The following is a 57,671-nucleotide window of genomic DNA, read 5'->3' as shown; positions in this document are numbered from 1 at the left end:
CATCAGGCGAGAGGAGCCCCGGATCGATCCGCGCGTCGCCCGAAGTCGAGCCGCCTCCGGGGGCGAACCCTGGCTGGCCCGGGCCCGTCTGGCCGCCTCCGCCCTGCGGAGCACCGCCGCCCATGGCGGCGCTCACGTCGCTATAGGTCGTGCCGTCCATGGTCACCTCGGTCGAGCTGCCTCCGATCTCGAGGCTGTAGCTCTTGCCGGACTCCACGCCCGGAGCGCTGGCCAGCACGCAGGCGAAGGACTTGGCAGGCGAGAAGGACGCGAGCGTCTCTCCGCCGGAGTCCTTGAGGGTCACCACATCACCGGCGTCGCCCGAGGCTGCGACCAGCATGCTTCCCTGCGAGGAGGAGGCCGAGAAGCCCTCGGCCATCCCCGCGGAGCCCGCCGCCACGACGATGCCGCCCGATATGGTGGCCGTGGAGCCGTCGCCGTAGTCTATGGCTCCATCGCCGTCGCCGGTGGGGCCGCTCACGTAGGTCTCGCCCCCCGTGATGGTGAGGTCGCCGTTGGAGTCGATGCCGTCGCCCTCGGCGTTCACCACCACCCTTCCGCCACTGATGAGGATGGATGCGCTGGAGTCGGAGCCCATCATGCCACCGCTCGGCGCCGACGGTGCCTGACCGGACTGGGCGGAGTCCGTCACGCTCGTCGAGTCCGTCGCGCTCGTCACGCCCGTAGCGTCCATAGTGCCCGTAGACCCCGTCGGGTCGCCTGCCGCGTTGAGGCCGTCATCGCTCGAGACGACGCTCGTCTCGCCGCCCGTGATGCTGACGCGCGCGCCCTCGACGCCCTCGTAGCTCTGGGTGACGTTGACGCTGCCACCGTTGATGGCGAGGTCGTACTCGGCGTGGAGCCCGTCGTCCTGGGCGGCGACGCTCACGCTGCCCCCATCCACCTGCAGGACCGAGCCCGCGTCGATGCCGTCGCTGCCTGCGGTGATGCCCAGCGAGCCTCCGGCGAGGTAGACGTAGCCCTTCGAGGAGTCCTCGTCGTTCTCGGCATGGATGCCATCCGTGCCTGCCGTGAGGGTCCAGGCGCCGCCGTTGACGCGGACGCTGTCGTTGGCCTGGATGGCATGGCCCGCCGCGCTCACGTCCACGATGCCGTCCACCAGCCGCAGGTCGTCCTTGCAGACGATGCCATGGCCCTGCGAGCTCGAGACGCTCAGGTTGCCATCGCCGTTGATGGTGAGGTCTGACTTCGAGAAGACGGCGCCATCCACGTTGCCATAGTCCGACTCGACGTCCGCACCGCTTGCCGTGAGGGTGTTCTGGCTGCCCTGAGCCAGGGTCAGGAATACCTTGTCGGCCTGCGTCACGACGAGGGCGGCGCTCGAGGAGCTGCCCACGCTCGCACCGTCGAGCACGACCTGCACCTTGTCCTCCTCCCCCGCGCTCACGACTATCCGCCCATCCGACAGGCTGCCGCTGACGACGTATGTGCCGCTCTCGGTGATGGTCACGGTACCGCCGTCCACGCTCGCCCCGTCGCCAGTGACCTTCGACCCCGAGTCGGCGAGCTCGACGCGCGTGGCGCCCGACTCGTCATAGCTGGCATCGAGGTCGCGGTCGGTGAACTGGGAGCTTGCATCCACCAGGCTGATCGCCGTCCCACTCGCAACGGAACTGGTCGATCCGGACTCCGTCGAAGCGCCCGTCGCAGTCGATGACTGCACGGCGCTTGCGGTGCAGCCTGTGAGCGGGGTCGCAGCGAGGGCGAACGCCAAGCCTGCGACGATGACGCCACCACGAAGGCCATGCATACGCCCCTGGGAAGTGGCCGCGACCAATCCGCACCTCTCCCCTTGTCCGAAGTCACCCGTGCGAGCCCCCGTGGGCTCCCCACCTTCGTTGCGTCTCCTACATCTCATTTCCCGCCACCTCCCGATGCGCAAGGGCAACCTCGAGGTTGCCGTTCCGGCAGCGCAGCTCGTCCATGAGGGGCCGCCCCTGCTCCGGTTCGCGCAGACAGACGTCGTAGACGAGCTTGTAGAGGCTGCCCATGTTGGTGGTCTTCACCGAGACGAGCTCATGCTGGCTGGTGTAGCGCTCGAGTAGGTCGTCGAAGGCGTGGGTGTGGTCCAGGTCCTCGGGAATGGTCACGCGCAGGCTGAGGTGATCGTCCTCGGTCCCGTGGCCGAAGTCGACTGCCTGGAGCACGAGGTTGCAGCCGCCTATGGCCACGGTCACGATCGCGGCGAGCGCCAGGTAGCCCATGCCGCAAACCAGGCCCAGGGCCATGGCCAGGAAGATGTAGGCGATGTCGCGAGCCTGGCCGGGGACGCTGCGAAAGCGCACCAGGCTAAAACCTCCGGCAACTGCGACGCCGGTCCCCACGTTGCCGTCGACCATCATGATGACCACGGCGACGATGGCGGGAAGGGTGACCAGGGACATGGCAAGGCTCCGGGTGTGTCGGCCGCGGTAGCCGTAGATGAGGGCGAGGGCGAGCCCCAGCGCCAGGGCCACGAGCATGCAGACGACGAACTCGAAGGCGTCCTGCGCCGTGGTGGCGTTGCTGAGGTTCGTGTCGTTGAAGAGCGTCTCGAACATGGCTGGGTTCCTCCTCTAGCCTCGTTGGATGACGTAGGGCGCTATGCCGCGGCGAAGCTTGGCACGGACCTGCTCGCCGGCACGGGGACCCGACACCAGAGGCAGACCTTCCCTCCCGCCTGTCGACAGGACCTGCTGGCGCAGGGGACGACGGGAGGACTGAAGTCGCCAGGCGGCCCCGTACTTCGAGAAGCTCGCCTTGAAGATCCTCTGGGAGACAAGGAACTCGACCATCCAGAGGGGCAGGGCCCGGCTGCTCTTGAGCTCCATCAGCGTCTCGCCGGGGGAAATGAGCAGCTCGCCGTCGGTGGGGCCCGCCAGGCTCACGTCGTCCCAGCGGCAGCGGATGCCTTGGTCGAGGGTGACGCGGAAGTCATGGTCGCCGCGGGCGAAGAAGGCCTCCCGCTCGTAGGCGAGGTACATCGCCGGACGCAAGCCTTCGTAGACGGACGCCGCCGTGGCGATCTCGCACTCGATTTGCCCCTGGGGTGCCCGCTCGCCGACGAGCGTGGCCTCCGCGGCGGCGAGGGGAAGGGTCGCGCGACGCTTGTACACCACCCCATCGAACTTCTTCTTGAGCTCGAGGAAGACGAGGGAAGACTCGCGCGCGGGCACGTAGCTGCGCAGTCGGAGCTTCTCCTTGTAGAGCGGGTGCTCCTCGGAGCGTCGGGCCAGAAGGTGGGTGGGGGTGTCGTAGTAGACGTTGCGCACGGTGGACGCCCCATGGGCATCAGGCTCCATGTGTGCCGCCAGGAGCTCTTCGAGGAGCCTGCGCTGGTCCTCCCGCAGGCGGTACTTGAGCTCGTTGCGCTTGAAAACGAACTGCATGCTGCCTCCTCTCCTCGCCCAGCTCAGGGTGGCCGTCACGGCGTCTGGAGGCTGGGTTGGAGGCATTATGCGAGTCGAAATCGTAAGCTAGCTTAAAATCCATGGCGGCCCACCAAAGGGCGACCACATTCTTGGTAATCTGAAACTATATTGACAAATTTCTGAAAACCTGAAGACTGACAAGGCGAGAGGGACGGAATCGATGCGGCATGCGACCGCAAGGCGTGCGCCGTCGCCCAGCCCCGACCCTCTCGCCTGGCGCGACCTACGCCTGGGGCGGCACGTCGTCGGGAATCTCGAACTCGTCCCAGCACTCGACCCGCAGTCCGTCCACGCGCTTGAACTCCCTCACGTTCCTCGTCACGAGTGTCGCTCCGTTCGCAAGTGCGGTCGCGGCGATGAGCAGGTCGTTGGGCCCTATGACCATACCTTTGCCCGCGAGGTCCTGTCGAATCCTGCCATAGGTCCAGGCGCAGCGGTCATCGAAGGGCAACACCCGGTAGGGTGCCAGGAGCCTCTCCACCGCAAGCCTTGACTTCGAGGGGTTTCCGGAGCGCTCCGTGCCATACGCGAGCTCCCCCACGACCACCGCAGGAACGCCAAAGGACTTCGGGTCGCTGGAACGGAGCGCCTCAAGGGTGCCCGGAAGCCTTCCGCGCAGAAACTCGACCAGTACGCAGGAATCGATGAGGTACATGGCTAGGCCTCGAACCAGTCGCAGGCCTCGTCGAGGGAGGCATCAAGGGCCTCGTCGTCCTCTGCCGGAAAGTCCGGCAGCGACCCGTAGAGGTCGAAATAGCCCGAGGGCCATCCAGACATGAGCTGACGCTCGCGCAGGATGCCGCCCACGAGCTTGGATATCGAGACGTGCTCGCGCGTTGCTTCGCTGCGAAGCCCCTCAAGAGTCGCGTCGTTCACATAGAGCGAGAGCTGCGCCATCGTTCCACCCCTTCATCCATTCGAAGAATGACAAGTATAGTGTCAAGTATAGAGAATGACCGAGGCGATGGCCCTACTATCACGGCGATTGGGACCACAGGCTTGGTCACCGCCAAACAGAGCAGCAGCCAAGCAGCCCCGACCCTCTCGCCTGGCGCGACCTATGCCTGGGGCGGCTCCCCCGTCGCGAGGATCTGCGCAAGCGCCGCCTCGTCCAGCACGGGCACGCCCAGCTCCTGCGCCTTGGCGAGCTTGGAGCCCGCCGCCTCCCCCGCCACGACGAAGCTCGTCCTCTTCGAGACCGAGCCCGAGACCTTGGCGCCCAGGGCCTTGAGCTGGTCGCCCGCATCAGTGCGCTTGTAGTTCTGCAGCGTGCCCGTGAGCACGAAGGTGAGGCCTGCCAAGGACTGTGTCCGCTCGGGCTCGCGGACCTCCTCCTCGAGCACGACGCCCGCCTCGCGCAGGCGTTCGACCACGGCGACGTTCTCGCGCACGGAGAAGAACTCGCGCACCGACGCCGCGATCTTGGGTCCGATGCCATCCACCTGCGCGATCTCTTCCTCGCTCGCCGACGAGAGGGCGGCCATGCTGCCGAAGCGCTCGGCGAGGAGCACCGCCACGTTGGCCCCCACGTGACGGATTCCCAGCCCGAAGAGCACGCGCGAGAGCCCGCGGCCCTTCGACTCCTCGACCTGCGCCATCACCTTGCCGGCGATGGTCCTCCCCACCAGGATCGGGTCGCCCTCCTCGTGGTCCTTCGCGCTCGTCTCGTAGACGCGGCCGGTGTCGACGCCGGCGAGGAGGTCCTCGCTGAGCGCGTCGTAATAGTCCGCGACGTCCGTGAGCAGGCCCTGCTCGACCATGCGGCCCACGAGCTCGTCGCCCAGGCCGTCGATGTCCATGGCCTTGCGGCTGCCCCAGTGGATGAGGCGCTCGGAGGCCTGGGCCGGACAGTCGATCGAGACACAGCGGAAGGCGACCTCGCCCTCCTCGCGGACCACGGGACTCCCGCAGCTGGGACAGGCCTCGGGCATCTGCCAGAGGGGGCGCGCCTCGTGCCCGGCGGCCAGGTCGCCCTCGGTCACGGGACCCACGACCTCGGGAATCACGTCGCCCGCCTTATGCACCACGATGGTGTCGCCCACGCGCACGTCCTTGCGGCGCACCTCGTCGATGTTGTGCAGGGTCGCACGGGCGATGGTCGAGCCGGCGACCACGACGGGGTCGAACTCGGCGACCGGCGTCAGGACGCCGGTGCGGCCCACCTGGACGCGGATCTCGCGCAGGACGGTGCGCCTCTCCTCCGGGGGAAACTTGAACGCGATGGACCAGCGCGGGGCGCGGGCGGTAAAGCCCAACGCGTCCTGGCCAGCGAAGGAGTCGACCTTCACCACGACGCCGTCGATGTCGTAGTCGAGCTCGTCTCGGTGCGCCAGGGCGTCGGCGCAGAAGTCATGCACCTCTCGGGAGCTGGTGACGAGGGCGGCGCGGTCGTTCACGTGGAAGCCGCAGGCGCGCAGCCAGTCGAGGAAGGCGTGCTGGGTGTCCACGGCCAGCGGGGACTCGTCCGCCACGGCATAGATGAAGGTCTCGAGGTCGCGGTGGGCGGTGATGGCCGCGTTCTTCTGGCGGAGGCTGCCGGCGGCGGCGTTGCGGGGGTTGGCAAAGACCTGCTCGCCGGCGGCGTCGCGCTCTTCGTTGAGGCGCACGAAGCTGTGCTTGGGCATGTAGACCTCGCCGCGCACCTCGATGGAGTGGCCAAAGCCGCCGTCGGCGACGTCGTCGAGGCCTGCGGGCGCCAGGGCACGCGGGATGTCGTCGATGGTGAGGACGTTTGCCGTGACGTCCTCACCCGTGGTCCCGTCCCCACGCGTGGCGGCACGCACCAGCTGGCCGTCGCGGTAGGTCAGCGCCACGCCCAGGCCGTCGATCTTGAGCTCGCAGGTGTAGGCGACGGGAGCGTCGGGCGTGGAGCCCAGGGCCTCGTCGGTGCGGGCAAGCCACTCGTCGAGCTCACCCAGGTCCATGGCATCGTCGATGGAGTACATGCGCTGGGCGTGCTGGACGGGTGCGAACTGCTCGCTCACGTAGCCGCCCACGCGCTGGGTGTAGCTGTCGGGGCGCGCGAGCTCGGGATGGGCAGCCTCGATGGCCTGCAGCTCACGCAGGGCGCGGTCGAAGTCGGCGTCCGACATCTCCGGGTCGTCGAGGGCATAGTACTGATACGCGGCGTGCTTGAGGATGCGGTCGAGCTCTGCGGCGCGGGCGGCTGACGACTGCTGCGCGGCGGGCTGCGATGCGGGGACGCCGACGGGGGTACCGGCCGGGTCGTCCCCGCTCGCNGCCTCTCCCCCCGCCGTCGCGCCGGACGCCCGCGCCTCTCCCCCCGCCGTCGCGCCGACCCCGTTCCCCCTTTCGTTCTCTATGCATTCTCCTGAAATGAATCATGCACCAACTGGGCTTTTGCGATGACGATTTCAGAGAACGGCATAGAGAAGGAGGGGGCCTGTCATGAACTTGCATAGAGAACGTGGCAGCTAAGCGCAAAGCTACCGTTTGCGGAACAACAACCAGACGGGCGGTGTGGACGTCTCCCCACATATGGGAAATCATTCCATTTACCAGTAGTTCCCGTCGAAGGGAGAGGCGTGGAGGGAAGCGTGACGGACGAGCTGAGAGTGGCCCTGGACGACGCCGAGGCACGCGAAAGCTGCCTGGTTCCATCCACCACGGCCGTACGGAATCGTCTCGATCATCTGACCCGACGTGGGGAGCTTGCGCGCGTCCAGAGCTCTGCCTACGCACGTGCGGCACACTGGGATGGGCTCGATGCGGCCAGGCGCGCGATGTGCCGAATTCGGGCGCTCGCGACACTCCATCCCGACTGGGTGTTCTGCGGGGCTTCAGCCGCGCTCGTCCATGGGCTCTCCGTCTCGTACCGCTCCGCCAGTCGCATCGAGGTCGCCACGCGCAAAGAGGCACCATGTCGTTCGACAAGAAACGTCGGAAGGCACGTCATCGGGCGCGACGAGCGCACGGTCGTCGCGGGCGTACGGGTCTCGACCTTGGAGCGGACCGTCTACGACTGTCTGAGGAGACTCGACTTCCGAGGCGGGCTCGCGCTCGCCGACTCCGCACTGAGGGTGACCGGAAAACCACGGGAGTGGCTCACGTCCCTGTTCGCGGCACCTCGCAAGGGAGCTCGCGGCATCAAGCACGCGCGCGTGGTGGCGTCCTATGCCGATGGCCGTGCGGAGAGTGGCGGCGAGTCGATAGCTCGTGGGGCGATGATAGAGCTTGGCTTCATGCTTCCCGAGCTGCAGGTCGAGGTGCCAGACCCGTTGGAGCCCTGGCATGGCTACCGTGTCGACTTCGCTTGGGCGGCGCTTGACGGAGCGACGGTGTTTGGCGAGTTCGACGGGCGAGAGAAGTACCGCAACCCCCGCATGACGCAGGGGAGAGATGCCGTTGACGTCTTTGCCGACGAGCGCCTGCGGGAATCCAGGATCAGCGCGCAGGGTGCGCGCATCCTGCGCTTCTCGTTCGCCGACCTGCTCGATGACCAGCGCTTCTCTCGTCTGCTTGTGGCTTACGGGGTCCCGAGGGTGGGCGAGCCTGGAAGAATCGAGCTTCGCCCCGGCCATCGTGATTGGCAGCCGTCCGACGATGAATCCCGGTAGCGGGGTCCAACAGCGGGGTTCCGGTGGTGAGTTCCGGCGGTGGGTTGGCAGCGGAATCCCCCCCGCATGCGGCGTTCTCAGCGGAATCCCCCCCGCATACGGCGTTCTCTATGCAACTCTCTGAACGACAACACATCGCAACTGGGGTTTTGTAATAGCGATTTCAGAGAAAGGCATAGAGAACGAGAGTTGAGGGCGCACAAGTCAGGAACTTGCATAGAGAACGGAGGGTGAGAGAGGTGGCAGGGTGAGGGCGCGTCGCAGCAGGGTACGGCATCGTAGCGGGGCGCGTCGCCGCGTCGCGGCAGGGTACAGCATCGCAGCAGGGCACGTCACCGCGTCGCAGCAAACCACTGCGCCGCAGCAATACGGGTCACGGCGGAGAGATGCCGGCATCCTCCCTCGCATTACGTCCGTGGGTCGAAGTGCGCGGCAGCCGACCCAACGTCCCCGTCGTCCCCTAGAATCCTCACAATGCGCAACACACCGCGCATGGCATCGCACGCGACCCGCCGCAGGCGCAAGCGCCACGCATGCGCACAACGACGCCATGCGTCACAGGGGATGGAGGCCACATGGGAAGCTACGTCGAGCGCGAATGGTGGGGCCGGCGCGAGGACCGGGACATCTACGGCAAGCTCTTCCTGCCCGAGGGTTTCGACGACGGTCGCCCGCGAGCCACCGCGATCTTCTCCCACGGACTCGCCACGAACCGTGGTGACATGGAGCCCTACGCCCGCACGGCGGCGGAGCGCGGCATGGTCAGCTACGTCTTCGACTTCTGCGGCTCGGGACCCTACAGCCGCTCGAGCGACCAGCCTGGCGGCATGTCGCTCTTCACCGAGCAGCACGACCTCGAGTCCGTTGCATGGGAGCTCTCGCGGGAGCCCTTCGTGGACGAGGACAACGTCTTCCTCATGGGAGCCAGCCTGGGGGCCACCGTCACGCTCATGGCCGCGCGCGCCAACGCCGAGCTCGTGCGCGCCTGCGTGTTGCTCTATCCCGCCTTCAACCTGCACGACTCCGTGCGCGCCGCCTGCCCAAGGCGAGAGGACATCCCCGACGAGTTCCCCATCATGACCACGACGGTGAGCAAGGCGTTCCTGCAGAGCTGCTGGGACTACGACTTCTTCGAGCACATCCCCTCGTTCCCTCGCGACGTGCTCATCTGCCACGGCGACAGCGACCAAGCCGTGCCGCTCTCGTACTCCGAGCGTGCCGCGGCGCTGTTCCCCCACGCCGAGCTGCACGTCGTGCACGGCGGGGGCCACGGCTTCGTGGAGCCGGCCTACAGCGAGGTCGTCAACGTGGCGGCTGACTTCCTGGTGAGTCACATAGCGCACTGACCCGTAGCGTCCCGACGGCGCCGAACCGTCCCGCACGCATCGCACACGTCGCCCTCCCCTCCTGTGGAGTCGGCCTCTTTTCCTCTTTACATCATACTGTGTTTTACATAGTATGATGTAAAACACAGTTAGAGAGAGGAGGGAAGTTGGACTCGCAATTCAAGCGTGGGTTCCTCGATGCGTGCGTTCTTGCCATCCTCGCCGCACAGGACTCCTACGGATACCAGATCGTGAGGGATGCTCCGCCATCGCTGGAGCTTTCGGAGTCGACGCTCTATCCCGTGCTCCGTCGCTTGGAGAAGCAGGGTGCCCTCACGGAGTATCGCAGCGAACATAACGGTCGCCTGCGCAAGTACTACTCCATCACCGAGCAGGGGCGCCTCCAGCTACGGGAATTCGTCGCCGAGCGCGACGCCATCGACCGACTTATGGACTTCATCCAGAAGGGAGCGGAGCAATGAACAAAGGGGCATTCCTCGACGCGCTCGAAGGCGAGCTGACAAAGCGTCGGCTCTCGGCAGACGAGGTCCGTGCGGCAAGGGAGTACTACGCCGACGCCATCGACGAGCGCATGGACGACGGGCTCTCCGAGCAGGAAGCCACCGCGTGCATGGGGTTGCCCGTCACCTGTGCCCAGGCGGCAGCCAGCGAGACGGCTCCCGTCCCCCACCTCGTCCGTCGCTTTGCCACGCGCTTCGCGTTGGTCAACCTCGTGCTGGCAATCCTGACGCTCCCCGTCTGGGGGATGTTCGTCATCGCGTTCCTGATGATAGTCGCGTCGGCATACGTCACGCTCTTCTCCCTCCTGCTCTGCGCGTGGCTCTTCTTTGGCTGCGGGATCTTTCTGGGGGTCGCGAGCGTCGTGACGTTCTTCTCGTCCCTCCACGCGGGCGTGCCCTTCTCCGGGCTCTTCGTCCTTGGCGTGGGGATGCTCTCCACGGGCACGGCGCTGCTCCTGCTTCCCCTGGTCGCCTGGGCGACGCAAGCCCTCGTGGAGACCATCCGTCTGCTTGGCCTTCGGATCGTCGGCCTCTTCAGGCGAGGCGGGCAGGGTGATGCGGCGGCATCGCGACCCCGCACGAGGCTCCACGCCCCTCGATGGCCCAAGGAGTTGCTCTCTTCCGGCCTGGGCTTCGTGGGACTTGGGGCCCTCTCTACTCTCACAGCGCTCGTGAGCTGCGGATTTGATATCAGCGCGCTGCCTGGCGTCCCCGTTCAGCAGCTGGGACGGCTGACGGTGAACCTCAATGGGCTCCTGCACCTTGGTGACACGATACTCATAAATCTCTAACAGGATGCGATAAGCGCGCAGAGCATGCCCCGCCCCGCCCAAGTAGTGGAGCCGGGCGGGGCTGTGCTATAGTTGCCCGCGTGTTGTTGCACGAGCAAGGGGCCGTCGTCGACTCTTGATGGCCCACTCCGTCTGGGAGAATGTCGTATGTCTGCTGGGATCAAGGAGCGCCTCGCCCATTAGGGCGTGCCGTGGCAGCCAGCCTGTCCACTCTTGTCCGCATCCCTCATATGCATCGCCACCGCACGCGAGGCCCATGGGCCAGCGGCGATGGGCATTTGCAGACGTCACCCAGGAGACCACCCATGCATCTCGTCAAGTCGCTCAGGGCGTGCAGCCCATCCGAGCGCGCCCTCGTGCTCGCATCCTTCTTTCTCGTGACCGCCTTCCAGTCATCCTATTTCATAGGCATCATCGGCTATGCGACCTATGCGCTTGGCGCGGGGCCCGACCTGGTCTCCCTTCTCACCCTTGCGTACAACGCGGCGACGTTCCTCGGCAGCATCGCCGCTGGCATACTGATCGACCGCAGAGGGCCGCGGCAGGTCCTGCTGGCCTCGCTCGCCGGCGGGATCTGCCTGGCGTTGTTTGCGTGGGCCGTTCCCCTCTCTCCCCTCATGCTCATGACGTCCTCCTGCCTCTTTAGCCTCGCGTGGAGCGTCTCGAGTGGGACGCTGTCGAGCTTCGCCCCCTACCTCACGCAGGAGGGCGAGCGCCTCAAGCAGTTGAACGGGCTCATTGACACCGCGACGAGCGTCTCCGTCGTGGTGGGGCCCGCCATCGGAGGGACCATCTCTGCCGCGTCGTCGACCAGCGGCGTCTTCGCGTTCATGGCGGCATCACTCGGGGCTGCGCTGGCCTGCGCCGTCGCATGCAAGGAGCTGCCCGGAGCACGGCAGGCAGGCGAGAGGGACGATGGCCCGCTGCCGAAGGCCACCCTGCGCGAATTCGGAGAGGGGCTTCGCGTGACGCTCTCCTCCCGCGACCTTCGCCTCATCCTTGCGATGTGCTTCTTTGGCTTCTTTGCCTTTGGGGCCTTCGATGCTCTCGAGTCCGTCTACTACCGTGACGTGTTAAGACTCGACGCGTCCTGGATGGGCTGGCTCTCCATGGTGGCTGGCGTGGGCTGCACGCTGGGGTCGCTCGCGCTGCTGCGCATCCCACGCCGCCAGGTGAGCCTCAGGCTCCTGGCCACCACCCTCCTCGTCGAGGGCCTGGGTGCCATGCTCTATGTCGGAACCAGGAAGCCATGGTGCGCCGTGCTGGGACAGCTTGTCCTGGGCGTGGGCAACGGCCTTTCCGTTCCCGTCGAGCACACGCTCGTCCAGGAACGCTGCGAGATCGGGCAGTTGGGGCGGGTGAGCAGCGTCATTCGAATGGGCATCATGAGCTCGGGCATCGTGCCGCTGCTCCTCGCGCCGCTGCTCGCGGACAGGCTTGGGGCCCAGTCGGTGCTGTTTGCCGCCTCGACGACCGTGGCAATCGTCGCCCTTGCCTTCTTGCTGCGGCTGAGGGTGCACAGGGCGGAATAGCGGCCGTGGGGACGGGGGCCCGCCTCTTCATCGACAGCGCCCCTCGCCCGCGGCACAAGCTGCCCCCGGTCGCCAGCACGCCCCCAACCACGAGTGCGCCGTAGCCCCCCAGCCTCGCTTCTCTATGCAACTCTCTGAACTGCCGTACCTCTCAACTGGGGTTTTGTGCTGGTGATTTCAGAGAAAGGCATAGAGAACGAGAGGTGACGCCGCACAACCGCAAGTCCACGCCCGCAAGGCAGAAAGTACGGGGGTCCACCAGAGCGAGCCCCCGCACCATGTGCGCCAGGCGCCTCAGCCCAGGCGCCATCCTCGGCGGTGCCTCCTACGCGATGGAGGTCACCTTGTAGCCGGCATCCACCACAGCTTGCTCGAGCGCCTCGTCCTTGACGAGCAGCCCGGCGTCCACCTTGGCCGTGCCGTCCTCCAGCGAGACGCGGACGTTCTTGACGCCCTTGACGCCCTCCAGGGCCTCGGTCACATGGGCCACGCAGTGCTGGCACATCATCCCCTCGACGTTCAAGGTCTTCTCGGTCATGTCTTCTCTCCCTTCGTCGGCTCCCTCGGGAGCCTTCCCGCTTGCATCGACTTGCTTGGTTCCGCCGCGCATCTCGGCTCGACGCGGCTCGACGTCATTCGCCACGGCGCCACCCACTCCGGCGTCACGCACGCCCGCGCCACCACCCCGCGCCGCCCGGCTGGGTCTCCAGCCGAAGAGCCTGAGCGCGTTGCTCACCACGAACACGGACGAGAAGCCCATGGCGGCCGCCCCGATCATGGGATTGAGCGTGACGCCCCACGGGGCCAGCACGCCCATGGCCACCGGAATACAGATGGCGTTGTAGAACAGGGCCCAGAACAGGTTCTGGCGGATGTTGCGCATCGTGGCGCGCGAGAGCTCGATCGCCGTGGCGACGTCTGCCGGGTCGGAGCGCATCAGCACGATGTCCGCCGAGCTTATGGCCACGTCGGTCCCGGCACCGATGGCGATCCCGACGTCCGCCCGGGCCAGGGCCGGCGCGTCGTTGATGCCGTCTCCCACCATGGCCACCCTGGCGCCTGCCTCCTGGAGCTCGCGGACCTTCTCCTCCTTCTGGTCGGGAAGGACCCCCGCCACCACCTCGTCCACGCCCACCTGGTCGGCGACCACCTGCGCCGTCGCGGCCTGGTCGCCGGTGAGCATGATGGTGCGCACGCCCATCTGGCGCAGGCGGGCTACGGCCTCGGCGGAGCTGGGCTTGACCACGTCGGCCACGCCCATGAGGCCCAGAGCGCTCCCGTCGGCGGCAAAGAAGAGCGGCGTGCGCCCCCGTGCCGCCATGTCGTCCGCCGCACGCGTGAGCCCAGAGACATCCACGCCGCGCTGCGCCATGAGGCGCGCGTTGCCGGCCAGCACGGCATAGCCTGCCACCGTGCCCGCAAGGCCACCACCCGCGACCTGCTCGAAGCCCTCGACCTCGGCCTCGCTGGCCACGTCACGCCCGTCGGCATAGGCGCAGACGGCCTCGGCCAGGGGGTGCTCGCTCTTGCGCTCGAGCGCGGCGGCGAGCCCCACGAGCTCGTCCTCCTCGACGCCCTCGGCCATCACCACGTCGGTCACGCGGGGCGCGCCCTCGGTGACGGTGCCGGTCTTGTCCAGCACCACGGTGTCCAACCTGCAGGCGCCCTCGAGGGCCTCGGCACTCTTTATCATGATGCCGTTGGCCGCCCCGCGCTCGGTACCCACCATGATGGCCGTCGGCGTGGCCAGCCCCAGCGCGCAGGGGCAGCTGATCACCAGGACCGAGACGGCGTGCGTGAAGGCGCCGGCAAAGTCGCCAGGCGAGAGGAACGCGAGCCAGGCCACCAGCGTGGCCAGCGCGATGGCGATGACGACGGGCACGAAGACGCCGGCGATGCGGTCCGCCTGCCTCTCGATGGGAGCCTTGGTGCTGGTCGCCTCGTCCACGAGGCGGATGATCCGCGCGAGGGCCGTGTCCTCGCCCACGGCGGTCACGTCCATGGCCAGCCAGCCCCGCCTGGACACGGTGGCGCCCGTCAGCCGGTCGCCCACGCCCTTCTCGACGGGAAGGGGCTCGCCCGTGATGGCAGACTCGTCCACGGAGGCGGCACCCTCCGCGACCACGCCGTCCACCGGCACGGACTCTCCGGCCCTCACCACGACGCGGTCTCCCACGCGCAGCTCGGAGGTAGCCACCTCCCGCTCGACGCTGTCACGCACGACGGTCGCGGTCTTGGGAGCGAGGTTCATGAGCGCGCTGATGGCGCTGGTGGTGCGGCCCTTCGCGCGGGCCTCAAAGAACTTTCCCAAGGTGATGAGGGTCAAGATCATGCCCGCCGAGTCGAAGTACAGCCCATGGAAGGCAGCGTGCGCGAGTCCTGCGTCGCCCACCCCCAGGGCGAGCGCCATGCGGTACAGGCCCACCAGGCTGTAGGCGAAGGACGACGCCGAGCCGATGGCGATGAGCGAGTCCATGTTGGGCGAGAGGTGCGCGAGCGTCCTGAAGCCCATGACGAAGTAGTGACGGTTGGCGAACAGGATGGGGATGCAGAGCAACAGTTGCGTGAGCGCGGAGGCCATCATGCCCTGCATGCCCGCAAGCGCGGGCGGTTCGGGCCAGCCGAACATGGGACCCATGGCCAGGTAGAAGAGGGGCACGGAGAAGGCGAGCGAGACGACGAGCTGGCCTCGCTTCTCGTCTATGGCGCGCTGTGCCGCCCTCTGCGGGTCCACGAGTCCCGCCGCCTCGGGCGAGAGGGGCGTCCCGTCCGAGTCCGTGCCCTCCGCATGGGTTCGGCGCGGCGTGGCACCGTAGCCCGCCTTCCTGATGGCGGCCTGCACCGCGCTCACGGTGGCAGCCGACCCGTCATATTCGAGCTCCATCGAGTTCTTGAGCAGGTTGACGTTGGCTGCGGCGACGCCGGAAACGCCCGACGCAGCCCTTTGGACCCTGGCCGAACAGGCAGCGCAGGTCATGCCCGTGACATCGAAGGTCTCGCGCACGGCACCGCTCTGCGCCGTGCCATCCTTGGCATATGTAGCGGTCTCTGCCATCGGCAGGGCCTCCCCTCTTCCCGCGTCCGCAGGAGCGATCACATGAACTTCTTGAAGAGCCGCATGACCTCGTCGGTCACCTCGGTGTCCCCCGCCTGGATGCGTTCGACCACGCAGGTCTGAAGATGGTCGCGCATGACCTCGCGCGAGATCGCCTTGACGGCGGACTCGACGGCAGCGAGCTGGGTGAGGACGTCGCCGCAGTAGCGGTCCTCCTCCACCATGCTCTTGATGCCACCCAACTGGCCGATCGCCCGGTTGATCCGACATTCGAGGTCGCGCTTGAGCCTCTCGTCGCGAGGCGTCGCCTTCATGCTGACGTCGCAGGCATGCTGCGAGTCCACGTCCCTCTCCTCTGGCATCGCTTCCTCCTCAATACCCCTTGAGGGTATGTTCCATCGACGTCACTATACCCCCTGAGGGCATATGTAATGATGGGGTGGCGGACTCGACCATAGGACGGCCACAGAAGGAAGGGGCCCGGCGTCGCCGCCGAGCCCCCCGAGAACGTGCGTCACGAGCGTGGCTACGACTGGCTGCCGTCCTGTTGGGTCTGGCTGTAGCCGCCGCCACGGTTGCCGAACGGGTCATTCTGCTGGTTGCGCTGGTTGTACAGCTCCTCCAGGTACCGGTACAGGTCGTTGGTCGAGATGCCGTTTCCGGAGTCGGACCCGGAGTTGCCCTGGTCGCTGCCGCTGCCCTTCTGCTGCTCCTGCAGGGCCTCGTCGGAGCCCAGGGTCACGTTGACCGTCTGCTCGCTGGTGCCGCGCATGAAGGTGACGGCAACCGTCTCGCCGATCTCGTGCGAGCGGATGTTGAGAATCATGCCGTCGGCAGAGATGATGGACTCGCCGTTGACGGCGGTGATGATGTCGCCCTTCTGGATGCCGGCCGTGTCGGCGGGGCTGCCGCTCGTGACCTCGCTCACGTAGGCACCTTGGTTGACCGCCAGGTTGTTCATGGTGGCGTTCTGGGAGTTCACGGTCTGCATCGAGAGCCCGATGTAGGCGTGCGTCACGGTCTGGCCCGCGATGATCTTGTTGGCGACGGCAACCGCGTAGTTGGACGGGATGGCGAAGCCCACGCTCGCGGACGACTCGGTGCTCGAGGAATAGAGCGTGCAGATGCCCACCAGCTTGCCCTGGGAGTCGACGAGGGCGCCACCGGAGTTGCCGGGGTTGATGGCCGCGTCAGTCTGGATCAGGTTGGTGTAGAGGGTGTTGCCCGAGGACGACTGCATGAGCTGGTTGCGCGAGAGCGAGCTCACGATGCCGGCCGAGACGGACTGGTCGAGGCCGAAGGGGCTGCCGATGGACATGACCCAGTCGCCCACTACGAGCTTGCTGGAGTCGTCCACCTCGACGGGGGTCACCTCGGTGCCCGCCCAGTCGACCTTGATCACGGCGAGGTCGCTGGAGGAGTCGCTGCCCACCACGCTGGCGTCATAGCTCTTCCCGCCGTAGCTGACCGAGATCGCGGTGGCGCCATCAATGACGTGGTAGTTGGTGATGATGTTGCCGTCGGCGTCCAGGATGACGCCGGAGCCGATGCCGGAGCCCTCGGAGGTCGTGACGTTGACCGAGACGACGGAGGGGAGCGCCTTGGCGGCGACCGCCTGGGCGACGCTCACGTCCTGGTCGCTCGCGGTGATGTTGACGGTCTGCCCGGCGGAGCTGTCGGTGGTCTTGATTATCTGCGTGCCGCCGATGACGCCTCCTGCCTTGAGCGCGAAGACCAGGGCTGCAGCGCCCAGCACGCCGCCGACGGCGCCGAAGACGGCTCCCTTTGCGACCCCTCCCCTGCGGGGTCCCTTCGCCGGCGCCTGGCCGACCCCGGACGGCGGAACGCTGCCGAAGGGCTCCTGCGCGTGCGCCGCCTGCGCGTGCACCTGGGTCGCAGCGACCTGGGTCTGGTCGTCGGGCTGCGCGGGAGCGCCGGGCACGGGAGGGCGGTTCTCGTCAAACGTGGCCATGTCTGCCTCTTTTCTCCAAAGGTGCGAGGGCACCCACGGGACGGCGTGTCATAGCCCTCAATCTACCCGTCGGCCGCGCGCGCAACGCGAGGCACCAAGAGCTCACATGCAAGGGAAACATCACTTTTGGCTATCTGAAAAACCTAGGCGAGAACGGCCGTAATCTGCCTCGCGACGCCGCCGCAGCTCGCAAGCCCGCAGCCTCAGCCCTAGAGCTTGAAGAGGTAGCCCACGCCACGCACGGTGACGATGTGGGCAGCGACCTGGGGGCCCACCTTGGAGCGGACGCGTCGGATGTGCACGTCCACCGTGCGGGTGCCGCCACAGTACTCGAAGCCCCAGACGCGATGCAGCAGGGTCTCGCGCGAGTAGGCGCGCGAGGGGTGCGTAGCGAGGAACGAGAGGAGCGAGTACTCCATCAGCGTGAGGTCCACGGGCTCCTCGTCGATGTACACCTGGTAGGTGGCCAGGTTGATTGCCATGTTGTCCACGGTGACGATGTCCGCGGGGGCACTCTCCTCGCCCGGCCACAGAAGCAGGGCGCAGCGGACCTCGAACTCCGCCTCGCCGGCGCTGGCAAGGATGAAGTCGTTTCTCCCCTGCGCGGGCATGCGCAGGCTCGAGAGCTTGGACTCGTCCTGGATGCTCAGCGTGGGGATGAAGCCGTTGTCCGACACGTAGGAGTCCACCGCGGCGAGCGTGTCCTGGCTCAGGCCGTCCATGTCGAGGATGACCAGGTCGAAGTCGTGCCCAGACGAGATCGCCTGCGAGAAGGTCTCGGGCGTGGTGGGAAGGATCGAGACGTCCAGCGCGTGCTTGAGCTCGCGCATGCGCTCGATGAAGCGCGAGGTCCTTGCGAGGAGCAGTATGTTCTTGTGGTGCATGAACGCCCCCAGACGTACCACGAACGACCGGGACAAGCCACCGGTGCGCGAAACACTTTTTAGAAGACTAGCATAAATCGGGGCCCCGCCACCCCTTGGCAAGGGCCCCACCTGGTAACGACCCGTTTCTTGCGAGGGGTGCCTGGCCTAGCCTATCGAGCCCAGGAACTCCCGTGTGCGCTCGGTCTTGGGGTGGTCGAAGACCTCCTCGGGAAGGCCCTGCTCCACCACCACGCCGCCTTCCATGAAGACCACGCGGTCGGCGACGTCGCGGGCGAAGCCCATCTCGTGCGTGACCACGACCATGGTCATGCCGCTGTTGAGCGCGAGGTCGCGCATGACGGCAAGGACGCCGCGGACGAGCTCGGGGTCGAGGGCGGAGGNAACTGCATGTCGGTGACCTCGAGCCTGAGCAGGGAGCCGTCGGGGATGGGGGTCGCGAAGTCGACCTCGAGGCTCGTGCCGGACGGCTTGGCGGTGGCGTCCACGCTCACGCGGTCAAGGCCGTCGAGCACCGTCACGCGGGTGCTGGAGCCGTCGAAGGTCGAGCCCTCGGGAAGGGTCAGGGTGACCGACGAGACACCCGCGGCGACATGGACGGTCCCCTCCCAGGTCAGACGTGTGTTCATGCCACCAATGACGCCAGACCCACCGCTCTCGTTGGGCCGTGCCGTGGCCTTCTCGACCGCGACGCTGCCGGCGTCCGCTGCGTTGGCGGAGGACGAACCTGCGGTCGCGTCCCCCTGCGTCGTCGCGGCCGTGGCAGAGGAGCCCTCGCTCGAGCCGAACCACTTCTGCTCCAGGGCGTCCAGGGTGCCGTCCGCGCGCGCCTCCGCCAGCGCCTCGTCGAGCGCGGCCGTGAGCCTGGGGTTGTCCTTGCTCACCACGATGCCGTACTGCTCGCCCGTGGGAACCTGCAGCGCGACCTTGAGCTGGGTATAGGAGTTGAGCACCTCGTACTGCATGACGGGCAGGTCTGCCACCACCGCCTGGTAGCGCCCGCTCTGCACGCCGGTGAGGGCGGCGATGGGGTCGTCGAGGGCGACGACGTTGGCGTTGGGCAGGTTCTCGCGCGCCCACGCCTCGCCGGTGGTGCCCGCCTGGACGGCCACGGTCGCGCCAGCCTGGTCGAGCGCGGAGGAGTAGTCCGCCTCGACGGGACCCGCGAGGGCGGCGGAGGTGACGACCCCCTGGTTGGAGTCGATGTAGGCGTCGGTGAAGTCGATCTCTTCCAGGCGCTCGTCGGTGATCGTGAAGTTCGATGCGCCCACGTCCGCCTTGCCGCCCTGCTTGATCATGGGAATGATGGAGTCGAACTTCTGGGCGGGCAGGAACTCGCACTCGAGGCCGAGCTTCTGCGCGAGCGCCTGCATGAGCTCCACCTCGAAGCCCGCGGGGTTGGTGGTCCCCTCCTCTATGTAGTCGAAGGGCGGGTTGGCGAGGTCCGAGACCACGCTCAGCTTGCCGGGGGTCACCAGGCCCAGGTCTTCCGCCGCGTCGCCGGCGGAGGAGGTCGAGCCCGAGCAGCCCGCGAGCCCCAGGCCACAGGCCAGGAGCACCGCGAGGACAAGCGTCACCCCCAGGCCCTTGAGCCGCGTCGTGCGCCTGCCGTCCCCCATGACCACCACTCCCTCTAAGAACGTCGCGCGGGACGGGTCTGTGCCAGACTCCGTCCCGCCGCCCGCGTCCCAGTTGGGGCGCGTTTTGGTGGAAGTATAGTTTATGCAACGAATTTTGAAGGGGTTAATTCCAAAATTTGCATAACAGTGGGTGCAATGTTTTAATTTGACGAAACAAAGCCAGGTCGAGAGGACGAAAGGGAGAGGACGGCGGCGAGCCCATCGCCACCATCCCCTCACGCCATCCCAGACGGCGTCGGGACGAGGCCACCCGAGCCCCAGCCCCGCCTACAGGCCCGCGTAGTAGCTCTTGCGCTCCCACTCGGTGACCGTGGCGCTGTACTCGTCCCACTCGCGCCACTTCTGCGCCACGAGGTAGTCGCAGATGTGGTCTCCCAGGGTCTCTCGCATGAGCTCGCTCCTGTCGAAGCGCTTTATGGCGTCGCCGAGGTTTCTAGGCAGGCGACGGAAGCCCCTGCTCGCCAGCTCGCCGTCGTTGAGGCGCTCGAAGCCCGAGAAGGACTCCTCGGGAAGTTCGAGCCCCTCCTCGATGCCGCGGATGCCTGCCGCGAGCGAGACCGCGAGGGCCAGGTAGGGGTTGGCCGTGGGGTCGGGGTTGCGGAGCTCGACCCTAGTGGCCTGGTGCTTGCCCGGCTTGTGGGTGGGTATGCGCACCAGCGCGGAGCGGTTCTTGCGGCCCCAGGTGGCGTACACGGGAACCTCGCCGTTGGAGACGAGGCGCTTGTAGGAGTTCACGGTGGGATTGGTGACCAGCATGAACTCTGGGGCGTACTTGAGGAGTCCCGCCACGTAGTGCTGGGCCAGGGGCGAGAGGTGCGCGGGGTGCTCGGTCTTGGGGGCCCAGAAGAGGTTGTTGCCGTCGTGGTCGAAGAGCGACTGGTAGAGGAACATGCCAGAGCCCGACGCCCCCGTGAAGGGCTTGGGCATGAAGGAGGCCATCATGCCGTGCTCGTGGGCCAGCTGCCTGATGACAAGGCGCGACGTCATGATGTTGTCCGCGCAGGTGACGGCCTCGGAGTAGCGCAGCTCGATCCCGTTCTGGGAGGGGGCGCTGCTGTGGTAGGAGTAGGTCACCGGGATGGACATGTGCTCGAGGCTCAGGGTGGTCTCGCGCCTGAGGTCCATAGCGGAGTCGGACGAGGTCAGGTCGAAGTAGCCCGCATGGTCGAGGGGCACGGGCGTGGGGGCCTTCTCCTGGTCGAAGTAGAAGTACTCGAGCTTGGGACCCACGTTCATGACGTAGCCCTTCTCGTCCGCGGCGGTGAAGACGCGGGTCAGCACCGAGCGGGTGTCCCCCTCGAAGAGCTCGCGGCTGGGCGTGCGGATGTCACAGAACATGCGGGCGACGCCGCACTTCTCGGGCCGCCAGGGGAGCACCTGGAAGGTGGTGGCGTCAGGGAAGGCGAGCATGTCCGACTCGTCCTGTGACACGAAGCCGGCCACGGAGGAGCCATCGAAGCCGACCCCCTCCTCGAAGGCCTCCTCGAGGTCCTCGGACGAGATCGAGAACGACTTGAGGTTGCCCAGCACGTCGGTGAACCAGAGCCTGATGAAGCGGACGTCGCGCTTCTCCACCGTCCTCAGGACGAAGTCGATGTTCCTGTCGCCGCTCATGGGCTCCTCCTTGCAGGTCCGTTGGGTCGCGCACNCATGAACTCTGGGGCGTACTTGAGGAGTCCCGCCACGTAGTGCTGGGCCAGGGGCGAGAGGTGCGCGGGGTGCTCGGTCTTGGGGGCCCAGAAGAGGTTGTTGCCGTCGTGGTCGAAGAGCGACTGGTAGAGGAACATGCCAGAGCCCGACGCCCCCGTGAAGGGCTTGGGCATGAAGGAGGCCATCATGCCGTGCTCGTGGGCCAGCTGCCTGATGACAAGGCGCGACGTCATGATGTTGTCCGCGCAGGTGACGGCCTCGGAGTAGCGCAGCTCGATCCCGTTCTGGGAGGGGGCGCTGCTGTGGTAGGAGTAGGTCACCGGGATGGACATGTGCTCGAGGCTCAGGGTGGTCTCGCGCCTGAGGTCCATAGCGGAGTCGGACGAGGTCAGGTCGAAGTAGCCCGCATGGTCGAGGGGCACGGGCGTGGGGGCCTTCTCCTGGTCGAAGTAGAAGTACTCGAGCTTGGGACCCACGTTCATGACGTAGCCCTTCTCGTCCGCGGCGGTGAAGACGCGGGTCAGCACCGAGCGGGTGTCCCCCTCGAAGAGCTCGCGGCTGGGCGTGCGGATGTCACAGAACATGCGGGCGACGCCGCACTTCTCGGGCCGCCAGGGGAGCACCTGGAAGGTGGTGGCGTCAGGGAAGGCGAGCATGTCCGACTCGTCCTGTGACACGAAGCCGGCCACGGAGGAGCCATCGAAGCCGACCCCCTCCTCGAAGGCCTCCTCGAGGTCCTCGGACGAGATCGAGAACGACTTGAGGTTGCCCAGCACGTCGGTGAACCAGAGCCTGATGAAGCGGACGTCGCGCTTCTCCACCGTCCTCAGGACGAAGTCGATGTTCCTGTCGCCGCTCATGGGCTCCTCCTTGCAGGTCCGTTGGGTCGCGCACGCGTCGGCCCCGACGGTCGCGAGTCATGCCATTCAGACGTTCGCACACAGAGGTTACTCCTCTGTTTCACGCAAGGCGAGAGGGGCCCGGGCGACCGCGGGCGGACGGCACCGGGAAGCGCGGGAACCTACTCGCCGCCGGCCGCCCGTCCGGCGGAGTCCAGCGCGGCGTTGGCGCGGGCGAGCATATCCTGGGCGGCGGAGCAGCTCCCCTTACCCGTGGCGCGTGCGCTGCAGCTCGCGCCCGAGGCACAGCCCGAGCACTCGGACCCTCCCTTGACGAAGGAGCGGACGCAAAGCCCCAGGAGGGCGATGACAGCAAGCACTATGACGACGTCGGCGATACCCATGTCGGCCTCCAATACTGTTAGTCAAGACAAACTGTAGGCGAACGGCCACCCCTGCGATGCGAGGAGAGGGAAAAGGGCGGGCGCCCGACCGCGAATCCACAGGACCGCGTCGGGCGCCCGCCCCGAAAGCCCGCGCCCGGAGGCCCAGGGACTAGCGAACGTTGTAGAACGCGGAGAGTCCGGCGTAGTCGGCGGAGTCACCCAGGGCATCCTCGATGCGGAGGAGCTGGTTGTACTTGGCCACGCGGTCGGAGCGCGCGGGGGCACCGGTCTTGATCTGGCCGGCGTTGGTGGCGACGGCCAGGTCGGCGATGGTGGTGTCCTCGGTCTCGCCGGAGCGGTGGCTCACGATGCAGGTGTAGCCGGCGCGCTGCGCGGTCTGCATGGCCTCAAGGGTCTCGGTCAGGGTGCCGATCTGGTTGACCTTAATCAGGATGGCGTTGGCGGCGCCCAGCTCGATGCCCTTCTTCAGGCGGGCGGTGTTGGTGACGAAGAGGTCGTCGCCCACGAGCTGGACCTTCTTGCCCAGGCGCTCGGTGAGCTTCACCCAGCCGTCCCAGTCCTCCTCGGCGAGTCCGTCCTCGATCGAGATGATTGGGTACTTGCCGACGAGCTCCTCCCAGTAGTCGACCATCTGGTCGCTGGTGAGCGAGCGGCCCTCGCCCTTGAGCTCGTACATGCCGGTCTCCTTGTTGTAGACCTCGCTGGTGGCGGGGTCCATGGCAAACATGAAGTCCTTGCCAGGCGTGAAGCCCGCCTTCTTGACGGCGGCCATGAGGTACTCGAAGGGCTCGGCGTTGGTCTTGAGGTTGGGCGCAAAGCCACCCTCGTCGCCCACGCCGGTGGAGAGGCCGGCGTCCTTCAGCACGCCCTTCAGGGTGTGGTAGACCTGTGCGCACCAGCGCAGGGCCGTCTTGAAGTCGGGGGCGCCCACGGGCATGATCATGAACTCCTGGAAGTCCACGTTGTTGTCCGCGTGGACCCCGCCGTTGAGGACGTTCATCATGGGCGTGGGCAGGGNGGCGAAGCGCCTGCGGCAGCGCTCCTCGCTCGCGGCCACCCTCCCGAAGCGGCGACGCGCCTCGCTGGCGCTGCCATAGGCCTTCCAGGGGCCGCGGCAGGTCTCCCGCCCGCCCGAGATGTAGCCCCTGACGTCCTCGAGGGGGTACCCCAGGAGCACGCCCACCTCATGGGGGAAGCGCGGCTCGATGCTCAGGTGGAAGGCAGCGAGGCGATGGCGGAAGCAGCCCACCAGCTCGGACGCGCTCCCACAACGGTAGCCCGACGCCTCGAGGAAGGAGCTGAGCTCCGGGTCGCGGACGATTCCCTCCACGAGGGAGGAGCGCCAGACGAGGAGCTGCACGCGGTCCCCCGCGTGGCCGAGGACGGTGAGGTCCAGGCCATGGAGGGGAAGCTCGCGCGCGTAGGCGGCGATCGTCTCCCTCAGGCGGGCCTTGCGGCAGGCCGCGTTCCCACAGTCGCAGGCGGGAGGTCTGAACGAGAAGAGCGCCGCGGGCTTGGTCCCCTCGATCACGGCGGCGCAGCAGCGCACGAGGGTGGTGGCGAAGGCGTGCGCGAGGGCGCTCTGCTCCGCGTCGCAGCCCTCGAGTGGCGCATGGACCAGTCGCACCGACATCGCGCTCTTTCCGCTCATTGGATCACCCCTTATGAGCCCCGGGGACGACGCGCTCGGCGACGTCCCCGGGCAAAGTGACAAAAAGAGCGCCGCTCGCGCAGGAAAGGGGGGACGCGGGCGGCGCTTGAGGACCTGTTCGCAAGACGGGGAGAGGGTCCGCTTGCGCCAGGTAGGGATAAACGAGTTGCCGTGGGTCGCGCGCCTTTGCGCCTCCCACTCCCCTCGGGCCGTCCTTACCTGCCCTCGGGGCTTTTTGTTAACTCGCGTTAACTCCTGCTGGCAAGTAGAGTACACCAAAGCTAACTAATGTCGAGCGAAAGGCCGGCAGGCGTCCGATTGGAGCATTCATGGCGCTTCGTCGCAGGTGGGAATCCCGTGTGGCGTGCGATTCGGGAAGCCGCCACTCGCGCTTGCGCTTTCTCGCGTGCGTCGTCCCGACGTGATCTGTGTCACCATACGGCATCGCCGCTCGCACGAGCGTCGTCCCGATGCGGCCTGCGTCACCATACGGCACCGCCGCTCGCACGACTACGCTCTCATGCGAAGAGAGGTGCCGTCCTCCCAGTTGGAGCCCCTCTCCCCTCCCACAGAATCCTTTTGGTGCGAAGGAAGCGGGTCGCATGACGCATGGAAGGGCCTGACGAGGCTGCCAGCGCATGCCCCTCGGCACGTCATGCCGCCCCAAGGCTTATCATTCAAGCTGTAGCAGGCAGCTGAGGGGAGAACCCTCCCCCAACGAGAAGGGAATGCCATGGCAAACGACGAGTACATGCACCTCGTGATCATCCGTCACGGAGAGAGCGAGTGGAACAAGCTCAACCTCTTCACCGGCTGGACCGACGTCGACCTCACCGAGACCGGACACGAGGAGGCCGCCGCTGGCGGGCGCGCCCTCAAGGAGGCAGGCTACGACTTCGACGTGTGCTACACCTCGCTGCTCAAGCGTGCCATCCACACCCTCAACCACGTCCTCGACGAGATGGACCGCAACTGGCTGCCCGTCCACAAGACCTGGCGCCTCAACGAGCGCCACTACGGTGCCCTCCAGGGCCTGAACAAGGCCGACGCCGCCGCCGAGCACGGTGACGAGCAGGTCAAGATCTGGCGTCGCTCCTTCGACGTCTGCCCGCCCGCGCTGGAGCCCGGCGACGAGCGCGACCCCCACGTCCAGGACCAGTTCCGCGACGTGCCGCAGGAGGACCTCCCCTACACCGAGTGCCTCAAGGACACCATCGCCCGCGCCTGGCCCTACTTCGAGCAGGAGATCAAGCCCCAGCTCGAGGCCGGCAAGCGCGTCCTCATCGCCGCGCACGGCAACAGCCTGCGCGCCCTCGTGATGCAGTTCGAGCACCTGACCCCCGAGCAGATCCTCGAGGTCAACATCCCGACAGGCATCCCCTGCTCCTACACCTTCGACAAGGACTGGAACGTCGTCGACAAGCACTACATCGGCGACCCCGCCACCATCGAGGCGAAGATCAACGCCGTCGCCAACCAGGGCAAGGCCAAGAAGTAGCCTCCGTTCGCACGCGAGCGTCTTCGAGGCCCCGCATCAGTGCGGGGCCTTTTTCTGTGCACGGAAATGCTGCCCTGTTTGGGACAGTTCTCGTGGGGTAGTAAGTGCCTGGCAAACATTAGCCACCCCTAACTCACGGAGGAAGCAATGAACCACAAGCTCATCGACCTCGAGAAGACCGTCTACGAACTCTGCTCCGAACTCCCCGAGTTCAAGGACGTCATGGCAACGCTCGGCTTCGACGAGATAACCAAGCCCGGCAGGCTCCAGACCATGGGTCGCCTCATGACCATCCCCAAGGGCTGCAAGGCCAAGGGAATCGACCTCGACGAGGTCATCTCGGGCCTCAAGGCGGCGGGCTTCTCCGTCAAGGGCCACGAGGACGAGCCCGCACACGCCCCCGCAGCCGAGGTGGCAGACGAGACCCCCGAGCAGCGCCAGGCGCTCCTCACCAGCTACCTCGAGCGCCTCGGCGCCGGCGAGGACGTCGAGGACGTGCGCAAGGACTTCGCCCTCCACTTCGCCAACGTCTCGGGCGGCGAGATCGCCGCGGCCGAGCAGGCCCTCATCTCGGGCGGCGTTCCCGTCGAGAAGGTGCAGCGCCTCTGCGACGTGCACGCCACGCTCTTCGAGGGCAGCGTGTCCTGCGCGCCCGGCCTCTCGGGCACGGACCCCCAGGACAGGCCCGGCCACCCCGTCCACACCCTGCGCAGCGAGAACGAGCAGATACTCAAGCTGATCGAGGGGCTTCGAGACGACGTCGACCTCTCCCGCGCGGCCAAGGGTGCCGACGTCGTTCGCGCGCTCGCCCAGAAGCTGCGTGCGGACGCGGACCTGCTCGCCGCGATCTTCCCGCACTACAAGCGCAAGGAGGAGCTCCTCTTCCCCCACCTCGAGCGTCACGGCGTCACGGGCCCCTCGAAGGTCATGTGGGGCAAGGACGACGAGGTCCGCGAGCTCGTGGGTGACCTGAGGCAGATGACGGAGGCCCTTGCGAGCTCCGGTGACGCGGCGGGGCTCGCCGCAGCCGCGGACACGCTCGCCGCTGCCTGCGAGGGGGCGGAGTCCATGGTCAGCAAGGAGGAGAACGTCCTCGTGCCCCTCTCGCTCGAGACCCTGGGAGCATCCGAGTGGACGCAGATCGCCGAGGAGAGCGGCGAGTTCGGCTACGTCCTAATCGACGAGCCCCCCGCATGGCGCGCCTCCGCGCTCGAAATCGCCGAGGAAAGGCTCAACGCCGGCGCGTCCGCCCCTGCCCCCGAGGCGCCCCAGGCAGGCGGCACGCAGAAGGTCAGGCTCTCCACGGGAGAGTTCAGCGTCGCCCAGATAGAGGCCGTTCTCAACACCATCCCCCTCGACCTCACCTTCGTCGACGCCGACGACAAGACCCGCTACTTCAGCCACGGGGACACGCGCGCCTTCCCGCGCCCGATGAGCTGCCTGGGACGCGACGTCTACGACTGCCATCCCCCCAAGAGCCAGGCCATGGTCCACAAGGTGTTCGAGGACTTCCGCAGCGGTGCCAAGGACAGCTTCGAGTTCTGGATCCACAGGGGCGAGCAGTTCCTCTACATCCGCTACTTTGCCGTGAGGGACGAGGAGGGCAGATACCTGGGCGCACTCGAGACCACCCAGGACATAGCCCACATCCGCTCCCTCGAGGGCGAGAACCGCCGCGGTGCCGACCAGCGCCGCGCGGAGGCGGAGTAGCGCGACGACGGAGACACGCTAGCGCAGGATGCGAAAACAGCATTCTGTGGGAAATGCTGTCGTTTTTCGCGTTTGGCCTGTTGGCGCAGCTAGACGACAGCATTTCACAGGATTTGCGGTCTTCTCTCGCCCACATGGCGCGGCCAGCAGGAAGGCGGGGCAGGCCCTTACTCGACGGGGGTCTTCTCTCGCCCACATGGCGCGGCCCCCGTCCCCTGGGAGACGGAGGCCGCGCTCCTTGTCGCGTCGTCGCTGGCGGCGCGTCGCAAGCTACTCCTGGACCTTGAGCGCCTCCGAGAGGGAGACCCTGCGAATGTTGCGCAGGTGAATCAGGGCGACGACGCCATAAGTGGCGAATCCGATGACCACCAGCTCCACCAGGTGCTGGGGTGCGTACCAGAGCGTCCAGTTCCCGGAGTAGTTGACCATCATGAACTTCATGATCAGCCTGAAGAGGCTTACGATCCCGCCGAGGCTCAGCATTAGGGTCAGGGCCACCACCGTGGTGATCGAGCGGACGTAGAGACGGGCGACCTCGCCGTCCTGGTAGCCGAACACCTTCATGTACGAGATCGAGCGGGCGGACCTGTCGATGACCGTCTTGGTGAGCAGGTACATGACCACCAGGTAGAAGGGCACCGAGAGGGCGACCATGGTGTTCATGATGTCGCCCATGGACTCCTGAATCTGGTCGACGACCTTGAGCATCTCCTGCGGCGTGATCTCCTTGGCGACGAAGCGGGGGTCGAGGTCGAGGGCCTCGTCCGACGCATAGCCGTTGAAGTAGTCGTCCGGCTCCCCCATCAGCGCGCAGAAGTCCGCACGCGACAGGTACGCGTCCATGTTGGTGTCGCCATCCGTGATGCCATCCACCCTGAGCTCATAGGTCTTGCCCTCGAAGCGGTCGATGAAGGGGTAGGTCTGCCCGACCCTGAGGTCACACTTCTGGGACAGCCCCTTCCCCACGACGATGCCGCCGTGCGAGAGCTGCACGTCAGACCAGTAGCGCGACGGCTCCTCGATGCCATAGAGCGTGATCTGCTCCATCGAGTCGGCAAGGTTGCGCTTGACCTCGAGGCTGGCGGCGGCGAATCGCTCGGCCTGCTCGATGCGCTCGGGAGAGTTCTCGCGCACGTTGACCGCCCGGTCGTCCGGGTTGACCGTCTGCGCCTTGACCGCAAGGCCCAGGAGTGCCGCGGGGTCGAGTGCCTGGATGTCCTCCGCGCTCGAGGTGGAGAGGGTCTCCGCCGCCTCGAACGCCGCCCGCTCGTCGACGCTGCCGTCGAGGCGCAACGGCGCCTTGAGCAGGTACACGTGCTGGGCGGGAACCGACTGGCTCATGGTGCGGGCGACGTGCTCGACGGTGGGCAGCATGATCAGCCCCATCAGAAGGAGGATGCTTCCCACCGAGATGCCCAGGAAGAGGATGACGAACTGGGAGATGTTGCGCAGGAAGACGCGCGCCCTGAAGCGCAGGGAGAAGCCCCAGGAGCTGGGGAGGCGCACGCGGCCGAGGCCCCTGCGATGGGAGGTCTCGTGCCGCAGGAACGCCAGGGGGGTCGCACCCAGCTTGCGCAGCAGGCCGAAGAAGGTGATAAGCACCAGCATGCCCAGGGGAATGAGCGTCGTCATCACGAAGACGCGCGGCTGGAAGGTCACAACGTACGGAGGTAGGCTGTAGCTGCGCATGTACAGGTTGGCCATGGGCTTGACCAGGAACGCGTAGCCCACCACGTTGCCCACGACGCAGGCGACGGTCCCCACCAGGACGGGCAGCGTGAGGTAGTGGCGCAGGATCTCCGAGCGCCGCCAGCCCGAGGCGAGCAGCGTGCCGATCGCCGAGCTCTGCTCCTCGATGGTGGCGTTGGTGAGCACGACGAAGACGAAGGCCATGATCAGCACGAGCAGGACCAGCATGACCTCCCACATGCCCTGGTCCTGGACCACATCGTCCTGGCTGAAGGTGATGGCCTGGTTGGACTCGCGGTCCACGATGCTCGAGAGCGACGCGCCGTTCTGGCTGATGGCCTCTGCCACCCTCCTCTCGAGCTCGACCCTCTGGGGAAGCGCCATAGAACGATCGTCCAGGACCGCCGAATAGCGCCACTGCGCCGAGCTTCCCACGAGCTGGTCGAAGTCCTCGTCAGAGACCTGCGAGACCGAGAAGCTCTGGGTGTTGTACATGAGGTCGGAGTTGTGGACCATCTGGGTGGGATAATCCGAGAGCGTCATGACGCCACTGATGGCGAAGTCCCTCCCGTCCACGGTGACGTGGTCCCCCACCCGCAGCCCGTTGTTCTCGCAGAACGTCCGGTCGAGCGCGATCTGGCCCCTCGAGTTCGGCTCCTCCCCCTCCACGTATATGGGAAGGTCGAAGTCTCGCCTGACGCGCATCGCGCGGACGGTGCCGGTTCCCTCCTCCCCGGACGCCTTCCTCCAGCCCATCGTGAGGTCACGGTAGAAGTTCTCGTGCACCGTCATCCCCAGCGCCTCGACGGCCCTCACCGCCTTCTTGGGGGCCTCGAAGTCGCAGTCGAACTGCAGGTCTTCGACGACATACCTGTCGCGCATGCCCTCGATGGTCGCCTGGAGCGACGATGCGGCGACCATGTAGCCGGTCACCATGGCGGAGATGAGGAAGAGGAGGGCAAAGATGCCCAGGTACTTCCCGAGGTTCGCCTTGAGCTCGCGTGGGATTCGCCTGTCGAGTGGGTTCCTCATGGCGGCTACCAGCTCAGCTCGGAGGCGGGCTTAATCGTCTGGTTCGTATGCTCCGAGACGATCTGTCCGTCGCGCAGCTGGAGCACGCGATGGGACATGTACTGGATGGCCTCGTTGTGGGTGACGATGACCATCGTGCAGCCATAGCGCTGGTTGACGTCCTCCATGAGCTGGAGGATCTCCTTGGAGGTCTTGTAGTCGAGGGCGCCCGTGGGCTCGTCGCAGAGCAGGAGGCGGGGGGCCTTGACCAAGGCGCGTCCTATGGCGCAGCGCTGCTGCTGGCCGCCCGAAACCTGGCTGGGGAACTTGTCGCGGTGGTCCCAGAGGCCCAGGGACTCGAGGAGCTCGTCCATGGGGAGGGGCTCGGAAGAGAGGTAGGCGCAGACCTCTATGTTCTCCCTGATCGTGAGGTCCGGGACGAGGTTGTAGAACTGGAAGACGAAGCCGAGCTCGCGGCGTCGGTACTCGACGAGCTCGCGCTTGGAGAGGGTCGTGAGCTCCTCTCCGCCCACGCGGATGCTGCCGGAGTCGGCCGACTCGAGGCCACCCACGAGATTGAGGAAGGTCGACTTGCCCGATCCCGAGGGGCCCAGGAGGGTGCAGATCTCGCCCGACCGAACACCCGTGCAGAGGCCCCTGAGGACCTCCACGTGGGCCTCTCCCGACCCGTACCCTTTTCTGAGGTCCGTGACCTCGAGGTAGGCTGCATTCTCCATGCGCTTCCCATCCATGTCCAAAAGTTAGCTCGTGCTTACCAATTATAGGAAGACGCAAGCACAAATGACAGGACGGGAGCAGGAAGTCCCAGGCGCACGCAGCCAGCCCAAGGCAAGAGAGGCGCGCTAGTCGACCCCTCCCTCCCCCGCTCGCAGCAAGTGGCGCGTGTTGAGGGCCACCGCGCCCAGCGTGGAGGCGTTGTGCAGGTAGGCGGCGGTCGTGAGGGATATGGCGCTGGCAACTCCCAGGGCGATGAGCGCGGAGTTGAAGCCCACTATGAAGCCGTAGTCGCGACGGATGCGGCCCATGAGGCGCTGGGAGAGGAGACGCATGGTCACCAGGGACTCGAGCGACGAGTCCAGCACCGAGACGTCGGCCACGGCGCGGGCGATGTCGCTCGCGTCAGAGAGGGCGACCGAAACATTTGCCGCAGCAAGTGCCGGCGAGTCGTTGATGCCATCGCCCACCATGATGACGGTGTGGCCCTCGTCGCGCAGCGCCTGCACATAGCCACTCTTGTCCTCTGGCAGCACCTGCGCATGGTAGCTGTCGATGCCGACGGAGGAGGCGACGTGGGCGGCGCAGGACTCGGAGTCGCCCGTGAGCATGACCACCTTCTGGATGCCGAGCCCCCTGAGGCGCGCGATGGTCGCGGCAGCCTCGCCGCGCAGCGGGTCGCTGATGCAGATGGCACCCACGAGCTCGCCGCCGAGCGCCAGGTAGACAACCGAGGCGGTGGGCATGGCCTCCTGGATGGTCTCCTCGAGGTCGTCCGGCTTCGCGATCCCCTCGTCCTCGAAGAGGAAGTGGGCGCTGCCTATGAGCGCCTCGAGCCCGTCCACCTGCGTCGAAATGCCATGCGCAACCACGTAGTTGACCCTGGCGTGCAGCTCGTCCTCGTGGCTGAGGCCACGTCGGTCTGCCTCGGCAACGATGGCGCGCGCCATGCTGTGGGGGAAGTGCTCCTCTATGCATGCCGCGTAGCGCAGCACGGTGTCCTCGTCCGCACCGGCGAGGCTCAGCACCCTCTCGACGCGCGGAGAGGCATGGGTGAGGGTGCCGGTCTTGTCGAAGACGACGGTGTCCGCAGCGGCGAGGGCCTCGAGGTACTTGCCGCCCTTGACCACGATGCTGCACTTGGAGGCCTCGTCGATGGCGCTCATGACCGCGACGGGAGTCGAGAGCTTGATGGCGCAGGAGTAGTCGACCATGAGCACGGCCATGGCCTTCGTCACGTTGCGCGTCAGGGCCAGAATCGCGAAGAACGAGAGGAAGCTGTAGGGCACCAGCGCGTCAGCAAGGTGCTCCGCCTTGCTCTGGACGCCCGCCTTGAGCTCGGAAGACTGCTCGACCATGGTCACGATGCCGTCGATGCGCGCGTCCCCCGGAGCAGCGGTCACGCGAACGAGGAGGTCCCCGTCCTCGAGGGCGGTGCCCGCATAGACCGTGGACCCCACCGACTTGTGCACCAGGCGTGACTCGCCGGTCATGGACGCCTCGTCTATCTGTCCCTCCCCGTCCACCACCGTGCCGTCGACGGGAAGCACGCTCCCCTGGGGAAGGTGGAGCACCTGGCCACGCTCGACCTCGTCCATGGAGATGCGCACGTCCCTGCCATCGACCACGGCCCAGACGTTCTCGGCGCGCGTGATGAGACCGTCCTTGAGGGCGAGGTGGGCGCGGCTCTGCACGTGCCTCTCCAGGACCGAGGAGAGCTGCAGCAGGAACATGACCGTGTCGGCCTCGCCGAAGCTGCGCCTCAGGAGCGACGCCACCACGGCGGTGGCGTCGAGCACTTCGACCGTGATCTCGCCGCGCGCAAGACGCCTCAGACCCTCCGCGATGAAGCCGACGGAGCGCATGAGCGTCCATGCGTGGCGCAGGGGGGCAGGAAGAAGCAGGCTCCGTATGCCACGCCAGGCGATGAGGCCGCCCAGGCGCAGGGCGAAGCGGTTGTTCTCGGCCGCGATCTCGATGGCGTTCGCGTACGACTCGATGCCCACTTCCGCAGTCGGAAGCCTGAGGACATCGAGGCCGTCTACCACGCCGAGGACGCGCTCGCGACAGGACGGGTCAAAGACCACCAGGACCGACCCGTTGGCGGGGTGGACCTCCGCATGCCTCACGCCGGGACTGCGCATGAGCGCGTATGCGACGCCACGCGCCTCCTCGTCTCCAAAGAGGTTGGAGCCGCAGCGCAGGCGCAGGCGGCCAGGAAGGTCAGAGATGATCTTGTAATGCATGAAGGGCTATGCCTCGCAACCCTCGGCATCGACCTTGGCAGTGACCTCCTCGCGGATCCTTGCCTCCTCGACGGCAAGGCGCTCCTTTACGGCTGAGTCGATCTTCGCCCTGCGGCGAGCCTCGGCCGTGGCGTCGTTCGCGTCGTCCACGATGCTCTGGGTCTCGGCCGTCACGGCGGCGTCGACCTTCATCGCGCAGGTGGCAACGGCGACGGCACCCTTGTGGAGCAGCCCCGTGCTCGCGAGCTTTGCGACCGTCCCTGCGACGGCGGCACCCCCGACGGCGAACCAGATGTGATGAGCGTGCATGACTACTCCCTCTCTCTCGTGGCACAAGGTCGCCTTGGTTGACATTGTGCAGCAGTCATTCCTCTCGTACGCTAAGGCAGCGTCGAGAGAATTCACAACTCCGAGAGGATGCACCGCTCCAATCGGACGCGCTACTTGGACGGTCTTCTGGGGAGTGTGCCGTTCTGACCCGCGAGAGGTGTCCGTGCGACGATGCTCCGAGGCAGACCTCAGGCCATGTGGCGCGCCCTCCAGACGCTGGGAGAGCAGCCCATGCAGGCGGAGAAGGCACGGGAGAACTTGGACGGGTTGGAGTAGCCCACGGCTGCCGCGACCTCGGAGACGCCCAGCCGGCCGTCCCCCAAAAGCTCCGCCGCACGCCTCATGCGCTGCCTGCGGTACCAGGAATAGACGGGACTGCCGAAGGTCTCGCGGAAGGACTGCTTGAGCACGGTGGGTGAGCTTTCGCAATGCTCCGCCAGCTGCTCGATGGTGAGCGGCGTGGAGAGGTCGCGCATGAGCTCGCCCTGGGCGCGATAGGCGATCTGCCGATGCGACTGGCGGACGGGCGGACGGCTGACGGAGCCCGTGAGCTCGATGTGCGAGAGGAGACGAAGCAGCTCCACGACCTTGAGCCTGAGGTAGCCCTCACGACCCCGCTCCGGGGCGCCGTTCAGCTCGAAGAGCACATGGACGAGCTCGGGATGCCCGTCCAGGGAGGCCACCGTGGTGCCCATGCGGGAAAGAAGAGCCAGGCCCTCGGCATCCACGCCGAACTCGGCGAGCGCCTCTCCCTCCTCCCGCGCGATGCGCCCCAGGTCAAGCAGCAGGACGATGCCCCCTAGCTTGCGCAGCTGCAGGGGATGGACGCCTTCTCCCCTTCCGCGAAGCGCCAGGAGCGTCTTGGACCGGGGCGACGAGGACGAGGCGCACCTGGGATGGGCGGGGCGGATGCCTTCCTTGCAATAGATGAGGAGGAGCTCCCCGTCACTCCAGCGAAGGCAGGAGTCCGCGGCGTTCGTCCCCTTCGCGAGGGGGCTCGAGATGGCGAGACGGGCGCCCCTCAGGGGCTCGAAGACCTCGACCGACCTCTGCGTCCGCTCCATTTCCGCTCTCTCCTCGTTCATGAGAAGGCGCGCCACCCACCTTCCAGGCAGGCGGCGCGCCTTGGCTTGCAGTCTGGGGTCACGCGAAACCCCGTCGTGCCCGCGATGCGGGCGGGTCTAGGACTAGGCCACGTCCTCCGCAAGGCTGTCCAGAATCTTCTCGTCCTTCTTGTCCCACTTGGGGGCCGGGCGGAAGAGCTGGAAGAGCATGGCCGCGAGCAGCACGAAGGCGATCACGGTCCAGATGCCGAAGCTCCCGAAGACGACCAGCTCGTAGAACTGGTTGATGAACAGGCCGATCACCCAGCCGAAGACGCACTCGTAGGCGATGGCGAAGGCCGTCCACCAGCCGGAGTTCATCTGGCGACGAATGGTGCCCATGGCGGCGAAGCAGGGCGCGCAGAGCATGTTGAACGCCACGAACGCGCACATGGCACCGACGTGGAGCGTGCCGGCGACGGTGAACATCCCGGCGAAGCCCTGCCACATGCTCACGGAGTTCTCGGTTGCGCCGCCCAGGCCGTAGAGGACGCCGAAGGTGGAGACCAGGTTCTCCTTGGCGATCAGGGCAGAGATGGACGCCGCAGTGGCCTGCCAGTTGCCAAATCCCAGGGGAAGGAAGATCCAGCCCAGGGCGCCACCCACACCGGCGAGGATGGAGTAGTCCATGTAGTTCTCGGGGACACCCTCCATGCCGGAGAGGAAGCCGAAGGCGCCGTCGCCGCCGTCCCAGCCCGCGATGCCGAAGTTGGAGAGGAACCAGATGCCCACGGCAGCCGCGAAGATGATGGTGCCAGCCTTCTTGACGTAGGAGGCGACGCGCTCCCACACGTGCAGCGCCCAGGAACGGATGCTGGGGAAGTGGTAGTCGGGGAGCTCCATCACGAAGGGGACGGGCTCGCCCTCGAAGGGCTTGGTCTTCTTGAGCATGATGGCCGAGACGATGATGGCGACGATGCCCAGGAAGTAGAACATGGGGGCGACCCACCACATGTCGGAGCCGCCGGCGAGCACGCCCATGACCAGGGCGATGATGGGCAGCTTGGCCGAGCAGGGGATCATGGTCGTGAGCATGGCCGTCATGCGGCGGTCGCGCTCGTTCTCGATCGTCTTGGTGGCGAGGACGCCGGGGACGCCGCAGCCGGAGGAGACGATCATGGGGATGAAGGACTTGCCCGAGAGGCCGAAGCGGCGGAAGACGCGGTCCATGACGAAGGCGACGCGGCTCATGTAGCCGCAATCCTCGAGGAAGCAGAGCATCACGAAGAGGACGAAAATCTGGGGGATGAAGCCCAGGACCGAGCCCACGCCGCCGATGACGCCGTCTACCACGAGGCCCTTGACGAGGTCGGAGGTGCCAGCCGCCTCGAGCGCGTTGGTCGCGGCGGTGGGGATGGAGTCAACGAAGCTGCCGAAGTCGTGCTCGTCGGGCTCGGCGGCCTTGCCCTCGAGGGCGGCGGCGAAGCCGGCGGCGTCCACCTTGTCGATCACCTGGAGCTCCTGCCCCTCGGCGAGCACCGGCTCGCCGTCGCTGGTCTCCTCGGTGATGGCCTCGTCGTCGGTGTCGACGAAGTTGCCGTCGTCGTCGTGCACGGGGACGTCGGTGGCGACGACCTTGGCCTTCTCGGCCGCAGCCTGGAAGTCGGCGATGGTCGCCTCGTCCTCGGCGGTGGGCTCCTCCGCGGCGATGGCGTCCGCGACGCCATCGGTGTTGACGCCGGCCTTCTCTGCGGCGGCGAGATAGCCGTCGATCTGGTCGGCGTAGTGGTTGGAGGACCACTCCTCCTTGGCCTCGTCGAAGGCGGCCTGCGACTGGCCGCTCAAGAAGAAGCCATCGGAGAAGAGGTTGTCGTTGACCCAGTCGGTCCAGCTGGTGCCGATGGTGGAGATGGCGATGTAGTAGACCAGGATCATGATGGCCGCGAAGATGGGAAGGCCCAGAACGCGGTTGGTCACGATGCGGTCGATCTTCTGCGAGGTGGTGAGCTTCTTGGGGGCCTTCTTGACGCAGGCGTCCATGACCGTGGCGATCCAGTCGTAGCGGTCGGAGGTGATGATGGACTCGCTGTCGTCGTCACGGTCGTCCTCGATGGCCTTGATGGCCTTCTCGGCGGATGCGAGGACGTCCTTGCCGAGGTTCAGCGGCTGGATGGCCTCGGCATCGCGCTCGAAGACCTTGATGGCATACCAGCGAACGAGCTCGGCGGGGCAGGCATCCTTGATGAGGCCCGCGATGGTCTGCAGGGCGGACTCGACCTCGGCGGAGAAGCACTTGACGCCCTCTGCGGGCTTGCCGGCCTTGGAGGCGTCGAGGGAGGCGTTGACCAGCTCGTCGAGGTTCTTGTTGTGCAGGGCGGAGACCTCGACCACGGGAACGCCCAGCATCTGGGACAGCTTCTTGGAGTCGATGACGTCGCCACGCTCCTTGAGCAGGTCGCACATGTTGAGGCCCACGACGGCGGGACGGCCCGCCTCGAGGACCTGGGTGGTGAGGTAGAGGTTGCGCTCGAGGTTGGTGACGTCGATCAGGTTGATCACGGCATCGGGACGGTCATTGACCACGTAGTCACGCGAGACGACCTCCTCGGGGGAATAGGGGGAGAGCGAGTAGATGCCGGGAAGGTCGACGAAGGTGACGTCGTGGTTGGCCTTCCAGGTGGCCATCTTCTTCTCTACCGTGACGCCGGGCCAGTTGCCGACGTAGCCGTTCGAGCCGGTGAGCTCGTTGAACAGCGTTGTCTTGCCGCAGTTGGGGTTACCAGCCAGGGCGATGTTGATCTTGTCTGCCATTCCTTGCCTTTCCTGCTACGTGTCCGGAGTTATTCTCGGCTTACCTTTGCTACCTGAAGACTCACATTTGTTAGTTTTAGGTAACTCGCTCGGCCAGAAAAAAGGGGCCGTGCCCCGGGGAAGCTACTCCTTGGCTATGTCCACGACCTCGATGCACGCCGCCTCGTCCTTGCGCAGCGAGAGCTCGTAGCCGCGGATGGTGCACTCGATGGGGTCCCCCAGCGGCGCGACCTTGTGGACCAGGACCTTGGTGCCCTTGGTGAGGCCCATGTCCATGATGCGGCGCTTGATCGCCCCCGCACCGGTGAGCTTGGAGACGGTACAGCTCTCGCCGACCTTCACGTCCCTCAGACTTGCCATTCTTCCCCCTTAGAAAAACAGGCCGGGCGATGCCCGGCGCCAATACCCCCCGTTGTCTTGCTAGCAGGTGGCGATCTTCATGGCCATGTCGCGCCCGATGCCGAAGGTAGCCCCCTTGACGCTCACGAGGACGTCGCCGTTCACGCGCGAGACGACCTTCACGGAGGCACCCTGCACGAAGCCGAGCTCGGCGAGATGCTGCCTGAGCTCCTGGCTGCCACGGACGCGGGCGACGGTGACCGTCTCGCCTTCCGAGACCATCGAGAGGGGCAGCTGTGCCCCGACCACGCGCACTCCTGCGGTGCTCGTCATGCTCGTGCCATCCACAACGCTTCCATCCATCAGACGCTCCCCCACCCGGGTCCCGCCCGTTTGGGCTACGGACCACAAGTTTATGCTAGCTAACACGCTATTGTAGAGATTTTTGGCAACTGGGGAAGCCAAAGCTAACAAATTTTTTGGGAAGGGGAAATCATGGCAAAACATACACATTGGATCCTGTTGGCCTGGATGCGAAGCCCAGCTCAGACTGGGTGACACGTCGGCCCGCGAGGTCCGACCGGAGCCATTGCCCGTCATGGGACGAGAGGGACGACCTCCACGGCCCGTCCCTCTCGCCTCATGAGCCCTTGCCCTCGTGGCACGCCACGGGTCATCGCGCACCGCCGTCCGACAGGATCAGCCCGTGTTCTGCAGGCCGGCGGAGACCCCGGAGACGGTGCAGAGAATCAGATAGATGAAGCGCTCGCGCTCCTCGGGAGTGAGCGCCTCCCCCTTGTTGCGCAGGGTGTCCAGCGCGCGCACCTGCGCCAGCGAGAGGACGTTGACGAAGGGCAGGCGCATGCGGATGACGGGACCCAGGACGCGACGGCTCTGGAGGGGCCACTCGTTGCCGGTGATGGCGAGCACCCACTTGCGAGTGAGGCGCATCTCGTCCAGGACCTTCTCGTTGAGGTCGGGACGATCGGCGAGGTCGAGGTACATCTGGGCGATGCGGTCGTCGGTCTTGGCAAGCGACATCTCGATGTTGTCGACGAAGGTCGTGAAGAGGGGCCACTCGGCGTAGGCCTCCTTCAGGCGGGCGAGGTCGCCGAAGCTCTCGCAGGCGCTGCCCAGCCCGTACCAGGCGGCGAGGTTGGTACGCGCCTGTGACCAGGAGAAGATCCAGGGGATGGTGCGGAGGTCGGCCAGGGACTTTGCCCCCAGGCCGCGCTTGGCCGGGCGGCTGCCTATGGGCATGAGGCCGATCTCGGCCAGGGGGGTCACGACGCCGAACCACTCTGCGAAGCCCTCGCTGTTGAGGAGGTCGAGGTAGCGCTCGCGCGAGGCCCGGTCGAGCGCCGTGGCGACGTCGGCGTACTTGGCCGTGGTCTCGGTGTTGACGTACTCGATGGAGGGGGAGCTTTGGAGCAGCGTCGCTCCGGCGACCGACTCCACGTGGCGGCGTGCCAGGGTGGGGTCCCCGTAGCGGGCGAAGATGACCTCGCCCTGCTCGGTGAGCTTGAAGTGGCAGTTGACCGAGCCCTTGGGCTGCGAGAGGACGGCGCGGTTCGCGGGGCCGCCGCCGCGTCCCACCGCGCCGCCGCGGCCGTGCATCAGCACGAGGTCGATGTTGTTCTCCTCCGCCCACTTGGCGATGCGCGCCTGGGTGGCGTGCAGGACCAGGGTGGCAGAGGTGGGGCCGGCGTCCTTGGAGGAGTCGGAGTAGCCCAGCATGACCTCGAGCCTGCGGCCGGTCTGGCGGAGCCTGCGCTGCACGTCGGGAAGCTCGATGACCTCGTTGAGGGTGTCGATGGCGTTCTCGAGGTCCTCCACCTGCTCGAAGAGGGGAATCACGTCGAGGGTGGGGACGTCCTCCTCGTGGGCGAAGGCGAGGCGGGCCAGCTCGTAGACGTCGGCCACGTTCTGTGCGCTCTGGGTGAACGAGATGATGTAGCGGCGAGCGGCCTTGACGCCGTTCTTGCGCTGGATGGAGCCGATGGCGCGGAAGGTGTCCAGGACCTCGCGGGTCATGGGAGCGAGCTCGCCGCGCTCGCCCCAGCGGCCGTGTGCGCGGATGTCCTCGAGGGCGCGGCTGTGGACCAGCGAGTGCTGGCGGAACTCCATCTCCACCAGGTGGAAGCCGAAGGTCTGGGCCTGCCAGATGAGGTTCTGGACGGGTCCGTAGGCAGTGCGCACTGCGCCAGCCTTGGCGAGGGAGCGCTGCACCACCATGAGGTCGGCGACGTACTCCTCCGCGTTGGCGTACATGACGTCGGCCGTGCGGGTGATGGTCGCCCTCAGGCGGTTTGCCATGACGATCATCACGGCGCGGTGGAGCTCGGAGGCGCTCACGTCCTGGGCGCGCTTGGTGAGCGACTCGCTCATCTCGACCTGGTGGCTCCAGAGGTTGAGCAGCTCGGAGGAGGGCTTGGTCGACGCGGCGTCCAGGGTGATGTTCCGGCCCGTGACCTGCGTGGCATCGGTGAGGGTCTCGAGCATGTGGACGCGGAACTTCTCGCTCACCTTGCGGCTCACCTTGGCGGTCACGTTTGGGTTGCCGTCACGGTCGGAGCCGATCCAGCTGCCGGGATGGAAGAAGGCGGGGCAGATGGGCGGGACGGTGCCGGCCTTCTCGCCCAGCTCCCAGTCGTCGAAGCGGCGGTAGACCTCGGGAACCATGTCGAAGAGGGTGTTGTCGAAGATGTCAATGACGGTGTCGGCCTCCTCGACGGGAGTCGGCTTCTTGATGCCGATGGGCGAGGTGCGGAAGAGCGCGTCGATCTCTTGCAGCATGCGACGCTCGTTCTCGGCCAGGGACGCGCCGCCCAGGCGGGGACGCTCCTCGAGAAGGCCGGCGATACGGCGAATCTTGCCCTCGACGGCCTTGCGCCGGGCCTCGGTGGGATGCGCGGTGAAGACCGGGTGGAACTCGAGGCGGTCGAGCAGGGCCATGGCCTTGCCGGTGCCGCACTCGTCCACGAGCTGGCGATATGCGACGGTCAGGTCGTTGATGGTGTCCTCGCGCTCGCTGGTCGAAATGGCGCTCTCCCGCGCACGCAGGGAGCCGACGCGGTAGTTCTCCTCGCAGACGTTGGCGAGGTGGAAGTAGGCCGCGAAGGCCCGCATGACCAGGGTTGCCTTCTCCACGGGCAGCGAGTCGATGATGCGCACCGCGTCGCGGAAGGCGTTCATCTCGACCTCGTTGGTGCCAGGCTCGTAGGAGTTCGCCTTGATAGTGTCGACGAGCAGCGCGTCGAAGGTCGCGCGCAGGTCGCTGTCGTACTCGCCAAGTACCTTGCGCACCAGGCGCAGGAAGAGCGCCATGTTGTCCTTGAGCCCGTCGGGAACCTCGACCTCGGAGAGCGCCTCGCGGGCGGCAGCCCACTCGAGCTCTGCCTCGCTTGCGGAGGGTCGGACAGAACCCTGCCCGCCCTCCTTCAGTCTATCCAGCTCAGACACCGTACCTCCCCCTGGGCCAACGTCGCGGGCGCCGGCCTCGAGCCTCTTGTGCCAAAGAATCGCACACCATACTTTAGCCGGCGGGTGTATGCCGAGGATGTAGCCGACCGCAGCGAAACCCAATCTTCACGCGCAGGGCGGGATACAATCGCCAGGGCGAACGCGTGGCACGGGATGCGCGCCGAGCGTCCGAGCAGGCGACGAACCAAGCGAACAGGATGTGCGAGGCACTGCATGACCAACCCACTGGAGCGCATTCTTTCGGGCAGGAGCGATGCTGCGGGAAGGCGTCCCGGCGCGGGAGGGTCTCGCGGCGGGAGGGTGGCAAGGACTCCCCTCGTCGTGCGCCTCGCCAACGACTGGTGGGACCGGCTCATCTCGTCCGTGTGGTCGGGGTCGCTCGCAGACCAGACCGCACGCTACGCCGCCCACCGCACCCGCAGCGACTACCTCTTCAACAGTCTGGGCCTAGGGCTCTGGGGAGTGCTCTTCCCCCTGCTCACCGTCATCGCCACCCAACTCGCGGGCGCCGAGGCGGCGGGGCGCTTCTCCATGGCCTTCGTCATCGCCAACCTCCTGCAGTTCGTGGGGACCTATGGCGTGCGCACCTACCAGGTCTCCGACGTGGACGAGGCTGAGTCGTTTGGCTCGTACCAGCTCCAGAGGGCCGCGAGCTGTCTGCTCATGGTTGGGGTGGCCTGGCTCTGGTGCCTGGTCAAGGGCTACTCGGGCGAGATGCTCTCGATCTGCGTGGGTACCTTCGCCTTCCGCCTGGTCGACTCGCTCGCAGACGTGTACGAGGGACGGCTCCAGCAATGTGACAAGCTCTGGCTGGCTGGCGTCTCCCAGGCGCTGCGCTGCGGCGTGTCCATGCTCGCCTTCACCGTGGCGCTGCTCGTCACGCATGACGTCGCGGTGGCAAGCCTTGCGCTTGCCGGGGCGGCAGGGGTCTCGCTCCTGCTGGTGAGCCTTCCCCTCGCCCTGCTCGAGACCCCTCGCTCGCGTGGGGTCCGCCTCGTGGAGCTGCGAGAGATCTTCGTCGAATGCGCACCAGCCTTCGCGGCGCAGTTTCTCTTCGTGCTCATCGAGTCTGTGCCGAAGTTCGCCATGGAGGGGGCGCTGGCATACGAGAGCCAGCTCTTCTTCAACGCCATCTACTTCCCCGCCCAGGGCATAGCCATGACCGTGGGGCTGGTGTACAAGCCCCAGCTCGTGAGGCTCTCCAACATCTGGTCCGAGCCCAACCACCGGGGACGCTTCGACCTCATCGTGATTGCCGTGGCGGGCGTCGCCGCGGCCCTGACCGCCGGCATCCTCCTTTTCAACGCCGCCTTCGGCGTGCCCCTGCTGGGAATCCTCTATGGCACCGACTTCGAGCCCATGCGCGCCCAGCTGTACCTGATGGTCCTCGCGGGGGGGATGTCGGCGATCGTGGACTTCCTCTACCAGATCATCACCGTGCTGCGACGCCAGGAGGTGGTCACCCGCAGCTACCTGCTCACCTTCGCGCTCTCCGTCGTGCTGAGCGTGACGCTGGTGGCAACGCTCGGCTTCAATGGCGCGGTCTGGGCCTACTTCGCCTCGATGGGCGCCCTCTTCGTGATGCTCGTGGTCCAGTACGTCCTGCTTCGCGTGAGGGGCTAGAAGGGGGCTGACCGACGCCAACCGCACGCGCCCGGGAATCTTCACCAGACTTCCCCACGCCCTTGTCAGGAGCCTCATCAGACCGCTCTACCCGCGACATCCCCAAGTGCTATGACAAAAAACGACATTCCATCTGCGCTCCCCGTTCGCCACGTACCAATCGTCAAACGCCCCGCACTCGATTCCCAACGAGAGTGGTTTCGACTTCAACGATTGTGTGAAGTTCGCTGCCGGAGAACATGGGCAAATGGACGTGTTCTCCGATTGTGTAAAAGAATTCTGTGGCTCATTGCCAAGTTGGGCTAATCATCCTTACACAATCGTCAATCACATCCAGAATCATCCATTTTTCCTGTCCGTTGTTTACACTAACGCCATTTAGGTTTCTTGCACCTTGAAAAGCTCGCGGCAGCACTTGCGACACCGAAGTTTCCAGTCAGGGGGCCAACGGGATGAATCTGGTAATCACGGGAAAAGTGGGAGTGGCGCTCCTTCGCGCCGCTCGCCTGAGGTCCGACCTCGGCCTGGCACCAGCCACGCTCCAGGCGGTGCCTCCCGTCGACGCAAGCGGCCGAGACGTGATGGGGCACAGCGGGGTCAGGGAACTCGTTGCCCCCCTGTTTGCGGCCGAGGACCCAGCAATCGGCATCAGGGTCGCATCAAGCAAGGAGCGCATTCTTGTTCGTGGCCTCAGTTGCAGCGTCACCGAGGGCGAGCTGTTGCCAAACTCGCTCCTGCGCGTCTGTGACACCAGGACCCCCTTTCTCGACAGTCCCATAAGGGGCGTCAACGTCTATGTGGACGCCCCCGGGCTCATGCTCCTAGGACGAGCCTCCGAACTGAACCAGCTCGTTTCATCGGGAAGGATGAGCAATCTTTCCGCGACTGCCGAGCTCATGGGCCTGGGCTGCGAGCTCTGCGGCACATACTCCTTTGAGCCAGGGCACGACGGCGGGTGTGGGTTTGGCCTGGACCCCCTTGCCACCTCCTCGGAGGTGTCTTCGTACCTAGCCGCGAGCAGGGGGAGGCACGGAGCGAAGCTGGCTCGACAGGCGGCGAAGATGATCCTCGATGGCTCCGCCTCCCCCATGGAGTCCATCCTGGGGCTGATGCTCTCGAACCCACCGCGCTATGGGGGAGTGAGCCTGACCTTTGGGGCGCTCAACAGGCCCATCGACCTCTCGAACGACCCAAGGGGGCTGCTGATGCATCACAGCATGAGGCCTGACATCCGATTTGACCGCTTTGGGATCTCGCTCGAATACAACGGCCGCGATTCCCATGCGCAAGAGCGGAGCATGCGAGACGACAAGCTGCGCATCGAGGACTATTCCACCATGGGCGACACGCTCTTCATCCTTCGTAGCGAAGACCTGAGGGATACGTCCTCCCTCGAGAGAACCCTCGCCCGCATCGCAAACGCAATTGACGCCAAGGGCCACAGGACAGAGGCGAGGAGGGTGCTGCGGCTGCTTGACGACCCCGCACGGCACGCCATCCGGGCAGAGGTGTTGGGATCCCTGCTTGCCCAATCCAGACTACGAGTCGCGTCGGTCAACAGACGGGAGACAAGGCGCGCCAAGAGGAAGAGGCATGCCAGGCTTCCCGGCAACAAGGAGCCGGGTCCCGCCAGCTGACGGGTCCCATGGCCAAGCGGCCTTGGCTCTTGCGAGACTCTGGCCTACTCCTGCGCCGCGACCGGACGCCCGGACTCGTCCAGCCCCATGTAGCGCAGCATGCCGACGACCGCCCTCTTGGCCCCCTCGACGGAGTGCACCACCGTCTTGGGGCCGTTCACCACGTCACCCGCGGCGAAGACGCCCTCGACCGTGGTCATGCAGTCGTCATCCACCACCAGGGTCCCCCGCTCCGTGCCCCTGAGTCCCTGGGTGGTGAGGATCAGCTTGTCCTTGGGCACCTGCGAGACGCAGAAGATCACCGTGTCGCACTCCACCTGAACGAGTTCGTCGCTCATGTCGACGACTTGTCCCTCCTCGTCTAGGATCGAGCGGCGGAACACCGGCCCCCTGTCGTTGATCGACTCGATGGACTGCCCGTAGACGATCTGCGCGCCATCGAGTTGCGCAAGCTCCACCTCGTCAGAGTTTGCCGAGACGCCACCCCAGTTGGAATACAGCGTCACGCGACGCGCCCCCTGGCGGATCGCCGTGCGCGCCACGTCCATGGCAACGTTGCCCACGCCGATGACGGCGACGTCCTGGCCGATCTCACAGACCTCGGGGTTGACCAGGTAGTCGATTCCGAAGAAGACGTTGCCGCGCGCCTGCCCCTTGATGCCCAGGGTCTTTGCGCGCCAGGCGCCAGTGCCCACGAAGACGCCGTCGTAGCCGTCACGCAGGAGGTCGTCGAGCTTCAGCGCGCCGCCAATCGTCGTGTTGGGACGCACGAGCACGCCCAGGCGATCGAGCAGCGCACGATAGCGGTCGATGATGGAGTTGGGCAGCCTGAACTCGGGGATGCCGTAGCGCAGCACGCCGCCGATCTCCATCTTCTGCTCGAAGATCGTGACGTCGCAGCCAAGGGCGGCAAGTTGGATGGCAACCGTGAGACTCGCGGGACCGGAGCCCACCACGGCGACGTGGCGTCCGTTGCGCTCAGGCAGCTCGTCCGGCCCCATGCGGTCCAGGTATGCGTCGGAGATGTAGTCCTCGATGGCCGAGAAGTGGATCGGGGTGCCCTTGCGCCCCCGAATGCAATGCCCCTCGCACTGCGCGCTGTGGTTGCACACCAGCGCGCACACCACGCTCATGGGGTTGTTCTCGAAGAGGGTCCTGCCCGCCTCCTCCATCCTGCGCTCGCGAAACATCTGAATCACCTGGGGGATGGCCGTATGGACCGGGCATCCCTCTTGACAGAGGGGCCTCTTGCAGTTGAGACAGCGGTCTGCCTCCTCGACTATGTGCAGCGCCAATTCGAACCTCTCCCTTTGTGTCATCTGTGCGCCTCCGCCCCCCGGCAGGATGGCGCGCGTGCTAACCCCAGATTCCGCCACGGGAGAGATGAGGTCAAGCGAGAACGACGTGCTGCCCCTCTGCACTCGTGGGCACAGGCGGGCTAGACCGCGGACCGACCCAAGAGGAAGGCCCGGACCGCCGACTCGGCGGCAAAGGGCACGCTCCTCTCCACGCCCCTCATGCAGTCCTCGAGCGAGCATGGCTCGTGGGCGCAGGGAACGACGAGGTCGACTCCCTGCGCGTACGCGGCCTCGAGCTCGTCGGAGCAGCTTCCCACCACCGCGACCACCGGCTTGCCCTGCGCCTTCGCACGACGTGCCACGCCGACCGGCGCCTTCCCGCAGGCGGACTGGGCGTCCATCCTTCCCTCGCCGGTGATGACGAGGTCAACCCCCGCAAGCGCCTGGTCGATGCCGACGGCATCCAGAACGAGCTCGATGCCACGTCCCGGCCTGGCGTCGGCGAGCGCCATGAGGCAAGCGCCCAGGCCTCCGGCAGCACCGGCGCCCTCCACAGCCGCGACGTCCCTGCTGCAGACGCGGTGCAGGAGCTCGCCCCATCCGCTCATCCACCCGTCATAACGGTCGAGCTCGCGTGGGTCCAGCCCCTTCTGGGGTCCGAACACCCTCACCGCCCCAGCGGAGCCAACGAGCGGGTTGGTGACGTCGAGCAGGAGCTCCATGTCCACCTCCCCAAGGCGCGGGTCCAAGCCCGAGACGTCCAGCGACTCCACGCGCACGAGCCCTGCGAGGCCCTCCTCGACGGGCATGCCGTAGCGGTCGAGGAGCCTGGCCCCGAGCGCCTTGGCGAATCCTGCGCCGCCGTCGCTGGTGGCACTGCCGCCCAGGCCGACAAGCACCCTCCGCGCGTCCTGGTCCAGTGCGTCAAGCAGCAGCTGCCCCAGGCCGAAGCTCGAGGCGGCAAGGGCGGAGGCGGGGCTGCGGTCGGAGAGGCCGATGCCTATGGCCTCCGCCGCCTCGAGCACGGCGCACCCGTCGTCCAGCAGCGCATAGCGCGCGTCGACGGGCACGCCCAAGGGCCCCCTGACCTCGAGGTGTCGCAACCTGCCACTCCGAGCGGCAAGCAGGGCGTCGATGGTTCCCTCTCCCCCGTCCGCGATGGGCAGGCAAAAGACGCGTGCGTCAGGATCTACCCGACGCACGCCTCTCTCGACGAGCTCTGCGATTGTCCTGCTCGACGCCGAGCCCTTGAAGGAGTCGGACGCCACCAGCACGCTCAGCGACATGGACGACGACCTCCCGTCGGCCTCGGTTCCCGAGACGCCCTAGAAGGAGCAGCCGCCCCCGATGGTGCAGACGCCGCCCGCAGGCGCCGCCTCGTCAGCGGAGGTTGCCCCCACTGCAAACTCCTTGGCCAGATAGGCCACGATGTCGCCAGACTCGTACAGGGGGGCGCCGTCGATGAAGAGGCAGGGCACCTGCCTCTTGCCGCCCACCTCGACGAGATGGTTGAGGTCCTCCTCGCTGCGGCTGATGTTGTGCAGGGGCAGCTCGATGCCGTTCTTCTTCATGAACGAGAGGACCTTGTGGCAGAAGGGACAACCGTCCTTGATGTAGAGCTCGAGCGTCTTTTCAGCCATAACGGACTCGCTTTCTTCGCATGCGGCGGATGGGGCCGCGCCTTGTCTCTGATGGGAGTCATATACCCCAAGCGGAGTCGTGCGAAGCACCGGGCATGGGGTCGGTCGTCCCTCCTTCAACGGCGCCCGCTCACGGCAAGGCCTAGGAGACGAGCATCCTGCCCAAGGCGATCCCGCAACCCACGGCAAAAAGGCAGCTCGCCACGTTGGCGACGACGTTGAGCGCGGCTCCGACCCAGTTGCCGGAAGAGGCGAGCTGGAAGGTCTCGTTGGAGAAGGTGGAAAAGGTGGAGAGGCCGCCGCAGAGGCCCACCGCCAGGAAGAGCCGCAGCCTCTCGGGCATCGGGGCGGCAAGGCCCACCCCGGTGACCAGGCCGATGAGCAGGGCAGCGAGCAGGTTGGCGACCAGCGTGCCTGCAGGCAAGGCCGGGGTGACCCCCTTGAGCCACACACCCAGCTGCCAGCGTCCCAGGCTGCCCAGGAAGCCTCCCAGGCCAACCGCAAGTGCCTCCATGGCACACCTCCATAGCAAAGGGGCGGATGGATGGCCCACCCGCCCCGAAGACACAGAATGACAAGGGCTGACGCGACTCTCGCCACCCCGGAGAGCAGGGCTAGAGGAGCCTCAGCGAGACCTCCTTGAGCTGGCGGTCGCTGACCTCGCCGGGCGCGTCGCTCATGAGGTCGGAGCCCGAGGTGGTCTTGGGAAAGGCCATGACGTCGCGGATGGAGTCGGAGCCGGCCAGCAGCATGCAGACGCGGTCGAGGCCCAGAGCGAAGCCGCCCATGGGGGGCGCGCCAAACTCGAGGGCCTCCATCAGGAAGCCGAACTGCTCCTTGGCGCGCTCGTCATCGAAGCCCAGCAGGCGCAGGATCCGCATCTGCAGCTCGGCGTCGTGGATGCGCATGCCGCCGCCGCCCGCCTCGAAGCCGTCCATGACGAAGTCGTAGGTGTGCGAGCCGATGGAGAGGACCTCGTCGCGGTCCTCGCTCGCAAGCAGGCCGAGCTGGTCCTCGATTGGCTGGGTGAAGGGTTGGTGCTCCGCCGCGAAGGCGTTGCGCTCCTCGTCCCAGTGGAAGAGGGGGAAGTCGACGACCCAGAGGAAGTCGTGCCCCTCGCGGGGAAGCTCGAGGGCATCTGCCATGTGGTTGCGCATGCCGCCCAGGATCTGGTCGCACTCGAGGCGGTTGCCCACCGCGAAGAGCACGAGGTCGCCCGGCTCGACGGAGAGCTCGGCGCGCACACCCTGGACCTCCTCCTCCGAGAGAAACTTGGCGATGGGGCTCTTCAGGCTGCCGTCCTCATGGAAGGCGAGGTAGGCCAGGCCCTTGGCGCCGAAGCCCGCCGCGACCTCGGAGAGGCGGTCGATCTTGGAGCGTGCCCAGCTGCCCGCACCCTTGGCGCAGATGGCCTTGACATGGGCCTTGGGGTCGGCGGCGGCACTCGCGAAGAGCTTGAACTTCGAGGCAGAGAATACCTCGCTCACGTCGTGGATCTCCATCCCGATGCGAGTGTCGGGCTTGTCGCTGCCATAGCGGTCCATGGCGTCCCAGTAGCCGATGCGCCGCAGGGGAAGCTGCATCTCGACGCCAACCTTGGAGAAGGCGTCGGCCAGGACCTCCTCGAGCTCGTCCATGACGTCGTCCTGCTCGACGAAGCTCATCTCGATGTCCACCTGCGTGAACTCGGGCTGGCGGTCGGCGCGCAGGTCCTCGTCACGGAAGCACTTGGCGACCTGGTAGTAGCGCTCGACGCCACCCACCATGAGCAGCTGCTTCAGGAGCTGCGGGGACTGCGGCAGGGCGTAGAAGTGACCCGGCTGGGTGCGGCTGGGCACCAGGAAGTCGCGGGCCCCCTCGGGGGTCGACTTGAAGAGCGCGGGGGTCTCGACCTCCATGAACTCGCGGCCGTGCAGGGCCTCGCGCAGGGCGAAGGTGAAGTCGGAGCGCAGGCGCAGCCTGCCCATCATGCTGGGGCGGCGCAGGTCGAGGTAGCGGTAGCGCAGGCGGATGTCCTCGGAGATGTCGAGCTGGTCCTCGATCTGGAAGGCGGGGGTCTTGGAGCGGTTGAGAACCTCGACGCTCGCGGCCAGGACCTCGATCTGGCCGGTCGCCACCTTCTCGTTCGCCTCGGGACGCTCGCGCACGACACCCTGGACCTTGATGGGCCACTCGGGACGGATGGCCTCCGCCACGTGGAAGGCATCGCCGCCCGCGTGGTCGGGGTCGAACGAGACCTGCGTCAGGCCCTCGCGGTCGCGCAGGTCGACGAAGACCATGCCGCCGTGGTCGCGACGGTGCCAGACCCAGCCCGTGAGGGTAACCTCGTGGCCGATGTCCGAGGTGCGGAGCTCCCCGCAGGTGTGGGTGTGCATGCTGTGTGAGTCCATGGGTTCCTCTCGCCTCTTCCGCCCCGTGCCGTTGCGGGCGGACCTACAGATGACGGCGTCCCGGCGTAGACGGCGCCGACGCGCGCAACACGCCAGTCTAGCAGCATCGGGCCACACCGTGGCCGCTAGTTGCCCGATGCGCCACCACGCCCGCACGCAGGCGGCGGAGCGCGCGTGTCATGAACGAAGCAGCGATGCGAGCCCACCGGCTCAGCGGAGGTAGTAGACGAACGAGTCGATCCTCTCGTCGATGCCGGCACTGAACGTGCCCGCGATCCGTGAGTGCGGTGCGGGTCTTGCGACCTTTTGCCTGCGTGCCAGCCAAAAAATCAGGTTATGGTAACTCTCATCACTTGACCACCTTGTTGCCATGGCAATGCGCCCTCGCGACGCAAGGGAGAAAGACAGTCTTAAGCTTTGCTTATTTCTCTTCCCAGGTCGTTGCCACGGGCCGGGGGGTCAGGTAGATTTCTGATTTAATTACCACCCATGATCCGTGCGAGCACATGCAACGCGTGACGCCTTGCGGCGTCCTGTGCGGAATGGAGCAAAGATGCCTCTAGACGATTCCACCGACTCGAACACCAGCCGGCCCGGAGCTCCCAAGAGCCCCCTGGGAGAGGATGCGCGGCAGCCCGCCGCCCATCTCGGGCAGACCACCCGGATGGACCTCCCGGACATCCCTCCGGTCATCGGTGCCGCAGGAACCGATGACGGCGACGTCGACGCGGAGCTCGAGCGCCAGACCGCCCTCGCCATGCAGAAGGCCAAGGAGCGTCGTGCCAAGCGCAGGCGCAAGCGCCTCATCAAGGTGGGCGTCGCCGTAGGCATCGTTGCCGTCATCGCAGGCGGCATCGCCATCTCCAGGCAGCTCGCGGCGCAGGGGGCACAGCAGGCGACCCCCATAACGGCACCCGTCACAAAGCAGGACTTCTCGAGCACGGTGAGCGCCTCGGGCAAGGCGCAGCCCCTCTCGTCCACCATCGTCACCCCCGAGGTCGACGGCATCATAGAGGACGTGCAGGTGAAGGAGGGCTCGGTGGTGAGCGAGGGCGACGTGCTCTTCACCCTCAAGAACGACTCCCTCGACAAGGCAGTGCGCGAGGCGTCGCAGCAGGTGAGAAGCGCCCAGAACGGCGTCAACAGCGCCCAGACCACCCTCGACAACGCCTGGGACTCCTACAACAAGGCGCTTGACGCATGGAACAGCGCCCCGGACGCCGAGACCCAGAAGGGCATGACCCATCCCGACCAGGTGTACGCCGAGGTCGAGAGCGCCCAGTCCAGCCTCGAGGGCGCACGCATCTCGCTCGAGGGCGCGAACGACGCCTACAACGAGGCCGTGGCCAACACGTCCAAGCGGACGGTCAAGGCTCCCTGCTCCGGCAGCGTAGTGGCGGTCAACGCGGTGGCAGGCGCCTCTGCGGGAGGGGCCGCCGGTGGCACCGGGCAGGCTGGCTCCGGTCCTTTGGTGCAAATTGCCGACGTCTCCCAGATGACGGTCACCGCCCAGGTCAACGAGGTCGACATCTCGAAGCTCGCCGTCGGCCAGAAGGCGAGCGTGAGCTTCTCGGCCCTCCCCGAGCTCAACATGGAGGGCGAGGTCACCCGCATCGCCACCGTCTCGACCGGAAGCGGTGACAGCGGCGGGAGCGGCTACGGCGTGGTCACCTATTCGGTGGAGGTGCTCATCCCCAGCCCCGACCCGAGCCTCAAGCCAGGCATGACGGCAAACGCCACCATAACCACCCAGAGCATCCCCAACGCCCTGACTGTCCCGGCGACCGCCCTCACCCCCGGGGAGGGGGAGACGTGCACGGTCGAGGTCGTCAAGCTCTCGGACGACGGCTCCAGCATCGCGTCGAGCGAGAAGCGCGAGGTCAAGGTCGTCGCACAGAACTCCAGCGACGCCGTGGTGGAGGGCCTCAAGGAGGGCGAGCTCGTCCTCCTGGGCACGAGCGGCGGAAGCTCCGACGAGGACTCCGGAGCCATGGCCGGCGCCGGCATCATGTACTAGGGGCAACGATGGACCTCGTACTCGACGTTCGCGACATACACCGCATCTACGAGACCGAAGCGGGGCTGACCCATGCCCTAAGAGGCGTGTCGCTCCAGGTCAGGCGCGGCGAGTTCCTCTGCATCATGGGTCCCTCGGGCTCGGGCAAGTCGACCCTCATGAACACCCTGGGATGCCTTGACACCCCCACCTCCGGGACCTATCTCCTGGAGGGGACCGACGTGTCCACCCTGGACGACGACGAGCTGGCAGAGCTGCGCGCCACGCGCATCGGCTTCGTGTTCCAGTCGTTCAACCTGCTGCCCCGCTCCACGGTGCTGCGCAACGTCATGCTCCCGCTCATCTACTCGGACTGCCCCGTGCGCGAGCGAGAGGAGCGTGCCATCCGAGCGCTCGCCGCGGTCTCGCTTCCCGAGCAGTACTTCGACCACAAGTCCAACGAGCTCTCGGGCGGGCAGATGCAGCGCGTCGCCATCGCCCGCGCCCTGGTCAACGACCCGGCGCTCATCCTAGCAGACGAGCCGACCGGCAACCTCGACTCCGCCACGGGCGACATGGTCCTCGGGACCTTCCGCCGCCTGCGGGAGGAGGGGAAGACCATCGTGCTCATCACCCATGACCCAGAGGTGTCGGCCTGGGCCGACCGCACCGTCCACATCAGGGACGGCAGGCTCCTCACCGACGCGCAGGAGCGCGAGCTCGTCCGTCACAGCAGCACCGGAGGAAGGGGGCTCACGTGAGGGCACGCGACCTTGCCAGCGAGACCTGGGAGGCGCTCGACGCCAACCGGGGCCGCTCGCTTCTCACCGTGTTGGGCATCGTCATAGGAATCAGCGCCGTCATCGCCATGACCGCGCTGATTGGCGGCATCAAGAAGGCACTGGTGAGCAGCTTGGGGCTGACGCAGGCCAAGGCAGTGTACATCTCCGTCTACACGGGTGACCCCATCACCCAGCAGGACGTTGGCTACATCGCCCAGGCGCTTCCCGACTACGAGTTCGTCACGGGCATCTCGTACGGATCGGCGGACGTCACCACACAGAAAAAGCAGACCAACGCCCAGGTGATGGGCGTCAGCCCCGAGTTCTTCCAGGCTCAGAGCAGACATGCCAGCTCGGGCAGGCTCGTCTCGTCCGATGACCTGGACAGGATGTCGACCGTCGTCGTCATAGACCAGAACGCCGTGGGCCTCCTCTTCGGCGACGCCGACGCGGAGGCGGTGGGAAGGACGGTCCGCCTGGGCAACGACGACTACACCGTCATCGGCGTGTTGCCCGCCACGGGGGCGGCGACGGGCAACGGCATCACGGTGTACGTCCCCCGCACCACCTGCTGCGCCCGCATCACCGGAAGCCAGACCGTCGACCAGATCGTAGCGTTTGCCCGCGACGGCGTGGACGTGGACCAGCTCGTGAAGTCGACCAAATCCACACTCGAGGCCCACTACCACGTCCAACAGGACGCGAGCTCCGAGGGGGGGACGGGCGGCGGCATCATGGTCTATTCGATGAAGCAGATCGCAGACCAGCTCAACTCGACCATGCTCGCCTTCCAGCTGCTCATGACGACCGTCGCGAGCATCTCCCTCGTCGTGGGCGGCATAGGCATCATGAACATGATGCTCACCAACGTCACCGAGCGCATCCGCGAGATAGGCCTGCGAAAGGCGCTGGGCGCAAAGAGGTCCGACATTACCAAGCAATTCCTGCTCGAGTCGATCTGCCTCTGCCTCGCTGGCGGCGTCATCGGCATCGTCTTGGGCTATGCCGGCGCCTTCGGGCTGGCCAAGGCGGCAGGAGCGGGCATCATGAGCGGCATGGGGGGCTCCGGCGGCATCACGCCCGTCATAGAACCCACCGCCGTCACCCTGGCGACGAGCATCTGCGTCGCCATCGGCATCCTCTTCGGCTTCTATCCCGCCCGTCACGCCGCACGCCTGGACCCGGTGGAGTCCCTGCACTTCCAGTAGGAATCGCAGCGAGGGCGAACCGCCCCTCTCGCCCGCGAGCACCCCTTGGAGGCCCCCGCGACCGGCGCCCTGCCGGAGACGCGGGGGCCTCGCCTTGTGGCGGGACCTGGCGGTGGGCTCCTGCCCCACGTCGGGAGCCTATACTCAGGGCGGTAGGAGAAACCGCGGGACGCGGAGGAAGGCAGGGACATGGCATACGAGGCGGCCATCTTCGACCTGGACGGGACTCTACTTGACACCCTTGACGACTTGCACGCCTCGGTCAACCATGCCCTCTCCTCCGAGGGGCTGCCCGGCCGCTCCAAGGACGACGTGAGGTCCTTCCTGGGAAACGGCGTGGCCCGGCTCATCCACCTGAGCGTCCCCGAGGGCACGCCCGTGCCTCAGGAGGCGCGTGCCCTCGCGACCTTCCGGGCTCACTACGCCCGCCACAACGCCGAGCGGACCGCCCCCTACCCACAGGTCAAGGAGCTGCTGCGCGTGCTCTCGGGCGAGGGGGTGCTGAGGGCCGTCGTGTCCAACAAGCCCGACTCCGCCGTCCAGGACCTGGTGGCGACCTACTTCGGGGGACTCTTCGACGCAGTCGTGGGCGAGCGGCCCGACGTGAGGCGCAAGCCCGCGCCGGACTCCCTCCTCGCCGTCACGTCCCAGCTGGGATGCCGGCCGGAGCGGGTGGTGTACGTGGGCGACTCCGAGGTGGACCTCCAGACGGCAAGGAACGCGGGCGTCGACTGCATCGCCGTGAGCTGGGGCTTCAGGGACGTGGGCTGGCTGCGCGCCCAGGGCGCCACCACGATCGTGGGCACGACCGAGGAGCTTGCCGAGGCCATCCTGTTCTGACGCCGAGGAGGCGTCGCCCCTCGGCAGAGGGGTGGAGACGACACCAGGCTCGATGCAGGACCGACCAGAGGCCTTACGCCGACGGCAACCCCGCACCATTACGGCCTCGTGCCGGTGACGGGTCAAGCCTCCCCCACCCGCACGTCCCTAGGCCACGTTTGCCTAAAGCATCGCGAACCGGCGAATGGGAGCGGCCGCGGGGCGGTACTATTTTTTCAGCAGCACCGTTGGCAGTATTCCTTCGAGAAAGGATGCGATATGGGCAAGAAGGCAGCTGAGGAGCTCGAGATAAATTACGACGAGCTGGCCGATTACCTGCACAGCAACCACTCCGTATACATGAAGGTCGACAACGACGTCTACTACCTCACAGACGTCAACTTCGAGGCGTGGCGCGCGCAGGACACCAGCCGGCGCAACTCCAAGAACCACTTCGTCGACTGCAGCGACCTCGTGCCGACCGTCGACGAGTTCCTCTCCCTTCCGTTCATGCATGGCAAGACCATCAAGGACGTCTTCGACTCCGCCAAGTTCTATGCCTCGGTGAAGGGCGTCAAGGAGCCCTAGGCCCCTCCCCTCGTTCGCGATAGCACGCATCGGACCGCGTCTGCCAAGCTGGCAGCGCGGTCTTTTCTTGTGCGCGACCGCAGCGGTCGAAAGACCCCAAGGACGACTGCGGGGGAAGCCTGCGGGCTGGATGCGCAGAACAGCAACGGACTGCGCGTCATTCTCGCCTGACCTGGGAAAAGGCGAGAGGACCGCGCATTCCACGATTGGTCTGCGCGATCCTCTCCCTTTCTTCTGGCGCTCCCTTTCTTCTGGCGCTCGAACCGGGCGGCCGCAGATGACGACCCCTAGCGCTTGGGCTCCTGCGCCTCGCGGCTCTCCGCGACCTCCAGGTCCTCGTCTTCCTTGGTGAAGCCCTTCTCGAGCATGGGAAGGAGCATGCGGTAGGAGTTCTCCGTCGCGTTGAGGTGCGGGGACTTCTTGGCGTAGCGCTTGACCGCCGCCGTCGACTTGTTGATGGCGACGAGCGTGCCGGCGCCCGCCACGCAACCGCCGGGACAGGCCATGCCCTCGATGAGGTACCCCGGATACTTGCCCTTCACGGCGTCCTTCATCATCTTGCGGCACTCGTCCAGCCCCTCGGCGTTGACCACGTTGACCACACGGTCGGGGTAACGACGGTGGATGGCGTTGACCACCGCGTTGGCCACGCCACCCGCGACGGCGAAGTTTCGTCCGTCGGTGCTGGCCACGTCGAAGTCGCTCTTGTTGTCGTCCTCGAGGCTCAGGTAGTCGATGTCGCGAGCGTCCATCATGCCCGCCATCTCCTCGAAGGTGAGGACGAAGTCGACCTCGCTGCGCACGCTCCTGCGCATGGCCTCGAGCTTCTTGGCGGCGCAGGGTCCGACGAAGACTATCTTCGCGTTGGGATGCTGCGCGCGAATCATGCGGGCGGTGAGCGTCATGGGCGTGAGGGCCATGCTCACGCAGTTGGCGTGCTCCGGGAACTCGCGCTTGGCCATGACCGACCAGGCGGGACAGCAGCTCGTACCCATGAAGGGCAGCTTGTCGGGCACCTCCTCGAGGAAGTCCTCCGCCTCCTGCATGGCGCAGAGGTCGGCGCCCAGCGCGACCTCCTCGACGCCCGAGAAGCCCAGGAGCTTGAAGGCCTCGCGCAGCTTGCCCACGTTGCCCTTGCCGCCGAACTGGCCCACGAACGAGGGGGCGACGGCAGCGATGACCTCCTGTCCCGAGTGGATGGCCCAGATGACCTGGGCGATCTGGCTCTTGTCGGCGATTGCGCCGAAGGGGCAGTTGACCAGGCACTGGCCGCAGCTCACGCACTTCTCGTAGTCGATGTCGGCGCGACCGTGGTCGTCGGAGCCGATGGCGTTCATGCCGCAGGCAGCGGCACAGGGACGGACGTGGTGGTGGATGGCCTGGTAGGGGCAGGTCTTGGCGCACATGCCGCAGTGGATGCAGGCGCCCTGGTCGATGAAGGCCCTCTTGTCCACGAACGAGATCGCGTTCTTGGGGCAGATCTCGCGGCAGGGGTGTGCCAGGCAGCCCTGGCAGGCGTTGGTGACCTCGTAGACGTTGTCCTTGCAGGAGTTGCAGGCAAACTTGATCACGTTGATCAGGGGCGGCTCGTAGTAGGCGAGGTCGGCCGTCTCGGCCTCCTTGAAGCCGTCCGAGATGCGCGCGGGCCGCTCGACGCCCTGCAGGGGCAGACCCATGGCGAGGCGGATGCGCTCGCCGATGATGGCGCGCTCGAGGAAGACGCTCTCGCGGTAGGTCGCGACGTCGCCGGGAAGGATCTTGAACGGCAGCTCGTCGAAGGCATCGTCTATGTCGCTGTCGGTCTTGCTGGGGTCGTCCCCCATCGCGTAGCAGACCTTCGCCACCTCGCGGAACACGTTGCGACGAATCTCGGTAAGGTTGGTGTACACGCCACGCATGCTGCCGGCCATAGGAACCTCTCTCGCGTGCGCCGGACGAACCGGCGTCCCCTCCTGAGCCGGCCCCCGCCGGCGTGCGCCCCATAGGGCTGCCCCACCAGTATGCATCAAAGCGAGAACCACGTGGACACGCGGGCCGCAGGCAGGCGTCCGCGAGGGTGCTAGCCGCGGCTGCGGAGCCAGAGGTCCTCTCCTGGGCGCCCCGCACAGGTGGCACGGCCGCCCCTCGGCCCTGTGCTAGCCGCGGCGGCGGAGCCAAAGGTCCTCTCCCTTGGGGAAGGCCTCCTCGAAGCGGGCGGGCCAGGCGGTCGAGAGGCGCAGGTGCTCGCCCGTCACGGGATGGTCGAGCTCCTCCTCGATGGCGTGCAGCATAAGCGAGTGCTCCCGGCGCGCGCCACGCCTGCCCCGGTGAGTCGCGGGGCGGCTGCGACAGCTGCCGTAGAGCGGGTCTCCCACCAAGGGGAACCCCAGGTGGGAGAGATGGACTCGAATCTGGTGACGCCTGCCTGTCAGGAGTTCTATGGCCACGAGAGAGATGCCGCCCTCCGTTCCCAGCAGCCGCGCACGCGTGTGGGCCGGCCTGCCCGTGCGGCTCGCGCGCATGCGACGGGCGTCGTGGCGG

43 protein-coding genes and 4 pseudogenes (1 of these 47 running past the window's edge) are annotated in these 57,671 nt (G+C 66.6%); 14 read left to right on the top strand and 33 right to left on the bottom strand.

Going from position 1 to position 57,671, the window contains the following annotated elements; all coding sequences use genetic code 11:
- From BQ7388_RS03895 to ligA, 6 genes are all read right to left on the bottom strand, one after another.
- Positions 1-1,603 carry the 5' portion of a carbohydrate-binding domain-containing protein gene (locus tag BQ7388_RS03895; RefSeq protein WP_159430784.1) on the bottom strand. Its footprint begins 8 nt before the window's first position, so the window shows 1,603 of its 1,611 coding nt (coding positions 1-1,603); the start codon lies at positions 1,601-1,603; its stop codon lies off the left edge, out of view.
- A gap of 265 nt (positions 1,604-1,868) precedes the next feature.
- A complete protein-coding gene (locus BQ7388_RS03890; RefSeq protein WP_062529642.1) occupies positions 1,869-2,561 on the bottom strand; it encodes a DUF4956 domain-containing protein in 693 nt (230 codons plus the stop codon).
- Between the two features lie 15 nt (positions 2,562-2,576).
- Positions 2,577-3,389, bottom strand: coding sequence for a polyphosphate polymerase domain-containing protein (locus BQ7388_RS03885; RefSeq protein ID WP_072499824.1), 813 nt, complete (start codon positions 3,387-3,389; stop codon positions 2,577-2,579).
- A 265-nt stretch (positions 3,390-3,654) separates the two neighbouring features.
- The gene (locus BQ7388_RS03880) at positions 3,655-4,086 is read right to left on the bottom strand and encodes a type II toxin-antitoxin system VapC family toxin (RefSeq protein WP_062529638.1); all 432 of its coding nucleotides are present in this window, start codon (positions 4,084-4,086) and stop codon (positions 3,655-3,657) included.
- 2 nt (positions 4,087-4,088) lie between these two features.
- Positions 4,089-4,328 (bottom strand): hypothetical protein, encoded by a 240-nt coding sequence (locus BQ7388_RS03875; protein ID WP_009277905.1) that lies wholly within the window; start codon positions 4,326-4,328, stop codon positions 4,089-4,091.
- Between the two features lie 161 nt (positions 4,329-4,489).
- On the bottom strand, positions 4,490-6,754 hold the full coding sequence (gene ligA, locus BQ7388_RS03870; protein ID WP_407668491.1) for an NAD-dependent DNA ligase LigA: 2,265 nt from the start codon (positions 6,752-6,754) through the stop codon (positions 4,490-4,492).
- Between the two features lie 222 nt (positions 6,755-6,976).
- Between ligA and BQ7388_RS03865 the strand changes: the two genes are divergently transcribed.
- From BQ7388_RS03865 to BQ7388_RS03845, 5 genes are all read left to right on the top strand, one after another.
- On the top strand, positions 6,977-8,008 hold the full coding sequence (locus tag BQ7388_RS03865) for a hypothetical protein (RefSeq protein WP_062529631.1): 1,032 nt from the start codon (positions 6,977-6,979) through the stop codon (positions 8,006-8,008).
- 575 nt (positions 8,009-8,583) lie between these two features.
- Positions 8,584-9,354, top strand: a complete 771-nt coding sequence (locus tag BQ7388_RS03860; protein ID WP_062529629.1) for an alpha/beta hydrolase family protein — start codon at positions 8,584-8,586, stop codon at positions 9,352-9,354.
- A 146-nt stretch (positions 9,355-9,500) separates the two neighbouring features.
- Entirely contained in the window at positions 9,501-9,815 is a 315-nt protein-coding gene (locus BQ7388_RS03855; protein WP_009277909.1) for a PadR family transcriptional regulator, read from the top strand.
- On the top strand, positions 9,812-10,645 hold the full coding sequence (locus BQ7388_RS03850) for a DUF1700 domain-containing protein (protein ID WP_072499822.1): 834 nt from the start codon (positions 9,812-9,814) through the stop codon (positions 10,643-10,645). The genes BQ7388_RS03855 and BQ7388_RS03850 overlap by 4 nt, the downstream gene beginning before the upstream one ends.
- Before the next feature lie 305 nt (positions 10,646-10,950).
- Entirely contained in the window at positions 10,951-12,177 is a 1,227-nt protein-coding gene (locus BQ7388_RS03845) for an MFS transporter (RefSeq protein ID WP_072499821.1), read from the top strand.
- A gap of 325 nt (positions 12,178-12,502) precedes the next feature.
- On the opposite strand, the gene BQ7388_RS03840 is transcribed toward BQ7388_RS03845, so the two are convergent.
- From BQ7388_RS03840 to BQ7388_RS13585, 11 genes and pseudogenes are all read right to left on the bottom strand, one after another.
- On the bottom strand, positions 12,503-15,232 hold the full coding sequence (locus BQ7388_RS03840; RefSeq protein ID WP_072499820.1) for a heavy metal translocating P-type ATPase: 2,730 nt from the start codon (positions 15,230-15,232) through the stop codon (positions 12,503-12,505).
- 38 nt (positions 15,233-15,270) lie between these two features.
- Positions 15,271-15,594 (bottom strand): metal-sensing transcriptional repressor, encoded by a 324-nt coding sequence (locus tag BQ7388_RS03835; RefSeq protein ID WP_009277913.1) that lies wholly within the window; start codon positions 15,592-15,594, stop codon positions 15,271-15,273.
- 164 nt (positions 15,595-15,758) lie between these two features.
- Positions 15,759-17,204, bottom strand: a complete 1,446-nt coding sequence (locus tag BQ7388_RS03830) for a S1C family serine protease (RefSeq protein ID WP_072499819.1) — start codon at positions 17,202-17,204, stop codon at positions 15,759-15,761.
- 209 nt (positions 17,205-17,413) lie between these two features.
- Complete coding sequence (locus BQ7388_RS03825; RefSeq protein WP_062529619.1) at positions 17,414-18,088, bottom strand: winged helix-turn-helix transcriptional regulator; 675 nt, start codon at positions 18,086-18,088, stop codon at positions 17,414-17,416.
- A gap of 147 nt (positions 18,089-18,235) precedes the next feature.
- A pseudogene (locus BQ7388_RS03820) lies at positions 18,236-18,469 on the bottom strand (ectoine/hydroxyectoine ABC transporter ATP-binding protein EhuA); the annotation flags it as partial.
- Entirely contained in the window at positions 18,397-19,707 is a 1,311-nt protein-coding gene (locus tag BQ7388_RS03815) for an ABC transporter substrate-binding protein (RefSeq protein WP_234946821.1), read from the bottom strand. The gene BQ7388_RS03815 and the pseudogene BQ7388_RS03820, both read right to left, overlap by 73 nt.
- Positions 19,708-19,995: 288 nt before the next feature.
- Positions 19,996-21,342, bottom strand: coding sequence for a glutamine synthetase family protein (locus BQ7388_RS03810; protein WP_072499818.1), 1,347 nt, complete (start codon positions 21,340-21,342; stop codon positions 19,996-19,998).
- A gap of 35 nt (positions 21,343-21,377) precedes the next feature.
- A pseudogene (locus tag BQ7388_RS03805) lies at positions 21,378-22,238 on the bottom strand (glutamine synthetase family protein); the annotation flags it as partial.
- Positions 22,239-22,399: 161 nt separating this feature from the next.
- Positions 22,400-22,621, bottom strand: coding sequence for a hypothetical protein (locus BQ7388_RS03800; RefSeq protein WP_009277919.1), 222 nt, complete (start codon positions 22,619-22,621; stop codon positions 22,400-22,402).
- Positions 22,622-22,772: 151 nt separating this feature from the next.
- A pseudogene (eno, locus tag BQ7388_RS13590) lies at positions 22,773-23,639 on the bottom strand (phosphopyruvate hydratase); the annotation flags it as partial.
- Positions 23,640-23,702: 63 nt separating this feature from the next.
- Positions 23,703-24,257: pseudogene (locus BQ7388_RS13585) on the bottom strand (DUF3793 family protein); the annotation flags it as partial.
- Positions 24,258-25,008: 751 nt separating this feature from the next.
- Between BQ7388_RS13585 and gpmA the strand changes: the two are divergent.
- A complete protein-coding gene (gene gpmA / locus BQ7388_RS03785) occupies positions 25,009-25,773 on the top strand; it encodes a 2,3-diphosphoglycerate-dependent phosphoglycerate mutase (RefSeq protein ID WP_062529607.1) in 765 nt (254 codons plus the stop codon).
- Positions 25,774-25,920: 147 nt separating this feature from the next.
- On the top strand, positions 25,921-27,483 hold the full coding sequence (locus BQ7388_RS03780) for a DUF438 domain-containing protein (RefSeq protein ID WP_072499817.1): 1,563 nt from the start codon (positions 25,921-25,923) through the stop codon (positions 27,481-27,483).
- A 270-nt stretch (positions 27,484-27,753) separates the two neighbouring features.
- Here BQ7388_RS03780 and BQ7388_RS03775 read toward each other — a convergent pair whose 3' ends face one another.
- The 9 genes from BQ7388_RS03775 to BQ7388_RS03735 all read right to left on the bottom strand — a co-directional run bounded on the left by BQ7388_RS03775 (position 27,754) and on the right by BQ7388_RS03735 (position 41,149).
- Positions 27,754-30,204 carry an ABC transporter permease gene (locus BQ7388_RS03775; protein WP_062529603.1) on the bottom strand — a complete coding sequence of 817 codons (2,451 nt, stop codon included), beginning with the start codon at positions 30,202-30,204 and terminating at the stop codon, positions 27,754-27,756.
- 5 nt (positions 30,205-30,209) lie between these two features.
- Positions 30,210-30,920, bottom strand: a complete 711-nt coding sequence (locus tag BQ7388_RS03770) for an ABC transporter ATP-binding protein (RefSeq protein ID WP_062530369.1) — start codon at positions 30,918-30,920, stop codon at positions 30,210-30,212.
- A 126-nt stretch (positions 30,921-31,046) separates the two neighbouring features.
- Positions 31,047-33,164, bottom strand: a complete 2,118-nt coding sequence (locus tag BQ7388_RS03765; RefSeq protein ID WP_062529601.1) for a heavy metal translocating P-type ATPase — start codon at positions 33,162-33,164, stop codon at positions 31,047-31,049.
- Between the two features lie 6 nt (positions 33,165-33,170).
- The gene (locus tag BQ7388_RS03760; protein ID WP_009277928.1) at positions 33,171-33,473 is read right to left on the bottom strand and encodes a hypothetical protein; all 303 of its coding nucleotides are present in this window, start codon (positions 33,471-33,473) and stop codon (positions 33,171-33,173) included.
- Positions 33,474-33,682: 209 nt separating this feature from the next.
- Positions 33,683-34,558, bottom strand: a complete 876-nt coding sequence (locus BQ7388_RS03755; RefSeq protein ID WP_009277929.1) for a helix-turn-helix transcriptional regulator — start codon at positions 34,556-34,558, stop codon at positions 33,683-33,685.
- Between the two features lie 123 nt (positions 34,559-34,681).
- Positions 34,682-37,348, bottom strand: a complete 2,667-nt coding sequence (gene feoB, locus BQ7388_RS03750; protein ID WP_072499816.1) for a ferrous iron transporter B — start codon at positions 37,346-37,348, stop codon at positions 34,682-34,684.
- A gap of 123 nt (positions 37,349-37,471) precedes the next feature.
- Complete coding sequence (locus BQ7388_RS03745) at positions 37,472-37,708, bottom strand: FeoA family protein (RefSeq protein WP_009277931.1); 237 nt, start codon at positions 37,706-37,708, stop codon at positions 37,472-37,474.
- Positions 37,709-37,768: 60 nt separating this feature from the next.
- Entirely contained in the window at positions 37,769-38,050 is a 282-nt protein-coding gene (locus tag BQ7388_RS03740) for a FeoA family protein (RefSeq protein WP_231782223.1), read from the bottom strand.
- A gap of 336 nt (positions 38,051-38,386) precedes the next feature.
- Positions 38,387-41,149, bottom strand: a complete 2,763-nt coding sequence (locus BQ7388_RS03735; RefSeq protein WP_072499815.1) for a phosphoenolpyruvate carboxylase — start codon at positions 41,147-41,149, stop codon at positions 38,387-38,389.
- Between the two features lie 234 nt (positions 41,150-41,383).
- On the opposite strand from BQ7388_RS03735, the gene BQ7388_RS03730 reads away from it, so the two are divergent.
- Both BQ7388_RS03730 and BQ7388_RS03725 read left to right on the top strand, forming a co-directional pair.
- Positions 41,384-42,793 carry a lipopolysaccharide biosynthesis protein gene (locus BQ7388_RS03730; RefSeq protein WP_072499814.1) on the top strand — a complete coding sequence of 470 codons (1,410 nt, stop codon included), beginning with the start codon at positions 41,384-41,386 and terminating at the stop codon, positions 42,791-42,793.
- A 452-nt stretch (positions 42,794-43,245) separates the two neighbouring features.
- Positions 43,246-44,430, top strand: coding sequence for a hypothetical protein (locus BQ7388_RS03725; protein ID WP_072499813.1), 1,185 nt, complete (start codon positions 43,246-43,248; stop codon positions 44,428-44,430).
- A gap of 44 nt (positions 44,431-44,474) precedes the next feature.
- On the opposite strand, the gene BQ7388_RS03720 is transcribed toward BQ7388_RS03725, so the two are convergent.
- From BQ7388_RS03720 to aspS, 5 genes are all read right to left on the bottom strand, one after another.
- Positions 44,475-45,725 carry an FAD-dependent oxidoreductase gene (locus BQ7388_RS03720; RefSeq protein WP_072499812.1) on the bottom strand — a complete coding sequence of 417 codons (1,251 nt, stop codon included), beginning with the start codon at positions 45,723-45,725 and terminating at the stop codon, positions 44,475-44,477.
- 143 nt (positions 45,726-45,868) lie between these two features.
- Positions 45,869-47,014 carry a glycerate kinase family protein gene (locus tag BQ7388_RS03715; RefSeq protein ID WP_083558243.1) on the bottom strand — a complete coding sequence of 382 codons (1,146 nt, stop codon included), beginning with the start codon at positions 47,012-47,014 and terminating at the stop codon, positions 45,869-45,871.
- A gap of 39 nt (positions 47,015-47,053) precedes the next feature.
- Positions 47,054-47,368 carry a glutaredoxin family protein gene (locus BQ7388_RS03710; RefSeq protein WP_072499811.1) on the bottom strand — a complete coding sequence of 105 codons (315 nt, stop codon included), beginning with the start codon at positions 47,366-47,368 and terminating at the stop codon, positions 47,054-47,056.
- 142 nt (positions 47,369-47,510) lie between these two features.
- On the bottom strand, positions 47,511-47,882 hold the full coding sequence (gene crcB / locus BQ7388_RS03705) for a fluoride efflux transporter CrcB (protein ID WP_072499810.1): 372 nt from the start codon (positions 47,880-47,882) through the stop codon (positions 47,511-47,513).
- Positions 47,883-47,982: 100 nt separating this feature from the next.
- Positions 47,983-49,758 (bottom strand): aspartate--tRNA ligase, encoded by a 1,776-nt coding sequence (gene aspS / locus BQ7388_RS03700; RefSeq protein WP_072499809.1) that lies wholly within the window; start codon positions 49,756-49,758, stop codon positions 47,983-47,985.
- A 553-nt stretch (positions 49,759-50,311) separates the two neighbouring features.
- Here aspS and BQ7388_RS03695 point away from each other — a divergent pair.
- The 5 genes from BQ7388_RS03695 to BQ7388_RS03675 all read left to right on the top strand — a co-directional run bounded on the left by BQ7388_RS03695 (position 50,312) and on the right by BQ7388_RS03675 (position 55,151).
- Entirely contained in the window at positions 50,312-51,775 is a 1,464-nt protein-coding gene (locus tag BQ7388_RS03695) for an efflux RND transporter periplasmic adaptor subunit (protein WP_072499808.1), read from the top strand.
- Between the two features lie 8 nt (positions 51,776-51,783).
- Positions 51,784-52,515 carry an ABC transporter ATP-binding protein gene (locus BQ7388_RS03690; RefSeq protein ID WP_062529582.1) on the top strand — a complete coding sequence of 244 codons (732 nt, stop codon included), beginning with the start codon at positions 51,784-51,786 and terminating at the stop codon, positions 52,513-52,515.
- Complete coding sequence (locus BQ7388_RS03685) at positions 52,512-53,744, top strand: ABC transporter permease (protein WP_072499807.1); 1,233 nt, start codon at positions 52,512-52,514, stop codon at positions 53,742-53,744. The genes BQ7388_RS03690 and BQ7388_RS03685 overlap by 4 nt, the downstream gene beginning before the upstream one ends.
- 189 nt (positions 53,745-53,933) lie before the next feature.
- Complete coding sequence (locus BQ7388_RS03680; protein ID WP_072499806.1) at positions 53,934-54,584, top strand: HAD family hydrolase; 651 nt, start codon at positions 53,934-53,936, stop codon at positions 54,582-54,584.
- Between the two features lie 258 nt (positions 54,585-54,842).
- A complete protein-coding gene (locus BQ7388_RS03675; protein WP_009277945.1) occupies positions 54,843-55,151 on the top strand; it encodes a hypothetical protein in 309 nt (102 codons plus the stop codon).
- Positions 55,152-55,438: 287 nt separating this feature from the next.
- Here BQ7388_RS03675 and BQ7388_RS03670 read toward each other — a convergent pair whose 3' ends face one another.
- Entirely contained in the window at positions 55,439-57,061 is a 1,623-nt protein-coding gene (locus tag BQ7388_RS03670; protein ID WP_072499805.1) for a 4Fe-4S dicluster domain-containing protein, read from the bottom strand.
- A gap of 225 nt (positions 57,062-57,286) precedes the next feature.
- Positions 57,287-57,671 (bottom strand): pseudouridine synthase (locus tag BQ7388_RS03665; protein WP_129583223.1); only part of this gene is annotated, 385 nt, incomplete at its 5' end.

The sequence above is a fragment of the Olsenella phocaeensis genome, assembly GCF_900120385.1.
GTDB classification, from domain to species: Bacteria; Actinomycetota; Coriobacteriia; order Coriobacteriales; family Atopobiaceae; genus Olsenella_I; species Olsenella_I phocaeensis.
This window is presented reverse-complemented; position numbering and strand designations above follow the sequence as displayed.

Coding starts and splice junctions, on each gene's coding strand:
- BQ7388_RS03690 (WP_062529582.1), top strand. CDS start 51,784: ATGGACCTCGTACTCGACGTTCGCGACATACACCGCATCTACGAGACC.
- BQ7388_RS03675 (WP_009277945.1), top strand. CDS start 54,843: ATGGGCAAGAAGGCAGCTGAGGAGCTCGAGATAAATTACGACGAGCTG.
- BQ7388_RS03725 (WP_072499813.1), top strand. CDS start 43,246: ATGAATCTGGTAATCACGGGAAAAGTGGGAGTGGCGCTCCTTCGCGCC.
- BQ7388_RS03840 (WP_072499820.1), bottom strand. CDS start 15,232: ATGGCAGAGACCGCTACATATGCCAAGGATGGCACGGCGCAGAGCGGT.
- crcB (WP_072499810.1), bottom strand. CDS start 47,882: ATGGAGGCACTTGCGGTTGGCCTGGGAGGCTTCCTGGGCAGCCTGGGA.
- BQ7388_RS03885 (WP_072499824.1), bottom strand. CDS start 3,389: ATGCAGTTCGTTTTCAAGCGCAACGAGCTCAAGTACCGCCTGCGGGAG.
- BQ7388_RS03835 (WP_009277913.1), bottom strand. CDS start 15,594: ATGCCAGAGGAGAGGGACGTGGACTCGCAGCATGCCTGCGACGTCAGC.
- BQ7388_RS03695 (WP_072499808.1), top strand. CDS start 50,312: ATGCCTCTAGACGATTCCACCGACTCGAACACCAGCCGGCCCGGAGCT.
- BQ7388_RS03760 (WP_009277928.1), bottom strand. CDS start 33,473: ATGCACGCTCATCACATCTGGTTCGCCGTCGGGGGTGCCGCCGTCGCA.
- BQ7388_RS03780 (WP_072499817.1), top strand. CDS start 25,921: ATGAACCACAAGCTCATCGACCTCGAGAAGACCGTCTACGAACTCTGC.
- feoB (WP_072499816.1), bottom strand. CDS start 37,348: ATGGCAGACAAGATCAACATCGCCCTGGCTGGTAACCCCAACTGCGGC.
- BQ7388_RS03890 (WP_062529642.1), bottom strand. CDS start 2,561: ATGTTCGAGACGCTCTTCAACGACACGAACCTCAGCAACGCCACCACG.
- gpmA (WP_062529607.1), top strand. CDS start 25,009: ATGGCAAACGACGAGTACATGCACCTCGTGATCATCCGTCACGGAGAG.
- BQ7388_RS03770 (WP_062530369.1), bottom strand. CDS start 30,920: ATGGAGAATGCAGCCTACCTCGAGGTCACGGACCTCAGAAAAGGGTAC.
- BQ7388_RS03765 (WP_062529601.1), bottom strand. CDS start 33,164: ATGCATTACAAGATCATCTCTGACCTTCCTGGCCGCCTGCGCCTGCGC.
- BQ7388_RS03845 (WP_072499821.1), top strand. CDS start 10,951: ATGCATCTCGTCAAGTCGCTCAGGGCGTGCAGCCCATCCGAGCGCGCC.
- BQ7388_RS03670 (WP_072499805.1), bottom strand. CDS start 57,061: ATGGCCGGCAGCATGCGTGGCGTGTACACCAACCTTACCGAGATTCGT.
- BQ7388_RS03850 (WP_072499822.1), top strand. CDS start 9,812: ATGAACAAAGGGGCATTCCTCGACGCGCTCGAAGGCGAGCTGACAAAG.
- BQ7388_RS03730 (WP_072499814.1), top strand. CDS start 41,384: ATGACCAACCCACTGGAGCGCATTCTTTCGGGCAGGAGCGATGCTGCG.
- BQ7388_RS03830 (WP_072499819.1), bottom strand. CDS start 17,204: ATGGCCACGTTTGACGAGAACCGCCCTCCCGTGCCCGGCGCTCCCGCG.
- BQ7388_RS03810 (WP_072499818.1), bottom strand. CDS start 21,342: ATGAGCGGCGACAGGAACATCGACTTCGTCCTGAGGACGGTGGAGAAG.
- BQ7388_RS03880 (WP_062529638.1), bottom strand. CDS start 4,086: ATGTACCTCATCGATTCCTGCGTACTGGTCGAGTTTCTGCGCGGAAGG.
- BQ7388_RS03755 (WP_009277929.1), bottom strand. CDS start 34,558: ATGGAGCGGACGCAGAGGTCGGTCGAGGTCTTCGAGCCCCTGAGGGGC.
- BQ7388_RS03680 (WP_072499806.1), top strand. CDS start 53,934: ATGGCATACGAGGCGGCCATCTTCGACCTGGACGGGACTCTACTTGAC.
- aspS (WP_072499809.1), bottom strand. CDS start 49,758: ATGGACTCACACAGCATGCACACCCACACCTGCGGGGAGCTCCGCACC.
- BQ7388_RS03860 (WP_062529629.1), top strand. CDS start 8,584: ATGGGAAGCTACGTCGAGCGCGAATGGTGGGGCCGGCGCGAGGACCGG.
- BQ7388_RS03710 (WP_072499811.1), bottom strand. CDS start 47,368: ATGGCTGAAAAGACGCTCGAGCTCTACATCAAGGACGGTTGTCCCTTC.
- BQ7388_RS03875 (WP_009277905.1), bottom strand. CDS start 4,328: ATGGCGCAGCTCTCGCTCTATGTGAACGACGCGACTCTTGAGGGGCTT.
- BQ7388_RS03775 (WP_062529603.1), bottom strand. CDS start 30,204: ATGAGGAACCCACTCGACAGGCGAATCCCACGCGAGCTCAAGGCGAAC.
- BQ7388_RS03800 (WP_009277919.1), bottom strand. CDS start 22,621: ATGGGTATCGCCGACGTCGTCATAGTGCTTGCTGTCATCGCCCTCCTG.
- BQ7388_RS03740 (WP_231782223.1), bottom strand. CDS start 38,050: ATGGATGGAAGCGTTGTGGATGGCACGAGCATGACGAGCACCGCAGGA.
- BQ7388_RS03715 (WP_083558243.1), bottom strand. CDS start 47,014: ATGTCGCTGAGCGTGCTGGTGGCGTCCGACTCCTTCAAGGGCTCGGCG.
- BQ7388_RS03745 (WP_009277931.1), bottom strand. CDS start 37,708: ATGGCAAGTCTGAGGGACGTGAAGGTCGGCGAGAGCTGTACCGTCTCC.
- BQ7388_RS03825 (WP_062529619.1), bottom strand. CDS start 18,088: ATGCACCACAAGAACATACTGCTCCTCGCAAGGACCTCGCGCTTCATC.